Genomic DNA, 56,671 nt, shown 5'->3' on the forward strand with positions numbered 1-56,671 from the left:
TGGCCGTCAACGCGGTGACGTGCCGCTTCGAACCCGGCACGCTGACGGCCATCGTTGGCCCCAACGGCGCCGGCAAGACGACCTACTTCAACCTGATCTCGGGCCAGCTCAGGGCCGCCAGCGGGCGCGTGGTGCTGGACGGCCGCGACCTGTCCGCCCTGTCCGCGGCGGCGCGCACCAAGGCCGGCCTGGGCCGCGCCTTCCAGCTCACCAACCTGTTCCCCGGCCTGTCGGTGCTGGAGAACGTGCGCCTGGCGGTGCAGGCGGCGAGCGGCGGCGGCCTGAACCTGTGGCGCATCTGGAGCGACCGCACGGACTGGACGCGGCGCGCGCGCGAGATCCTGGACTCGGTCGCCATGGGTGCGCTGGAGGGCATGCCGGTGGCCGGCCTGCCGCACGGCGACCAGCGCAAGCTCGAGGTCGCGCTGCTGATGGCGCTGGAGCCCAGCGTCTACATGTTCGACGAACCCACCGCCGGCATGAGCGCCGACGAGGCGCCGGTCATCCTGGACCTGATCCGGCGCCTGAAGCAGGACCGCAGCAAGACCATCCTGCTGGTCGAGCACAAGATGGACGTGGTGCGCGAGCTCGCCGACCGCATCATCGTGCTGACCAACGGCAGCCTGGTGGCCGACGGCGAACCAGCCGAGGTCATCGCCTCGCCGGTGGTGCAGGAAGCTTACCTCGGGGTGGCGAAGGACGAGGTGGCGGCGTGAGCGGGACCTCAACTGCCGCACGCGAAGGACGCGAAGCTTGCGCGAAGAACGCGAAAGAAAAATCCGATTCTGATGAGCTGTCTTTTCGCGTCCTTCGCGCAAGCTTCGCGTCCTTCGCGTCCGGAAGTTCAAAGGCACATCCATGAGCGACCACTTGCTCACGCTTGAAGGCGTGCACACGCACATCGGCGCCTACCACATCCTGCACGGCGTCGACCTGGCGGTGCCGCGCGGCGAGCTGACGCTGCTGCTGGGGCGCAACGGCGCCGGCAAGACGACGACGCTGCGCACCATCATGGGGCTGTGGCAGGCAAGCCGGGGCCGCATCTCCTTCGACGGCCAGGACATCACGAAGCGGCACACGCCGCAGATCGCCGAGCTCGGCATTGCCTACGTGCCGGAGAACATGGGCATCTTCGCCGACCTGACGGTGAAGGAGAACATGGTGCTGGCGGCGCGGCGCGCGCGCAACGCGGCGCAGATCGACCACGCCCGCCTGCAGTGGATCTTCCAGCTCTTTCCGGCCATGGAGAAATTCTGGAACCACCCGGCGGGCAAGCTCTCGGGCGGGCAGAAGCAGATGCTGGCGGTGAGCCGCGCCATCGTCGAGCCGCGCCAGCTCCTGATCGTCGACGAGCCAAGCAAGGGCCTGGCCCCGAGCATCATCAACAACATGATCGACGCCTTCCAGCAGCTGAAGGCCAGCGGCGTGACCATCCTGCTGGTGGAGCAGAACCTGGCCTTCGCCCAGCGCCTGGGCGACAGCGTCGCCGTCATGGACAACGGCCGCATCGTGCACGCCGGCAGCATGCAGGCGCTGGCGGCGGATCCGGCATTGCAGCAGCAGCTCCTGGGCCTGGCCCTGTGACCCCATGAATCCCGACTTCGACTACAAGCCCCTGCTGCTGGTGCCCCTGCTGGCGCTCATCGCAGTGCCGCTCATCGGCTCCGGCTCGGCCTGGCTCACGCTCACGGTGGCGGGGCTGGCCATGGGCATGATCATCTTCATCGTCGCCTCCGGCCTGACCCTGGTGTTCGGCCTGATGGACGTGCTCAATTTCGGCCACGGCGTGTTCATCGCCCTGGGCGCCTTCGTCGCCACCAGCGTGCTGGCCGGCATGTCCGACTGGACCGGCTCGGCCGAGCTGTGGCGCAACCTGCTGGCGGTGCTGCCGGCAATGCTGGCGGCGATGGCGGTGGCCGGCACCGTCGGCATCGCCTTCGAGCGCTTCCTGGTGCGCCCGGTCTACGGCCAGCACCTCAAGCAGATCCTGATCACCATGGGCGGTGCCATCATCGGCGAGGAGCTGATCAAGGTGATCTGGGGCCCGCAGCAGATTCCGCTGCCGCTGCCGACGGGCATGCAGGGCTCGTGGCTGATCGGCGAGGCGGCGATCGAGAAATACCGCGTCGTCGCGGTCGGGGTCGGCGCCGTGGTCTTCGCCCTGCTGCTGTGGACGCTGGCCCGCACCAAGGTCGGCCTCTTGATCCGCGCCGGCGTGCAGGAGCGCGAGATGGTGGAGGCGCTGGGCTACCGCATCCGGCGCCTGTTCGTCGGCGTGTTCGTGGTCGGCAGCGCCCTCGCGGGCCTGGGCGGCGTGATGTGGGGGCTCTACCAGCAGATCGTGCTGCCGCAAATGGGCGGCCAGGTGCTGATCCTGATCTTCATCGTCATCATCATCGGCGGCCTGGGCAGCACCACGGGCGCGCTGATCGGTGCCCTGCTGGTGGGGCTGATGGCCAACTACACCGGCTTCCTCGCGCCCAAGGTGGCGCTGTTCTCCAATATCGGCCTGATGGTCGCCGTGCTGCTGTGGCGCCCGCAGGGGATCTACCCGGTGGCCAACCGCTGACGTGGTCATGAACGCTTCAACAGCCGAACTGCCGGACGCGAAGGACGCGAAAGTGACGCGAAGAACGCGAAACAGAACCACCAAAAATCTGGTTTTCCTTTTGCGTCTTGCGCGCAGTCTTCGCGTCCTTCGCGTCCGGCAGTCTTCTCGCCTTCCAGGTTCGCTGACATGCTGAGTCGCCTGTTGTCCCACGACCTGCCGCGCAGCAAGCTGCTGGCGCTGATCCTGGTCGCCATCGTGCTGGGCCTGGCCTTCGCGCCCTTCCTGTTCCCGGGCGTCAAGGCGCTCAACGTGGCGGCCAAGGTGCTGGTCTTCGTCGTGCTGGTGGCCGCCTTCGACCTGCTGCTGGGCTACACCGGCATCGTCAGCTTCGCCCACACCATGTTCTTCGGCATCGGCGCCTACGGCATCGCCATCGCCTGCACGCACATGGGCGCCACCTGGGGCGCGCTGGCCGTTGGCACGCTGGGCGCGCTGGCGCTGTCGCTGCTGCTGGCACTGGCGATCGGCCTGTTCTCGCTGCGCGTGCGCGCCATCTTCTTCGCCATGATCACGCTCGCCGTGGCGGCGGCCTTCCAGACCCTGGCCTCGCAGCTGTCCACGCTCACCGGCGGCGAGGACGGCCTGACGTTTCGCCTGCCCCAATGGCTGTCGCCCAGCTTCGAGCCCTTCGAGGACGAATTCCTCGGCGTGCTGATCGACGGCAAGTTCATCACCTACTACCTGCTGTTCGCGCTCACCGTGGCGCTGGTGCTGGCACTGCTGCGCATCGTCAACTCGCCCTTCGGGCGCGTGCTGCAGGCGATCCGCGAGAACGAGTTCCGCGCCGAGGCGATCGGCTACCGCGTGGTGGTGTACCGCACCCTGTCCTCGGTGCTGTCGGCGCTGTTCGCCACGCTGGCCGGCTGCATGCTGGCGCTCTGGCTGCGCTACAACGGACCGGACACCTCGCTGTCGTTCGAGATCATGATCGACGTGCTGCTGATCGTCGTCATCGGCGGCATGGGCACCATGTACGGCGCGCTGGTGGGCGCCGTGCTGTTCATGGTGGCGCAAAGCTACCTGCAAGACCTGCTGCGCCTGGCCGGCGAGGCGCTGGCCGGCGTGCCGCTGCTGCCGACCCTGTTCTCGCCCGATCGCTGGCTGCTCTGGCTCGGCCTGCTGTTCGTGCTCTCGGTCTACTACTTCCCCAGCGGCGTCGTCGGCCGGCTGCGTGAGCAGCACGTGCGCCGGCGCAGCGCCGCGTCCACTCCCCAGGCCCAACGAAGACAAGCGTGATGCAATGGCCCGCCTTGCCACCAGATGCTGCCACTGGGATCGGCGGCAACATGGTCATCCCACCCGACTGAGGCCGGCCCACGCGCAGCGCGGCACTGCTCAGCTCGCGCCGATCTGCGTCACGCTGCCGTGCCGGTCGACGAGCCAGGCGCGCGCGCCGGCGTGCTGCGCGAGCAGCGCGGCGCCGCGTTCGGCCGGCAGCACCGACAGGGCAGTGGACAGCCCGTCGGCCAGGGTGGCGCTGTCGGCCGCCACCGAGACCGAGGCGTGAAAATGGGCACTGCGACCGCTGGCCGGATCAAGCAGGTGGTGCAGGCGCGCTTGCGCGTCAAAGGTCGTGCCCGATCCGGCGGAGGTGGCCAGGGCCGGCAGCAGGCCGGGTTCGCTGCCGAGCCTGAGTTCGAACAGCCCACGCGCGGGATTGGCCGGGTCGGCCACGCTGGCGCGCCACGGCTGGCCGTCGGCACGGCGGCCGTGAGCGCGCCCTTCGCCCAGGTCGAGCAGCAGGTGCGTGAGGCCCGCGGCGCGCAGCAGGCCGGCGACGCGGTCGGTGATGAAGCCCTGGGCCACGCCGTTGAGCGTGAGCGCGGCGCCAGGGCGCAGCAGCCGGATGCGCCCACTGGCCACTTCGATGTCGGCATGGCCCACGGCCGCCCTGGCGCGCGCAAGCTGCGCCGGCGTCGGCCCATCGGGCGCCGCGCCGGGGGTGGCGAAATGCCTGAAATAAAGCTGCATCAGCGGCTGGATGCTGGGGTCGAACGCGCCGCCGCTGGCGCGCGCCAGTGCGAGGCTGGTCGACAGCAGTTCGACCAGTTCGTGCGGCGGCGCCCGCAGCTCGCCGCTGGCATTCAGGCGGGACAGGGCCGAGTCGGGCCGGTACAGGCTGAAGATGCCTTCCAGGCGCTCGATCTCGTCCAGGCAGCGCGCCAGCACCGCGCGCGCCCAGGCGCGATCGGGGTGCACAAGCTGCATCGACGCCAGCGCACCGAGCGCGACGCCGCGCCAGACCACCGGCTGAAGCGATGGGAGCGCGTGCGCCCAGGTCGGTGCGGCGCAGCAGGCGGACAGGGTCAGGAAGCGTCGGCGTTTCAGCATGGCAGGCTCGCTCAAGGTGGGGACCGCAAGGGAACGGTGGCAGGCGCGGACGGATCCGGATCCGCGCTGCGCGCCGGTGCTGCAAGACCGGATGGCGACAGCGACTGAGGCACCAGGTCGACCGGGCCCAGCACGTAGGCATCCGGCACTTGAGCGAGGCGCACGATGCGCCCGCCGTGGCGCTGGCGAAACGCTTCGGCCGCGGCTTCCTGGGCGAACGGGATCGCCTCGGGGGCGCCCATGCCGCCGCGCACGCTGCTGTCGACCACGAACCAGGCCTGGCGCGCCTCGACCCAGGTGCCAGCCTCGGGCTGCTCCCAGTTGCTCGCGCGGCCCATGTCGTTCACGTAGATGGCGACGATGTCGCGCGGCTCCTCGGGCAGGCGCGTGAAGGCGATCGCATCGCGCACCGAGGAAAACCACAGTGGCTGCGCGCGGCTCGTCAGGTGGATCTGGCCCTTGGGACCGGGGTGATCGGCCAGCAGCATGCCGCAGTAGTAGCCCACGGCCTCGAACCTGACGTCGCCACCGATTTCGACCGCTGGTGGTGCGGCGCTCGGCTGCGGCGCACGCTCGCAACCCGCGGCGAGCATGCCGCACGCCAGCAGCAGCGCCGTGCAGCGCAGAGCGGCCCGGGACCGGGCCTGCGTGGCGCCAGTCTGCTGCTTCATATCGACCTGCGCCGCAACGCCAGCACGGCCAGTGCCAGCGGCACCAGCACCCAGGCCACCAGCACCGCCAGCAGCAGGCCGGATGCCGGCGCGCTCGCCGTGCCCGGGCCGGCCATGCCGCTGTAGACCGCGGTGCCTTCGGTCGCGCCGAGGTTGTAGAGACGGTAGGCGTCGGCCGGGTTGAACAGCAGGGCGATGTTCAGTGCGCGCGCCCCCACGTGGCGGCCGCCGTCGGCCACCAGCAGGCCGAGCAGCGCCGTGTCGTAGAGCAGCACGAACAGCAGCCACGCCGCCACCGCCAGGCCGGCCGCGGTCGCGCGCTCGCGCACCAGGGCGCTGGCGAGGCAGCCGAGTGCCACGAAGGCGGCGCCCAGCAGGATCGAGGTCGCGACCATGGCGCCGAACGCACCCCAGGCCTGCGGCATGCCCTCGGCCTGCCAGGCCAGCGCCAGGGCCGCCACGCCATAGCCGAGGAGGGTGGCCACGGCAATGATCGCGGTCTGCCCCAGCACCTTGCCGACCGCCACCTGCCAGCGCGCCACCGGATAGGCCAGCAGCAGCATCAGCGTGCCGCGCTCGTGCTCGCCGACGATGGCGTCGAACGACAGCAGCAGCGCGATCAGCGGCAGCAGGAAGATGGTCAGGCTGGCCAGGCTGACGATCACGACCTCGAGCGGGTCGGCCTTGACGTTGCCGGCGGGTGCGCTGCCCAGCAACACCAGCGACAGCGCCAGCGCGGCCAGCAGCAGCGTGGTGGCCAGCACCCAGCGGTTGCGCAGGCCGATGCGCACCTCCTGCCAGGCGATCAGCAGCGTCTTCATGCCCGGGCCTCCGGCACCGCGCTGGCCGCCACCAGTTGGCGATGCAGGGCCTCCAGGCCCGGCGTGGTCCAGTCGAGGTCCTCGACCGCGTCGCCCAGGTTCACGAGCGTGCGCAGCAACGCCATCTTGCCGGCCGGCGCCAGGACGAGTTCCAGCGTCGTGTCGTCGCCCACGGGAGTGCAGGAGACACCGGGCGGCAGGACGGCGGCGACCCGGGCAGCGCCGCCCGGACGCAAGCACACGCGCAGGCGCAGCGGCAACGCGCTGCCACGCTGCAACTCGGCCAGCGCACCCAGCGCCAGCAGGCGCCCGCGGTGCATGATGGCGACGCGGTCGACGTGGCGCTCGATTTCGGCCAGCGCGTGGGTCGACACCAGCACGGTCGCGCCATCCGCGCGCAGGCGGTCGATGGTGGCGTAGACCTCGGCGCGCGAGGCCGGATCGAGCCCGCTGGTGGGCTCGTCAAACAGCAGCAGGCGCGGCGCGCCGATCAGCGCCTGCGCCATGCCCAGGCGCTGGCGCATGCCCTTGGAATAGGTCGCGACGCGCCGGCGCGCCGCCTCGGCCAGGCCGACACGCTCGAGCAGCGCCAGGTTGCGGGCCGGCGCGCAGTTCTTCAGGCGTGCGTAGAACGCCATCAGCTCGAGCGCCGTCATGGCGCCATGGAAGGCGACGTTTTCCGGCACGAAGCCGAGCGCCTGCCGGGCCCGCGCGCCAGCGCGGCCCGCGGGGTCGAGGCCGAGCACCCGCACCGCGCCGGCACTGGGGCGGATCAGGCCCAGCAGCAGCTTGATCAGGGTGGTCTTGCCGGCGCCGTTGTGGCCGACCAGGGCCGTGACCTCGCCCGCCCGCAGCGCCAGCGAGACATCCGCCACCGCGCGCAGCGCACCGTAGCACCGGCTCACGTCCCGCCACTCGGCAACCGTCGTCATGAGGGTGGCGGCGCGAGCACCCGCACCGGACGCATCAGGGGCGCGCTGTCGAACACGCCACCCGGGTACAGCGCCGGGAAGCGCGCCTGCGCCCAGCGCACCATCTGCACCGCCGGACTGCTGGCCAGCAGCTTGGCCTGGGGCAGCGTCCAGTAGACCTCGTCCATGACGTCGTTGGGGCGGTACGGCCGGTCGGCGATGCCGTCGCCGTCGAGGTCGAAGGCCGGGTTGTCGCTCCAGTAGTTGCCGCGTCCGTCCGCGGCCCAGTCGATGAAGCGCGTGCCGACGTACTTGACCTGCACGCGGTTGGCGACGAAGGCGTTGCCGGTCACCACGTTGCCCTCGGAACCGGCCGTGAAATGGATGCCGATCGGGCAGCCCTCGAACCAGTTCTCGGCCAGCCGGTTGTGGTTGGCGTTGTAGACGAACACGCACTTGCCGCGGCTGTGGCGCACCACGTTGCCGGTGATCCGCGAGTCGTTGGTGGCGTTCAGCAGCAGGCCGTGGTCGCGATCGTCGTCGGACACGTTGCCCCGGATCTCGAGGCCGGTGGAAAACATGATCGCCAGGCCGACGTGGTTGCCACGCGAGTGATTGCCGACGATGCGGCTGTCCAGCGTGTACATGTAGTGGATGGCGAAGCGCAGGTCGGCAAAGCGGTTGTCGGCAAAGGTGTTGTCACGACTGGTGCGCACATAGATGCCGTCGCGCCCGTAGCGCACGGTGTTGCCGACCACGCGCGAACCGGGGGCGTTCCAGAGCGTCACGCCGTTGCCGGCGTCGGCCATGCGCGCATCGCGCCGCCCGACGATGGTGTTGCCCTCGACCCGCGCGTCGGGCGTGCCGTGCAGGTAGACGCCGAACAGGTTGCCCTCCAGGCGATTGCCGCGCACGATGACGCGGCGCGCGCCCGCGCGCACCAGGATGGCCGAATCCATCGCCGGCAGGTCGTCGCCGGAGCCGCGGATTTCCAGCCCCTCGACGCGCACGTCGTCGGCCTCGACCGTCACCACGCTGCCGGCGCCACTGCCGGTGAGCACGGCCCCGGGCTCGCCCAGCAGCGCCAGCGGCCGGTCGATCATCAAGGGCCCGGCATGCTGGCCGGGCGCAAGCCGCAGCACCGCGCCGGGCGCCGCTGCCGCGATCAGCGGCGCCAGTGCCTGGCCGGGCGCGACGCGGATTTCGGCCGCGTCGGCCGAGGCCAGCCGCGCCAGCATCGCCAGCCCCAGCGCCACGACGATCCGGCATCCCATGCGCCCTGCTCCCGCCGCGCCGCTCAGGCCTTCTTCGGCTCGACGAACATGCGCCCCTTCATCTCCATGTGCAGCGCGTGGCAGAACCACTGGCAGTAGTACCAGTAGACCCCCGGCCGGTCGGCGACGAAGGTCACGGACGAGGTCTGCTGGGGCGAGATTTCCATCGCGATGCCATAGTTGACGATGCAGAAGCCGTGCGTCAGATCCTCGATCGTGTCGCGGTTGGTGACGTAGACCGTGACCTCGTCGCCCTGGTTGACGGAGAACTCGGTCAGGCTGAAGGTGGGCGCCACCGAGAACATGTAGACGCGCACCTTGTTGCCGTCGCGCACCACCTTGGCCGCCTCCTCCAGCACGACGCCGTCGGCCTTGGCCTGCTTCGCCGCGTCCGCGAAGAACGGATCGTCGCGCCGCCAGATGCTCACGGGATTGACCTTGGAGCGGTGGATGATGGTGGCGTCGTGCGGCTCGGCAAACGAGGGCCCGTCGTGCACCACGATCATCTGCTCGCCCGAGATGTCGATCAGCTGGTCGTTCTCGGGCTTGAGCGGGCCGACGTTGAGGAAGCGGTCCTTGGAGAACTTGTTGAGCGAGATCAGCCACTTGCCGTCCGCCTCCCTGGTCTGGCCCATCGACGTGTGGTTGTGGCCGGGCTGGTAGGCGACGTCGAGCTTCTGGATGATCGGATCGACGTCCTTGCCGGCGTACTTGTCGATCGCCTTCTGGATGCTCCACTTGACGATCTGGCTGTCGACGAACAGCGTGGTGTAGGCGTTGCCCCGGCCGTCAAAGGCGGTGTGCAGCGGGCCGAGGCCCAGCTCCGGCTCGGCCACCACGGTGTCGCGCGGCTTGATCTTGTCGTCGAACAGGTCATCGAACTTGCGCACGTCGAACACGGTGCAGGTCGGCGACAGCTTGCCGTTGGCCACGACGTGGATGCCGTCGGGTGCCGTGTTCATGCCGTGCGGGTTGTTGGCCACCGGCACATAGCGCGTGTAGGGCGAGCCGTGCTTGCCGTCGAGCACCGGCACGCCGCCGATCGTCTTGGCCTTGCCCGCCTTGACCGCTTCCTCGATGCGCTTGATGTTGAAGATCACCACCCAGTCCTGCTCGGCCGCCGTCATCTCGGCCAGGGTCACGCCTTCTTCCGAGTTGTAGCAGGTGGAAAACGCGTATTTGCCCTGGTAGTCGGCGTCGACGTTGTCGAGGTTGCCGTCGACCAGCACCTGCCAGGCGACCTTCATGGTCTCGCCATCGAGCGCGGTGAACACGCATTGGTAGGTCGACTTGTCGTGGGCGGTCTTGCCGTCGTTGGGGATCGGCGCGCGGTTCTCGCCGTTGCAGAACACGTAGCCGGTCTTGGGGTACTTCTGCACACGCAGGCCGTGCACCGTCTGCTGATTGGGCAGTTCGATGATCTTGTCGCACTTCATGATGTCGCAGCGCACGCGCGCCACGCGCGTGTTGGCCTTGTCGTTCATGTAGAGGTAGCGCCCATCGTAGGTGCCGTCGGTGAACGACATGTGCGGGTGGTGCAGGTCGCCGTTGAGCAGCACGCCGCCGCGGCTGGCCAGGAACTTCTTCGTCTCCGGCGTCAGGCCCTCGGTCAGGATCTTGCGGCTCTCGTTGGTCTGGCCCCAGCCGGTGGCGCCGCAGTAGTTGAACACCGGCACGCGCATCAGCTCGCGCATCGAGGGCAGGCCGACGATGCGCATCTCGCCCGACTGGCCGCCCGAGAAGAACACGTAATACTCATCCAGCTCGCCGGGCGCCACGTGCGTCTTGGCGAGCGCCGCCTGCACCGCGCTGCGCCCGGCCTGGCGAGTCTGCGCCGCGGCCTCGCCGATGGCGCCGTGCTCGCCGCAGCCGCTCAGCAGCCCGCCCGCGGCGGCGCCCGCGGTCACCGCGGCAACCTTGACGCTGCCCTCCAGAATCGCGCGCCGGCCGGGGTCCGGACGGGTCGGCCTGGTCTTGTCTTCGCTCATCGCTTGCTCTCCTCATCGGCAGTTCACGGCGCTCCACCAGCGCCAGGTGGGGTTCAACCCGTCGGATCGGACTTGAGGCGGTGCACCTGCAGCACCGGTGCTGTCGTGGCTTCCTGCGCGCGCAGGGCCTCCCGCTTCTCGCGCTTGAGGCGGCGCTGGATCATCACCGGGCACTTGCGGTCGTGGTAGTAGAGGACCTGGCAGTGCAGGCAGCTGATGCACTCGTTGGGGTTGATGTGGCCTTCTGGGTGGATCGCCTCGACCGGGCACTCGTGGAAGCAGCGCTGGCACGGATTGCCGCATTCGCGATAGCGGCGCAGCCAGTCGAACATGCGCATGCGCCCCGGGATCGCCAGCGCCGCGCCGAGCGGGCACAGGTAGCGGCAGTAGAAGCGCTCGATGAACAACCCCGGCAGCAGCATCGCCAGCGCGAACGCCACGAACCACGCCGGGCGCACGAAGTGCAGCACGATCGCGGTCTTGAAGGGCTCGACCTCGGCCAGCATCTCGGCCACCGCCAGCGAGCCCAGCGAGACGCCGAACAGGCCGAGGAACAGGATGTACTTGATCGGCACCAGGCGCTCGTGCACGCCCCAGGGCACCTTCACCTGCGGCAGCTTGAGCGCCTTGGCCAGCTTGTTGCTCAGCTCCTGCAGCGCGCCGAACGGGCACAGCCAGCCACAGAACGGCCCGCGCCCCCAGAACAGGAGGGCTGCCGCCACCGAGGCCCAGAGGATGAAGATCAGCGGGTCCACCAGGAACGACTCCCAGTGGAAGCCTTCGCGCAGCGCCGTCAGGAAGGTGAGCACGTTCACCACCGAGAGCTGGGCCCCGGCGACCCAGCCCAGCCAGATCAGGGTCACGGCGAGGAAGGCGATGCGCACGCGGTCGAACAGTCGCTCGCGCTTGACGAACCAGGTCTGGAAGAAAAAGATCGCCGTCAGCGCCACCAGCATCAGGCCGAGCACGACGATGGCCGCGACCCGGCTCTTCCAGATGCGCTGCCAGAGCGGCACCTGCTCGAGCCGATCCAGCGCGTTGGGCGTTCCGTCGAGGGCTGCGCCAGGCTCGGCGCCGAGCTCGGACGCGGGCACCGCACCAGCTTGGGCAGGTACCACGGGCCCAGCCGCCGCAGCACTGGCCTGCGTGTACTTCTGCGGCAATTCGTAGGGCAGGCCAAACGAGACAAAGGCCTTGTCCAGCGCGCCGATCGGACGCTGCACCAGCAGTTGCAGGCGCCACGGCGCGGTGGCGTCGAACTCGGCGTCCGGCGGCACGACGAAGACATCGACCTCGGCCAGGTCCGGCGCGCCCTCGGCATGCAGCGCGCCGACGCGCCGGTGCAGGCGGTCGGTGAAGCGCACGGTTTCGGCACCCTGCACCAGCTCGATGCGATCAAAGATGCCGCCGCGCACGTAGCCCGATCCCTTGAAGGAATACAGGCCGTCGCCCGCCACCAGGATCGCCTGCTGCCCCGGCGCCAGCATGCCGGCCACGGCCTCGTACTCGGCCTCGCCCAGCAGGCTGCGCCCGATCGCCGGCTGCGACACCTGGGCCACGTAGAGGTCGATGAAGGGTTCGTCGGCTGCGCCCGCCTGCGGGCGCTTGGCGGCCTCGGCGTTGCCGGAATCGACAAAGGCCTGGTTGACCTCGCCCACCGTCAGCTGCAGTTGCCGCACCGAGCCATCGGCCAGCAGGGCCGACCAGTCCTCGACCGTGCCGGCCTGCGGATCGAGCACCCGCGCTGGGCCCGGCGCGGCGCTGGCCGCAGCGGCGCCGCCCAGGCCGAGCAGGCGCGCCACGCGCACCGCCGAGCGCACGATCGCCTCGCCGATCACCAGCGCCGTGACGGTGGCGCCACTCACCAGGTCGGCCTGCGGCGGACCCCTGCCCTCGGCCGCCGCCTTCAGCGGGTTGTAGCCGATGAAGGCCTGCATGGCGTCGACGATGCGCCGCTCCGGGATGCCGATCAACACGATCGGCTCGTCGTGCGCCGCCAGGTGCAGGCCGACGATGGTGCCGTCCTTGTCGAGCCCGACCAGGGTGTGGATCGGCTTGCCCGAGTAGCCGTTGGTCTTGACGAACTGCGAGGTCAGGTAGACGTAGCCGAGCACCTCGTCGCCCTTGAGCGCGGGCACCACCGGCGGCTGTGCGCGTAGCGGCCCGAAGCGGTCGGTGCCGGGCACCAGCGCGCCGGGCTGCACGGCGCCCAGGAAGGTGCCGACAGTGGGCGCCTCCTGGGCCCCTGCGACGGGCCAGACAAGGGTCAGGAACAGGACGAAGAGCAACAGCACCCCCCGCCCGAGCTGGTTCTTCAACGTCAACTCCGGAAGCATTCGAGAGGGGCCTGCGCTGCAGTCGCCGACCGTGAAAAAAGTATAGGTCGGGGGCGCGGCGCGGCACCCTTTTCCGAGTGCAATGGTCGGGTTTGATCGACCCATTTGCTGATCCATGTCATCATTTGCCGGCCAGCCTTGCCCCGAGGCCCAGGAGACCACCATGTCGGATCGCCTGCTGCGCCAACCCCTGCTTGACGACGACCCGGGCATCGAATCCGTGACCCGGCCCGGCTTGCGCGCGCTCGTCGCCGCGATCGAGCAGGCCACCACCGAGCGCTACGCGCGCCTGGCTGAAGCCATGGCGCGGCGCGGTGAAGCCGCCACGGCAGCAGCGCTGCGCGAGTTGCTGGCGCACCAGCGCGAGCACCAGGCCGCGCTGCTGCACCTCGGTGCTTGCGCGGACGGCGCGGCCACGCCCGCTGCCAGTCCCGCGCCCGAGTTGCCGACCAGCCTGCACCAGCACTGGGACGAAGCCGGCCGCAGCGCCCTGCTCACACCGTACCGCGTGTTCGCGCTGGCGGTGGAAAGCGCGCGGCGCAACTTCAGCTTCTACAGCTACCTGAGCGCGCGTGCCCCCGACCCCGGCACGCAGGCCGAAATCGACGCACTGGCGGCCGAGGAGCTGCGCCATGCCGCCGCGCTGCGCCGGCTGCGGCGCCGCGCCTGGCATGCCGAACGGCGCCCCGTGCGCCTGCCCGATCTCACCGTGGGCTCGCGCCGCGCGCTGGACGAAGTGCTGGCGCAGCACGAATCCGTGATCGCGCGCCAGCTGGGTGCCCTGGCCGATCGGCTGCGGCGCCTCGGCGATGCGCAAAGCGCGGCACTGCTGCAGGAGACCGGGCGTCCCGGCGCCGCGCCACACCCCAGCGCCGCGCCGCCGGCCCCCACGTCCGTACCGATCCCCGCCGACGAGGACCACGTCGTGCGCGGCCACGATCCGATCGCCGCTGGAGGCGAGGACGCGCGCAGCCTGCTCGCGACATGGGCCGGTGGCGACGCCGCCGAGCCCGCGCCTGCCGACGCCACGCCGGGGCAACTGCTGGTGCGCGCGCAGAAGCCGCTCGAGGCCTTCAGCGAAACCCTGGAAGCGATCCTGCGCACCAGCGAGGGCGCGCTGTTCGAGCGCGCCGCGGCGGCCATGGACGACGTCACGGCGCGCCTGGCGCGCCTGGCGCAGCAGACCGAGCGCCGCCTGAAGCAGGAGGCCGAGCCGGAGAAGGCGAGTCCCTGACCGGAGCAGCGCCCGGGCCTGGCGCCCGCGGAGGACCGCGGCGCCCTGTCCGGCCACCCCGGAGATGTCCCTGGGCGGCCGCCGCATCTCGAATGCGGACTGCGCCGTGCAAACGCGGCAGCACCATGCAGCCTTGTCACTCGGGCGCGGGTTTTCGCGAGCCCCGACTCCGCGCTGCGCCGGGTGGTGTCATCCCGGGCCAGGCGCAGACTGCCAGCCGAGTGCCCTCGACACGCGCGCGCAGGCCTCGCGCAGGGCCTCGGCCTGCGCGCCATCCGGGTCGGCGCGCAGCACGGCGGCCGGCCCCACCAGGGTGAGCGCCAGCATCAACTGGCCGTGGGCGTCGAACACCGGCGCGCTGATGGCGTTGATGCCGGCTGCGTGTTCGCCCTCGACCACGGCGATGCCGCGCCAGCGGATCTGCTCACGCAGCAGCGCCGGCAAGGCGGTGCATGGCGGCTCGCCCCATGTGGCAAACACGCGCCCGGTGGCGGAGGTGCGCAGGTCGAACAAGGCACCCTCGGCGACACCGACCGCAACGCCCTGTCCCGGCTGGCAGACGCGGATCGCGGTGACACCGCCCTGGCCCTGCACTGCCACCAGGCAGGTGTTGCCCTGCGACTGCGCCAAGCCGCGCGCCTCGGTGCTGGCGAGTTCGATCCAGTCCTGGCGTGCCAGCCAGGACAGCGCCAGCCGGCGCAACGCCGGGCCGATCTCGTACAGCCCGCTCGGACCGTCCTGCTGTACCCAGCCCGCACGCACCAGGCTGACCAGATAGCGGTACGCCTTGGCGCGGTGCATGCCCGCCGCACGCGCCAGCTCCGACACGCCGCAGGGCTGGCCCTGCCGCGCCAGCACGTCGAACAGCGCCAGCCCCAGTTCCAGCGACTGGATGCCGACGGGTTCGGGCCGCGCAGGCATGGTGGGCCGCAGCCCCTCGGGCAACGCTGGGCCCAGCTCGCTCTTCTTCATGGCTTCAACTCCATGCCAACAGGCATGGTGCGATCAGGGGCATGGCTTGACCCCCGATGGCACTTGCCCTACATTGGTGTAGTTGCTTTTATCGTAACAACGTTATTGTTAGATTAACAGATCTGGAGACCTCGATGAAGAAATACATCAGCTTTCCGCTGCGCGAAGGCGTGCACAGCCGGCAGGCCCACTGCGACATTCCGGACGGTCTGTACGAGCGCGAGCATGGTCGCAACGGCTTCTTCGGCCCGGCCAGCCACATCCTGCACAAGCACAAGCCGACGAGCTGGACGAAATGGGAAGGCCCGCTGGAGCTGACGCTGCTGGACCTGAACCAGCTGCCCGACAGCGACACCAACCCGTGGCAGGCGCAGCGCTTCATGCACAACGCCCAGACCCAGGTGCACTTCTGGAAGTTCGACAGTTCCATGCCCGACCTCGCGCGCAACGGCGACGGCGACATGATCCTGTTCTTCCACAAGGGGGAAGGCAGCTTCTTCTGTGACTACGGCCACATGACGTATCGCGAGGGCGACTACATCAACATCCCGCGCGGCACCTCCTGGCGGCTCGAGACCCGGGTGCGCAACGAGGTGCTGATGATCGAGGCCACGGAAGACCTGTTCGTGCTGCCCGAACGCGGCATCCTGGGCCACCACGCGCAGTTCGACCTGGCGGTGCTGGACACGCCCAAGATCGACGACGCCTTCCAGGCCCAGTACAGCGACACGCGGGAGACGCGCGTGCTGGCCAAGCGGCGCCAGCAGGTCACCACCGTGACCTTCCCCTACAACTTCCTGGACGCCGTGGGCTGGCACGGTGACTGCGTGCCGGTCAAGCTCAACTGGCGCGACATCCGCGAGCTGCTGTCGGACCGCTACCATCTGCCGCCGACGGTGCACGCCACCTTCCTGTCGAACACCATCATCGTCTGCACCTTCGCGCCACGCCCGATCGAGAGCGACCCGGGCGCGCTGAAGGTCCCGTTCTTCCACAACAACGACGAGTTCGACGAGTCGATCTTCTACCACCAGGGCCAGTTCTTCTCGCGCGACAACATCAAGCCCGGCATGTTTACCCTGCACCCTTCGGGCTTCCACCACGGCCCGCACCCCAAGGCCTTTGCCGCCGCGGCCGCCAACAACAAGGGCGAGCGCCGATACACGGACGAAGTGGCGGTGATGATCGACTCGCGCTACCCGCTGGAACTCGATGCCGCGACGCGCGACGTGAAGGTGGCGAACTACCTCGATTCCTGGAAGGAATGATACCGCGCGCCGGCCCGGTCGGGGCCGGCGCGGAGGGCACGCAAGAGGGGCGCCACGCGGCGCCCCTCTTGCGTGCGGGTGGTGGCCAGCGTCTACTTGAGCTGCGCCTCCACTTCCTGGACCAGTTCGGCCCCGACATCCGGCGTGAACATGTCCCACACCGGCTGCACGGCCTGGCGCATGCGCGCGTGCTCGGCGTCGCTGACCTCGTTCACCTGCAGGCCTTTCTCGGCCATCATCTTGCGTGCTCCCTCGGACTGGGCGCGCGCCACCTCGCGCTGGTAACCCCGGGCTTCCACGGCCGCGTCCCGCAGGATCTTCTGCTGCTCGGCCGTGAGCTGGTCCCAGAACTTCTTGGACACCAGCGGGATGAAGGCGCCGTAGCTGTGGCGCGTGATCGACAGGTACTTCTGCACCTCGTAGAGCTTGAGCGCGGCGATCACGGCGTTGGGCGTGCCCTGGCCGTCGATGGTCTTGGTCTCCAGCGCCGTGTAGAGCTCGGGCACCGCCAGCGGCACCGGATTCGCGCCCAGCGCCTTGATCGTCTCTTGCGTGATGCGGGCCTGGATGGAGCGGAATTTCAACCCCTTGAAGTCCTCCACCCTGGCGATCGGATGCTTGCTGTTGGTGGCGTTGAAGAAGCCGTTCTCCCAGTAGGCCAGGCCGACCAGCCCCTGCGCCGGCAGCAGGTCCATCAGCTTCTGGCCCGTGGGGCCGTCGAGCACCTTCTCGGCCTGTTCGGCGTTCTTGAACAGGAACGGAAAGTCCAGGATCTCGTAGGCCTTGACCATGCCGGTCAGCGTGGTGGTTTGCGGCACCGTGAACTCGATGGTGCCGCCCTGCAGCGCCGAGGTCACCTTGACGTCGTCACCCAGCGCGCCGCCGTAGAAGGGCTTGATCTCGATCTCGCCGTTGCTCCTGGCCTTGACCAGCTCGGCGAACTTGGCCACGCCCTGGCCCTGGTGCGATTTCTCGGGCAGCGTGACGGCGAACTTGCCGGTCACCACGGCCCAGGACGGACCGGACAGGGCCGCGGCCAGCAGGCCGACCCAAACCGCGTTGCGAATCTTCATGGCAGTCTCCTTTGCGTTGGAAGTTGAACGACGCGCCCTCAGCGCCACCACTCGGCCGGCACCGTGACCAGCGCCGGGAACAGGATCAGGATGATGAGCAGAATCAGCAACGCCAGCAGGAAAGGGCCAATGCCGCGCACGGCGTCGCCCATAGACACCTTGCCCACCGAGCTGACGACATTGAGCACCACGCCGACCGGCGGCGTGATCATGCCGATCGAGCAGTTCATGATGAAGATCACGCCGAAATACACGGGATCGATGTCGGCGGCCTTGACCAGCGGCAGGAACACCGGCGTGAAGATCAGCACGATGGGGATGAAGTCCAGCACCATGCCGGCAAAGAACACCACGACCATCATCGCCGCCAGCAGCAGTGTCGGGTGTTCGGCGATGCCCTGCAGCCAGCCGCCGACCTGGCCCGAGATGTCGGTGATGGTGATCATGTAGGACGCCACCATGGCGAGGGCCGCCAGCAGCAGCACGACCGAGGTGGTCTGCGCCGTGGACAACAGGCAGTCATAGACCGCGCGCCAGCTCAGTTCGCGATAAACCACCACCCCGACCAGCAGCGCGTAGGCCGCGGCGACCACCGCCGACTCGGTCGGCGTGAAGATGCCGAAGCGCAGGCCGCCGATGATGATCACGGGCATCATCAGCGCCCAGCCGCCCTGGCCGAGCAGGCGCAGGCGCCGGCCCCAGGGCACGCGCGCCGTCACCGCCACCCGCTGGCGCCGCGCCACGAACCACCAGGCCACGACCAGTGCCGTGCCCATCAGCACCCCCGGCACGATGCCGGCCAGGAACAGGCGCGTGATCGAGACGTTGGCCACGACACCGAAGATCAGGAAACCGATCGAGGGCGGGATCACCGGCGCGATGATGCCGCTGGCGGCCATCAGCCCGCAGGCTCGCGCCGGGTTGTAGCCGGCCTGCTTCATCATCGGCACCAGGATGGCAGCGAGTGCCGCCGTGTCGGCCACGGCCGAGCCCGACAGGCTGGCCAGCAGGATGCCGGCGCCGATGGCGACGTAGCCCAGGCCGCCGCGCAGGTGGCCGACGAAGGCGCTCGCCATCTCGACGATGCGCCGCGACAGGCCGCCGGCGTTCATGAACTCGCCGGCCAGGATGAAGAAGGGCACGGCCATCAACACGAAGTTGTCGGCGCCGGCGATCGCGTTCTGCACCACCACCTGGGCGTCGAACTGCCCCGTCGCCAGCATCAGGGCGACGCCGGCGAACATCAGGGCGAAGGCGATCGGCAGGCCGAGCGCGATCAGGCCCAGCAGCGCGCCCAGGAACACCGCCGCGGTCATGCGCCGCGATCCCGCGGGGGCGGCGGCGCGCCGGACTCGATGCGGTCGCTGAGGTCCTCGATGCGGTCGCCCAGATCCTTGGTCAGATGGCGCGGGTCACCCCGCAGCGCGCGCCAGATGTTGTTGCACACCGGAAAGACGAGGGCCACGCCGAACACCAGGCCGACGCCGTACAGCCAGGCGTAGGAGATGCCCAGTACCGGATAGCTGTTGCCCAGGTTGACGCGCACCTGCTGCCAGCCGCCCACCATGAAGATGGCGCAGCCGGCCAGGATCAGCACGCCGTTGAAGGCCGCCAGCAACCCGCGCGCGCGCGGCCCGAGCGCACGCTGCAGGGTGTCGAAGCCGATGTGGATGCGCTTGGCCGAAGCCAGCACCGCGCCCAGGAAGATCAGCCAGACGAACAGCAGGCGCGACAACTCCTCGGAAATCGCGATGCCCGAGTTGAAGCCGTAGCGCAGCACCACGTTGCCGAACACCAGCACGCCCATGATCGCCAGGCTGGCGACGATCAGCACCTCGAACCCGCGCGCGATGGCGTGCGCCAGGCGCTCAATCATCCGGCCTCCCGCCAGCGCACATGCAGGGCATCGTCTTGTGGCTTGCTTGTCTTGTTGTCTCCACGCCGGATTGGACGGCGCCCGCGGCCGGCTGGCAATCGGTTATTACCCCCGGGTCAATGCCCGGTCACGCCCGGCGTGCGCCCACGCGCGCATCCGCGCGGGCCGCCGCGCGTTCAGAACCGGTAGATCGCCGCCAGTCCGGTGTCGGTTGGCATGCGCTCGGTCGGCACCACGATCACCTGGCCACCGCCCGCCAGCACCTGCTGGGCGATGTCGTCCAGCAGGTCGTCCACGTCCGGGCGCCGCAGGGTGTCCGGCTCGATGGCGCCGCTGGCCGGGTCCAGGCGACCCGGCACATGGCGGTCGGCATCGACCAGCAGGGTGGCCACGCGGCCCGCCACGGCGCTGCGCGCCACCTTGGCCACGTCGCTGTCGCCCAGCTCGTGCGCGTAGCCGGCCTGAAAGCTCTCCACCAGGCCCCGCAACCGCGCCAGGTAGCCGGGTTCGATGGCGCGCCAGGCCTGCTCGCGCAGCACCTCGGGCGCGAGTGTGTCGGGATGCACGTGGATCGCGGCCTCGAGCACGAAGGGGTTGCGGCTGAAGGCGCGAAAGCGCGCCAGGTTTTCCGGCAAGCCGGCCAGCAGCAGCGGTCGCCCCGACGGGCGGGAGTATTCCTGCAGGATCGCCTGGTCGACCGCACGGAAGAAGCGCTCCATCGCGCTGTCGACGATGTCGCTGTCCGAGCCGGCACCATGCAGCACGCCGGCCTGCCCGGCCCGCGAGGCCCAGGCGCCGACGTAACGCTGGTGGTCCTGCTCGCCCAGAACGTCCCGGCTGGTGCGCGGAAAGCCCGTCGGCAGCTCGACCTCGTCGAGCTGGTCACGGTTGCCCTCGAACAGGCGGATGCGCTCGCGATCGATGCCCAGCACGTGATAGCGATCGGCCGACTGCAGGATGCGGATCAGCGGCTTGACGTGGAAGCTCTCGGCCACCACGGCCAGCTCGGGCACCGACCGCTGCAGGTGGAAGACGCGGAACAGCTCGGCCGAGCCCAGCACCGCTAGGCCGTCGCGCATCGGCCCGCGCCAGAAGCCCGCATCGTCGGCCAATGCGCGAAACGGCTTGATCCAGGGCGCCACGTCGCGCTGGGCATATTCGCGACGCAACGACGCCTCCAGCTGATCGACCAGATTGCGAAAGCGCAATGCATCCTGCTGGCGCCCTGCCATGGCGCGGTGGGTGGGCTGATAGAGCGACAGGCAGACGGCATCCTGGTGACCCTGCAGCCTGGCGCTGAAATCCTGCAACAGCCGGTTCATCTCGGACTCCTCGTGGGTGGAAGACGAAACACAAGCCAGCCCCGGGCTTCTGTCAGCACCATGCAGCTGGCAGCCAGGCGCGGCAGCAATCCGATGGTGCGCCGCTCCACACGATGCGCGAAAACCGCGCATTAATTTATTTAGTTGGGGACGATTCGCGCCTTCTCAATCCTTGAAGGGATCGACCACGTCAGGCGCCGCCATGACCACGATCAGCGGGCGCAGCGTATGCTGCACCACGATGGTACCGCGCTGGTCGCGCAGCACCTCGTGCAGGCGTCGATAGACGTGCGGGCTCTCGTCCACGTCGCCACCGCGCACGATCACGCCGTGCGCCGCGATCCAGTCGTCCATCATCCAGCGCGTGACAGCGCCACGCCCGCGCGCGCGCCGGCCGCGCGGGGCGCCCCGCGCCGCGGTGCGGCTCATCACGCGTCCGGCGCCGTGCACGGTGCTGAACAGCGCCTGCTGCTGCAGCGCGTGGATCGCGTCGGGGCCGCTGCCCGCGGCCGCCTCGTAGCCGGCCACGATGACGGCGTCGTCGCCCATCGAGCCGCCGATGAAGCCGCGCTGGCCCGGGAAGGCCGGCGTCGCGCCCTTGCGCACCACGATCAGCTCCTGGCCGAAGTGCTGCTCCTTCCAGGCGAAGTTGTGGTGGTTGTGCACCAGGTCGAGCTCGCGCCCACCCAGGATCTGCACCACCTTGCGCGCCACGTACTCACGCCCGGCATAGGCGTAGCGGCCAGCCAGCTCCATCGCCGCCCAGTAACGCTGGCCGAGCGCCGAATCGAGATGGAGCAATACCTCCTGTTCCGGCACGCGCTGGCCCCAGGTCCCGCCCTGGCCGAGCGCCATGAAGCCCGAGGCGATGGCGTGGCCAAGCTGGCGGCTGCCGAAGTGCACGCCCACCCAGACGTGGTCGTCCACCGTGTCGGCGAACACGTCGACGTAGTGGTTGCCGCTGCCCACCGTGCCGAGCTGGGCGCGCGCGATCTCGCGCAACGGCTCGCGCGCAGGGTCGGGCAAGGCCTCCCAGGCCGGGCCTTCGAACAGCGGATGGTCGACCGGGGCGTCGGCCTGCTGATTGGTGCGACCCAGGCCAAAGCTGATGGTGGCGTTGATCTCGTCGGCGATCCGGACCAGTTGCGGGCGCGTGAAGTCGGCCGCCTTCAGGTCGGTGCGGATGGCGCAGTTGCCGCAGGCGATGTCGAAGCCCACGCCGACCACCGACACCTGGTTGCGGTAGGCGGCGACGCCGCCGATCGGCATCACGAAACCGACGTGGCCGTCGGCCATCAGGGCCACGTGCTCGGCGCGGCGGGCCACGTCACGCAGCTGCGCCAGGGTCTGCTCGTCGTGGGTTCCAAAGATGAGCATGCGGCCTCCCGTCGATGTCGATGCTCGCGGCCGGTGCCGCCTGGTTGCTGCCTGTGCCGCCCGATCACGGTCTGCAGCCACGTGCCCGAACAGCATGCCGGATCAGTCTACCCGAGCATGGCGCCCCGGGGCCCAGGCCGGCGTGCAGATCAATCCGCGCCGCGCGTCGGCCAGCCGCACAGGTGCTTCTGCACGATCTCCGCCAGCGCCGCCAGCCAGACCGGACTGTCGTTCAAGGCTGGCACATAGTCGAAGTTCCGGCCGCCGGCCGCCCGGAAGCTTGCCTGCCCCTCGATGGCGATTTCCTCGAGCGTCTCCAGGCAGTCGCTGACGAAGCCCGGGCACATCACGTCGACGCGCGGCGTGCCGGCCTGGCCGAGCTGGCGCAGCGTGGCGTCGGTCGCGGGGCCAACCCAGCGCGCCTTGCCGAAGCGCGACTGGAAGCTGAGCACCCAGTCCGCCTCGCGCAGCGCCAGCCGTTCGGCCAGCAGGCGCGCCGTCTCGCGGCATTGCTCCAGGTAGGGATCGCCGGCGTCGACCATGCGCTGGGGCACGCCATGAAAGCTCATGACGAGCCGGGCCGGACGGCCCTGCGCCATCCAGTGGCGCTGCACGCGCTGCGCCAGCGCGCGGATGTAGCCCGCATCGTCGTGAAAGCTGGCGACGAAGCGCAGCTCGGGTACGCGGCGCACGCGGCGCGCCCAGGCCATGACGGCATCGACCACGCTGCCCGTGGTGCTGCCCGAATACTGTGGATAGAGCGGCAGCACCAGGATGCGCGTGCAGCCACGCGCCTTGAGCGCATCGAGCTGGTCGGCGATCGCGGGCTCGCCGTAACGCATGGCCAGGCGCACGCTGACGTCGTGGCCGCGCTCGCCGAGGTAGCCGCGCAGCAGGCTGGCCTGGCGCAGGCTCCAGACCATCAGCGGCGAGCCCTCGGGCAACCAGATCGACTGGTACTTGGCGGCCGAGCGCGCCGGCCGCGTGCGCAGGATGACCCCATGCAGGATCGGCCACCACAGCGCGCGCGGCAGCTCGACGACGCGCGGATCGCCGAGGAACTCGGCCAGGTAGCGGCGCGTGGCGGCCGCGGTCGGTGCCTCGGGCGTGCCCAGGTTGCACAGCAGCACGCCCGTGCGCCCCCGGGGATCATGGGCCCCTTCGGGCTCGGGTCGAAAAAACGGCATGCGCTATTCTCGGGCATGCTCGATGCCCGCCGCATTCGTGCCATCACCCTGGACCTGGACGACACCCTGTGGCCGGTATGGCCGACCATCCGCCGCGCCGATGCGATCACGCGCGACTGGCTGGCGGCGCACGGCGCCGGCAACACCGCCGTGCGTGCCGCCGATGCGCAGGTGGCCCTGCAGGCGCGCCAGCGCGTGCTGGCCGAGCGGCCGGCCATCGCGCACGACCTGGGTGCGCTCAAGCGCGAGGTGATTCGCCTGCTCCTGCGCGACAGCGGCGACGATCCGGCGCTGGCCGAGCCCGCCTTCGCGATCTTCCACCGTGAGCGCCAGCGCGTCACCCTGTTTGACGATGCGCTCGAGGCGCTGCGATTCCTGGCCGCGCGCTGGCCGCTGGTGGCCCTCTCCAACGGAAATGCCGACGTCGCGCAGACCGGCGTCGGCCCGTTCTTCGCCGGCGCGGTATCGGCCGCGTCGGTCGGCGTGGCCAAGCCCGACGCACGCATCTTCCACGCCGGCGCCGCGGTCGGCGGCGTGGCCCCGCACGAGGTGCTGCACGTGGGGGATGACGCCGAACTGGACGCCGCCGGCGCGCTCGCCGTCGGCATGCAGGTGGCCTGGGTCAACCGCGATGGCGTGGCCTGGCCCGATGGCCGGGCAACACGCCCGCAGGTCGAGGTGCGGGACTTGAAGATGCTGTGCGCCGCCCTCGCGTGAGCGGCGCCCGACGCGGCGACGCGACACGCGGCGGCGGTCGTCCGCCCGGTCCGGTCCGCGCCGCGCGCTGCCTGGCGGACGACGGGCAGCGCGTTCGGCCCGTGGCGCCGGCCAGCACCTCGGCGCTGCCGCGACCGACCAATTCCGCGTACAGCACGGGATCGGTGTCGCGCTCGCTGCCGAAGAACAGCAGGCGGCTGCTCGCCGCGATGCGGAGCGCGGCGCGCAGACCGGCGTCGCGCGCCACACCCAGCGCGGCGGCCAGCCCCGCCACCGCCGACTCGCCTGCGACGATGGGCGAATCGCCCGGCGCCGGACTCGCCAGCAGGCGCATGGCCTCGACGGCGCCGGCGTCCTCGATCACGGCAAAGTGAGCGCGTGCGCCCTGCGCATCGCGCGTGGCACAACCTGGTGTTGCCCGTTGCGCATGAATTCTGGAGCACCCATTGGCCACCCAACGGCTGGCGCTGCCGCTGTCGGGTAATCGCCCTCACGCGCCGCGACTACACGCGCGGTCATGGTCAGTCCCGCCCAAACGCCGAGATCGATGACGGCTTTGGCACCGGTACGGGCCGCAGCGCCCCGATCGTGCGCGAACCGTTCAACACCACCGCACCGGCGGATGTGCGTGTCGAACACGTCAACCGCCGCACCGGCGAAATCACAGCCGTCCCCGTCGGCGTCGACCCCGGCTTCGGCTACAACGCCGGTCAGGCCCGCCAGCGCGTGCTCGAGCAAATCCAGCAGTCCAAGCAGGCGGCCGCCGACCCGCGCCTGGCCGCCGCCGCGCGCCGTGATGGCCTCACGCTCGAATCCGCCGCCGCCACCTTTTACGAGCGCGCGCGCCTCAATCCGCGGGCAAAGCAGCCCTATCTGGCGCTGGCGCCGGCCAGCTCGGACACCGTCGAGCGCGCCCGCCGCATCGGCATCGAGCTGGAAGGCAAGACGGTCGGCCTGGACCACGACGGCGTGCGCCACGTCCTGACCCACAGCATTGCCCGCGAATCGCTGCGTGGTCAGGTGCCGCTATCGCCCAGTGATGTGGCCCTGTTCCCCAAGCTGCTGGCCATGGCCACCTTGGCGCCCGGCGTGCCGCCGTTCGCACCAGACGGCGCGCGCCTGATGACGGGTCGGGTAGTCCTGGAGGGATTCGCCTACGACCTGGTGGTCAAGGTCCGGCGCGCCAGCATCGTGCTTCTGACGATGTACAAGCGCGCGGAATAGGCATGAAAATGCCCGCCTGCCCCATGTGTTCCGCTTGCGCGGCCCTGCGGCTTTACGTCCAAAACGACGGCGAGCACTGCCATTGTGGCCGTGACGCCGCCACCCGTCAAACCCGAATCAGGCCATGCTGACCATCACCGTCGATGACACCGCCTTCCGCCAGCACATCGCCCGGCTGCAGGAGCGCCTGGGCGACCTCACCCCGGTCCTGGCCGGCATCGGCCAAGAGCTCGAAACCCGGATTCACAACCGCTTCGAAATCCGCAGCGACCCGGAAGGTCACCCCTGGGCGCCGTGGTCCGAATTCACCATCGCGACCTACCCCGAAGACGGCAACCATCGGCTTCTCGATCGCTACCGCGACATGCGCGACCATCTCAACTGGGAAGCCGACGCCACCAGCGTGCGTATCGGCTTCGTCGAGCCGTATGCCACGTACCACGAATTCGGCACCAAGAAGATGCCCCGCCGCGGCCTTCTCTTCGCAATCCCCGAGACCGGCCAACTGGCGCCGGACGATGAGCGCGCCGTCCTGGAAATCCTCGAAGACCTCTTGGACCTGGCCTGAAGATCGCCCAAAATTTAGCCCGCCGCCCCTCTTTCCATATTTGCAACGCCTTTGCAGTCCAATCCCGCCCTTGGCCCACAATCCCCCATCAAATCCCCCAAATATCGCACTTTCCCCTCTTCAAATATCTCACCTCCTGTCAGCAAAGGCATCGGCCCCCCGCTGCAGGATGCGCCAGGCCAGCAGAGACACCTCGCCGCAGGCCAGCCCTGCCATCAGCGTATCCAGCGCGCCATGCACCGCCGTGACACGGCCCGCGCGGGCGCTCTGCATCAGGCAGTCGTCGCGTCGCGACTCGACCACCACCAGGCGCGGGCGCGCCGCGCCCAGGTGCTCCCGGAAATAGCCGCACACTGCAGCCGCCAGACCGCCCGCGCCAGCCTGGACGAAGACATGGGTCGGCGCCGCGCCGACCTGCTGCAGTGCCTCCTCCACCATCAGCTGGTAGCCCTGCATGACGTCGCGCGGCACGTCCATGTAGCCTTCGTACGAGGTATCGGAAATCACGTGGCGGCCCAGTGCACGCGCGTCGGCGTCGGCCTGGCGCACGGCGTCGTCGTAGTTGCCGGCGGTGCGCACCACCTGCGCGCCGCAGTGCTCGATGGCCTGGCGCCGCCCCTCGCTCACGGTGGCATGGATGCAGATCACGCAGCGACAGCCAAACAGCTGCGCGCCCCAGGCCACCGAGCGCCCGTGGTTGCCATCCGTGGCACAGCTCACCGTCACCGCCTGCGTCAACGCACGGTGCGTGCCCGCGAGCAGCTCGCGCGTCGTCACGGGACGGCCCAGCTGCGCGCCAAGCAGCCGGCACAGCAGGCGCCCGACGGCATAGGCGCCACCGAGCGCCTTGAAGCTGCCCAGGCCAAAGCGCCCGCCCTCGTCCTTGCAATGCACGCTGGCCACGCCCAGGGCCTGGGCCAGGCCCGGCAACGCGTGCAGCGGGGTCTGCGCGTAGCCGGGCCAACCCCGGATCTCCGCGCTCGCCTCGGCCAGCGCCGGTCGGCTGAGAATGGCGGCGTGCTCGGCGCCATAGTCCCCGGCGCGGTCCAGCGCAGGATTCAGCAACAGGTTGACGGCGATGGGCGCAATGGCAGGCATGTCGGTCCCCGCGGTGCTGCGACAAGCCGCAGCAAAAAGCCCCGCGCGTGCGGGGCTTCGTGGGTTCACCCGTGCCAGCGGGTGCTCGCAAGGCATGGCTTGTTGGCGGAGAGGGTGGGATTCGAACCCACGTTACAGGAGACCTGTAAACCGGATTTCGAGTCCGGCGCATTCGACCACTCTGCCACCTCTCCGCGGGCCTTGGCCAAGCGACGGATTCTAGCAGTTCAGGCCGCGAGGACTTCGAGCCCGCCCAGGTAGGGGCGCAGCGCGGCCGGGATGCGGATCGAGCCGTCGGCCTGCTGGTGGTTCTCGAGTACCGCCACCAGCGCGCGGCCCACGGCAACGCCCGAGCCGTTCAGCGTGTGCACCAGCTCGTTCCTGCCCTGGGCGCTGCGAAACCGCGCCTGCATGCGGCGCGCCTGGAAGGCTTCGCAGTTGCTGACGGAGCTGATCTCGCGATAGGTCCGCTGGGCCGGCACCCAGACTTCCAGGTCGTAGGTCTTGGCGGCGCCAAAGCCCATGTCGCCGGTGCACAGCAGCACCACGCGGTAGGGCAGTTCGAGTTGCTGCAGCACGGCCTCGGCGTGGCCGACCATTTCAAGCAGCGCGGCATCGCTGTGCTCCGGGTGCACGATCTGCACCATCTCGACCTTGTCGAACTGGTGCTGGCGGATCATGCCGCGCGTGTCGCGCCCGGCGCTGCCGGCTTCGGAGCGGAAGCACGGCGTGTGCGCGGTCAGGCGGATCGGCAGCTCGGCCTCGGCGACGACCTCGCCGCGCACCAGGTTGGTGAGAGAGACCTCGGCCGTGGGGATCAGGTACATCGGCTCGCCTTCGCCCTCCTGGCCGCCCTTCTTCGCGGCGAACAGGTCGGCCTCGAACTTGGGCAGCTGGCCGGTGCCGAGCAGCGTGGCGGCGTTGACGATGTAGGGAGTGTAGCATTCAGTATACCCGTGCGCACGGGTGTGCAGGTCCAGCATGAACTGCGCCAGCGCGCGGTGCAGGCGCGCCACCGGCCCGCGCAGGAAGGAAAAGCGTGCGCCCGACAGCTTGGCGCCGGTCTCGAAATCCAGCCCCAGCGGCTCGCCGAGCTCGACGTGGTCGCGCACCGCGAAGTCGAAGGCGCGCGGCGTGCCCCAGCGGCGCACCTCCTGGTTGTCGGATTCGTCGGCACCGACCGGCACGCTCGCGTGCGGCAGGTTGGGCAGCGCCAGGAGCAGGACGTGCAACTCGTGCTGGATGGCGTCCAGCCGTGTCGCCGAGGCGTCCAGCTCGTCCTTGATGCCGGCCACGCGCGCCATCAGCTCGTCGACGGCCTCACCCTTGGCCTTGCGCTGGCCGATCTGCTTGCTGGCGCTGTTGCGCTCGGCCTGCAGGGCCTCGGTGCGCGTCTGGATCGTCTTGCGCTCGGCCTCCAGCGCGGTGAAGGCGGCTTCGTCAAGGTAGGGCTGGGGGTTCTGGCGCGTGGCCAGTCGCGCCAGCACGCCGGGCAGGTCGCGGCGCAGCAATACGGGATCAAGCATAGGGCAATGATTGTAGGGGCGGGGCCGCGCGCCAGGCCGCCGCGCCCCGAGGTGCCGGGGACGTTCAGCGCAGGTGTTCCAGGTTCACCTCGGCCGCGCCGTCGAGCCTCAGGCCCTTGGGCAGCGGGAACTTCATGTGCTCCTCGATGCCCTCGAGCTGGCGCACCGAACCGACACCGTACTCGCGCAGCCGCGCCAGCACCTGGCGCACCAGGATGTCGGGCGCCGAGGCGCCGGCGGTGACGCCGATGCGCGCCTTGCCGCGCAGCCATGCGCGCTGGAGATCATCGGCGCTGTCCACCATGTGGGCCTCGGTGCCGAGCTTCTCGGCCACCTCGCGCAGGCGGTTGGAGTTGCTGCTGGTGGGGCTGCCGACGACGATCACCAGGTCGACCTGGCGCGCCATCAGCTTGACGGCATCCTGGCGGTTCTGCGTGGCGTAGCAGATGTCCTGCTGCTTGGGCTCGCGGATGCTGGGGAAGCGCGCCTTGATCGCCGCCATGATCTCGGCCGCGTCGTCGACACTGAGCGTGGTCTGCGTCACCACCGCCAGTTTCTCGGACTGGGTCGGCTGGATCCGCGCGACGTCCGGCACGTCCTGCACCAGGTAGATGCCGCCCTTGAGCTGGCCCATCGTGCCCTCCACCTCGGGGTGGCCCTGGTGGCCGATCATGATGAATTCGTAGCCCTCGCGATGCAGCTTGGCGACCTCGACGTGCACCTTGCTCACCAGCGGACAGGTGGCGTCGTAGATCTGGAAGCCGCGCGCCGCGGCCTCCTCCTCCACGGCCTTGGGCACGCCGTGCGCGCTGAAGATCAGGATCGAGCCGGGCGGCACCTCGGCCAGGTCCTCGATGAAGATCGCGCCCTTGGACTTGAGGTCGTTCACGACGTAGGTGTTGTGCACGATCTCGTGGCGCACGTAGATCGGCGCGCCGAACTTGACCAGGGCCCGCTCGACGATCTCGATCGCGCGGTCGACGCCGGCACAGAAGCCGCGTGGCGCCGCCAGCACCACTTCGCCCGGGTCGATGATGGTGGGCTGCTCGCTCATAGCACGCCGATCAGTTGCACCTCGAAGGTGACGGGCTGGCCCGCCAGCGGGTGGTTGAAGTCCAGGCGCAGCGCGCCGTCGGCGCGCACCTCGCGCACCACGGCGGCGATCAGGCCCTCGCCGTCGGGCGTGGGCATACGCACCACCTCGCCGACGTGGTATTGCTCGCCCTCCTCGCCCAGGGCGTCGAGCTCGCTGCGCGGCAGCCAGTGGATCAGGTCCGGGTTGCGCTCGCCGAATGCCTCGCCGGCCGGGATCTCGAACACCGAACGCGCGCCCTCGGCCAGGCCCAGCAGGCGCTGCTCCACCGCGGGCGCCAGCTCGCCCGCGCCGATCGACAGCGTGGCCGGCTTGCCACCGAAGGTGTTGATGACGTCGCCTTGCGGGCCCGCGAGGCGATAGTGCAGGGTCAGGAAGGAGCCGGGTTCAACCTGGGACATGGCGGATCACGCGGAAAACCCTGGATTGTAGGAAACGGGCCCGCCCCGCCCGTGCCTGCGGGTACTCTGGGCGCACGCAACGCCGAACAGGGCCCTCGCGCGCCGCGCATCCCGTGGCCCGCTTCGTCGCCAATGCTCGCGATCCCCGGCCATTGCTGCACCTTGCCCCGGCAGGGCGCGCCTCGTCGGAGGATTTGCTGCGCAGTGCCTTAGCATCGGCGCATCATGCCGCTCCAGGACCTGCCGCCCGATGCCCGCCCGCGCGAGAAGTTGCTCGCGCGCGGCCCTGCGGCGCTGGCGGATGCCGAGCTGCTGGCGCTGCTGCTGCGCACCGGCACCGCCGGGCGCGGGGTGCTGCAGATGGCCCAGGAGCTGCTGGATCGTTTCGGCGGGATCTCCGGCCTGCTGCACGCCAGTGCGCTGGACCTGAAGCCCTTCAAGGGGCTGGGCGGCAGCGCCAAGCGCGCCGAACTGCTGGCCGTGCTGGAACTGGCGCGGCGCGCGCTCGCCGAACAGTTGAAGGAGAGGCCTGCACTGGACAGCGCCCAGGCCGTCAAGCACTATCTGCAGCTGCATCTGGCGGGACGCGTGCACGAGGTGTTTGCCGTGATCTTTCTCGACAGCCAGCACCGCCTGCTTGCGCTGGAAGAGCTGTTTCGCGGCACGCTGACGCAGACCAGCGTCTATCCGCGCGAGGTGGTGCTGCGCGCCCTGCACCACCACGCTGCCGCCGTGGTGCTGGCGCACAACCATCCAAGCGGCAGCGTGCAGCCGAGCCGCGCCGACGAGGCGCTGACGCAGTCGCTCAAGGCAGCGCTGGCGCTGGTCGACGTGCGCGTGCTCGACCACGTCATCGTCGCGCCCGGCCAGGCGCTGTCGATGGCGGAACGGGGGCTGGTGTGAGGGCCGGCTCGCTGCAGGACCTTGCACGACTGCGCCGGCAACTGGCCGAGCAGCGCGAACGCGCGGCGCGCGAAGCCGCCGCGCGCGCGGCGGACGAGCGCCAGGCGCGCGCCGACCAGGACCTGTTCGCACGCGCCGTCGGCCCGGTGCGGCCGCTGCGCGGCAGCACGCGCGTGGTGCACGCCCCGCCCGCACCCGAGCCGCTGCCGCGTCAGCGCCAGCAGGACGAGGCGGCGGTGCTGCGCGAATCGCTGTCCGACGCGTTCGATGTCAGCACGCTGCTGCACACCGACGAGCACCTCAGCTTCCGCCGCCCCGGCATCGGCCCCGACGTGCCCGCGCGCCTGCGCCGCGGCCACTGGGCAGTACAGGCGCAGATCGATCTGCACGGCCTGCGCACCGACGAGGCACGCGAGGCGCTTGGCCAGTTCGTGCGCGAGGCGCGCCGCGCCGGATTGCGCTGCGTGCGCGTGGTGCATGGCAAGGGCCTGGGTTCGCCCGGCGGCGTGCCCGTGCTCAAGGGCAAGGTGCACGCCTGGCTGGTGCAGAAGCAGGCAGTGCTGGCCTTCGTGCAGGCCGGGCCGACGGACGGGGGCGCCGGGGCGCTGCTGGTGCTGCTGGCTGGGGCATGAAATGAGCCACTCGCTAGGGCGCTGCGCGCCATCCCCCTGAAGGGGGACACACCCGGTGGCCCGGGAGACCTCGGCCACGGGTGCCCGCCTGGCTCGCTCCGCGGCCATCGGAGCCGTGTCGTCTGGACCTGATTCCCGCAGTGGGATGCGCTCGCCAGCACCCAGCCGATGAGTGCGATCAAAGCGGTCCAGCTCAATGCCCATGCGGCTTTCGAAGAGTCCGCGAACGGTCCGCTGCCGGATCCAGGTTGAAGGCGACGCTGAATAAGTCTCCGTGATGCGGCGCACCCTGCATGGGGATGGGATGCAAGGCGCGAAGCGCAGCAATAGCCGAAGCTATTGCGAGCATTTGCAACGCCGCAGACCGCCGCAGGCAGGGATGCGCAGCGCGCGAGGGACTTGTTCAGCGTTGCCTGAACCTAAAACGGCAGTTGGAGGCGTTCGCCCAACAGGTGGAGGTGATCGAAGCAGCGGAAGTCAAGGTTCATGCGGATCTCGTGAAGAAGGCAAGCGGTCAACTGCCGTTTTGGGTTGAAACCTCGCAGATGCAGCCGCAGGCATCCAGTCGCGCACCCGATTCCTGCCGTGCTTCCCACCAGGAGAGTGGGCGGTAGAAGGCGCCGAAGCGAAACGTGCGAAAAGCGAGGACAGCGTGGTGATACCGACAAGCCCAGGGTGACCCCCTGGGTGCGGTCGGCAGCACCGCGATGGACCGGTTTCTCGCGCGTTGCAGCCGGCGCACCTTCTGCCGCCCACGCTCCTAGTGCAGTGTTTCACGCTATCAGGCACTTATAAAAGCCAGAAAAAGGTTTGCAGCAAGGCGCGGTTCGCAGCCAATGCTGGCGGCCTTGGCAAGAACTGCAACGCCGCCGCGAGCCTTTTTCTGGCTTCCCGCAGGGCGAGCCGCCAAGGGGCCATCTGCTTTGTTGCGTGGCCTTGACATGGACCCACCATGCCTGCGGCCACGCGCCGCGCAGCTGGCCCCTTGGCGACTCGTTATAAGTACCTGATAGCGTGAAACACTGCACTAGCCGCGCGGGGGCGGCTTGTCGCCGTTCGTGCCGGACCTGGGCCAGAGATAGCGCAGCAGGGCCGAACCGACGCCGCCCTGTGGCGCTGCCTCGGCGGCATCCACCTCCAGGCGCAGCGGGTCGCCATAGTCGCGACGCAGATTGACCGTGCTCTTCTCGCCCACCGCCGCAAGGCCGCGCCTGAGCCAGCGCCGGGCCGACTCCCGGCCGAGCTCGAACAGCTTCTCCACCGTGCGCCGCTGCGGCGCGACCTTGCTGTCGGCCGGCATCTCGGCCAGCGCCTCGCCGCCGTCGATGCGGTGCACGCGGATCGGCGCCAGTCCCTCGTCCACCACCCCACGCGCCACCAGTTCATTGATCAACGCGATGGTGCGCATCTGCGCGATCAGGCTGGCGTTGAAGGTCAGGTCGTTCACGCGGTCGCTGATCTGCTCCGAGGTCAGCAGCTTGCCGGTGCGCTGCAGCGGGTTGATCTGCACCAGCAGCAGGTCACGCGTCTCGCCCATCTCGACCAGGGGGCCAAGCGCCGGGTTGGCCGAATAGCCACCGTCCCAGTACAGCCTGCCGTCGATCTCCGGCGCGCGAAAGAGTTGCGGCAGGCAGGCCGAAGCCATCACCGACTGCGCGCTCAGGCCGCGGCCCGAGAAGATCCGCGCATGCCCCGTCGCCACGTCGGTCGCGGCCACGAATACGCGCGGCGACTTCAGGCGTGTCAGCCGTTCGAAATCGATCTCGCGCTCGACCAGCTCGCGCAGCGGATTGATGTCCAGCGGATTGCTCTGGTAGGGCGAGACCTGCGTCAGCGCGCCCGGCAGCGCCCCCATCATCAGCCGTGTCAGGCGCGCCGCGCTGTCGCTGACGCCACCCAGTGCCATGATGCGCGTCCACAGTCGCGCCAGGGCCGCGCGCGCGCCTTCGGCCGGGTCGCGCTTCTGATCCAGGGCATCGACCCAGCCATGCGCCAGCGCCACGGCATTGAGCGCACCGGCACTGGTGCCGCTGATGCCGGCAAACGCCAGCCGCCCGTCCATCAGCAGCGCGTCGAGCACGCCCCAGGTGAAGGCGCCGTGCGCCCCGCCCCCCTGCAGCGCCAGATGGCAGAGCTTGGGTTGGTCACTCATGCAGGTTCGGTGAAGCCAGACAAGCGGGCATGGTACGAGCTATCAGGGGTTTCGCTGTGCGCGGCCATGAAGTCCGGACTCTACGCCTCAGGCGACCGGCGTCGATGCGCGGCAGGGCGCCATGCAGCACCGCGAACGGTGTGCCGATCTCCCGGGTGCGGTGCAACGGGCGCTCGCGGAAGTCGGACGTGGCGCGCCGCGCCGGAATGACGCTGCTGCGCGTCGGCGGCGCAGGCGTGCCGCGGGTGCTGCTGGCGACGGTGGATCGCCGGGCTCTTCGGAGCGCTGCCGGGGAGGCCGGAAGATCGGTTGATGAAGAGATTTCCCCGCCTGTGAACGCCCCGTCCCGCTTGTGACAAGGCAAGCCCGGCCAACAGAAGACCCGCGGGTCACGCGGGTCGGAGCGACCGCGGTGGCGATTCAACCCGAATCCGGCAGCGGACCGCTCGTGAACAGCTCGAACGCCGCATGGGCATTGAGCTTGGCCGCTTCGATCCGCTCACCGGTTGGGTGAGCGCGCCATGTGCCCGCCAGTGCCGGCTTCAGGTTCAATCGACGTTGCCCGAGGCCGGGTGGAAGCCGTGCGCCAGCCCGTCGCGCAGCTGAGCAACCACGACTGTGCGATCGACTGGATGCGGCAGCGCCCCCGCGTCGGTATCGCCGTTGCTGTGTTCGCCCGCGGCAGGCGGTGACTGGATCGCCAGCGCCACGACTTCGTCGCGCGTGACACTGGGGGGCGCCGCACTCTGGAAGTTGTCGAAAAACGGGCCCTCCCCGCAGGCAGGCATGGCGGCGGACGCGACAGTGGCCGTCAACGCCAGCCCCAGTGCGGTCACGTATGGGGTCAACCGGGTGGTCATGATGAAACTCCTGGAAAGTCCGCAAAGCGATTGCAACCGGGACGAAGGCATGGAAGCACGGACTCCTTCCCATGGGACTGGCCCGCTCTGGTTGCCAACCCCATGCCGCCCACTGTGAGCCTTGTGTACGCCTGGAAAAAGCAGTTCAATGGAATGTTCATCATTCCAGGCCGTGAACAATGGACACCCTGGAGCTCCTGCGTACATTTCGCGAAGTGGCCCGGCGCAACAGTTTTGCGGCTGCCGCACGCGCACTCGATCTGGCACCGGCCACGGTAAGCAAGTACGTGGCCGAACTGGAAACGCGCTTTCACCTGCGCCTGTTCAACCGCAGCACGCGCCACGTCTCGCTGACGGACGCCGGCCAGTTGCTGATCGAACACAGCGGGCTGGTGGTCGATCTGATCGATCGCGCCGAGGACGCCATGAGCGATCGCGCCGCGCGGCCCGGCGGACGCCTCAACCTGAGCGCACCCCACGTTCTGGTGCAGACAGCGCTGATGCGGCGATTGGCGGACTTCATGCTGCTCCATCCCGACATCTCGATCAACCTGTGGCTCACCAATCAGGTGGCCGATCTGGCCGAGGACGCGATCGACCTGGCGTTTCATGTCGGCCCCGTGGCGGAGAACAGCCAGATCGTGCGTCGCCTGTTGCGGCTGGAGATGGTCGTGGCCGCCACGCCCGACTATTGGCGCGAGCATGGCCGACCCGAGCATCCACGTGAGCTGGTCACCCACCGCACGCTGGCCGTGGCGCCGCCAGGCGAAACGCCGCACTGGCATTTCAGCGTTGGCGGCAAGATCGTGGATTTGCCGTTGCGGGCGATCTGCACCGCCTCCGACTCCTCGCCCATGGTGCCGCTGGCGCTCAAGGGCGCCGGCGTGATTCGCGGCTCGCGCATGCTGCTGGGCGACTGGATCGCGCTGGGACGGCTTGAGCCGCTGTTTGGCGAATACTCGCCGCGCAATCTGTGGCTGCATGCAGCCTACGCCCAGCGCCACCACCACAGCGCGGCACTGCGGGCGCTGCTGGATTTCCTCGAGGTGCAGATGCGCCGTCCCGCGCCGGGTGGGGCCGCCAGCGGGTCCGCGAACCTGTCGGCATGAACCCGCGCACTGCCCCGTCGTGCCGGCGCCGGCCGCGCGCAAGCGCTCCCGTCATGAACGACCCCCGGCCGAAACCCGCCCCAGGGTCTGCGAATGCATGGATGGGGTCCGAAAGGGTTGCCTGAAGACACGCGACCCGGGCACAAGGCGCAGTCATGGCCCGTGCCATGGCGTGCACCCGCAACGACGAACGGGCGGGTTCCGGCAGTCAGGGCGGGCGCAAGGTCATCTTGGGCTCTCGCGCTGCGTCAGCATCACGAACCGTCCGCCGCTGACGGCGGCACCCCATCGCCCGTTGCCAGCCGTTCGGCTTGCCCCTCGCGCGCTGCCTGGCGCGCGCGCCAGACGAGCAGCGCCAGCGCCAGCGCCGCCGGCAGGGCGAGTGCGGCAAAGGCCAGGCGGTAGCTGCCGCTGGCGCCGGCCAGCGCGCCGAAGGCGGGCGAGCCGAACACCACGCCCATGAAGGTGAACAGCAACGTGCCGCCGGTGGCCACCCCCGCCTGGCCGGGCGGCGCCTGGCGCGCGACCGCGGCCAGGTAGACACCGTTCCAGCCGATCGCCGACCCGCCCAGCACCGCGACCACCAGCCAGATCACGGCGGTGGACCAGCCGCCTTGCAGCACGGCGGTAAGTCCGCTGCCCAGGATCATCAGCGCCGCCAGCAGCATCAGCGTGCCGCGCGCCCCCGGCCCGCGGTCGGCAAGCGCACCCCAGCCGATGCGGCCCACCACCCCGGCGAGCTGCGACACCGACAGCGCCGCGCCCGCGGCCACCAGCGACAGCGCCAGCGTCTCGTTCAGGTAGGTCACGAGGTAGGTAGTCACCGAAACCTGCACGGCGGAAAACAGGAAGGACACCGCCGCCAGCACCGCCAGCGGCCGGCTCGCCAGCACCAGCTTGAGCGGCGTGAGCAGCCCCGCCAGCTGCAGCCGCTGGCTGCGCTGCCGATCGGCATCGAGCGCGCGGCGCAGCGGCTGCGCCAGCGCGATGCAGGCAATGCAGGCCAGCGCCACCAGCACCAGCGTCGCTTGCCAGCCCAGCAGCAGCAGTGCGCCCGGCACCACGGCCCCGGCCAGCATGCCGCCGAGCGGCACGCCGGTCTGCTTGACCGAGAACACCAGCGACATGCGGTGCGCCGGCGTGGTGAGCGCCAACAGGTGCGAGCTGGCGGGCGTGATCGGCCCGTAGCCGCAGCCGATCAGAAAGCCGCCCAGCGCCGTCGCCGGCCAGGCCGGGACGGCCGCCAGCAGCAGGCCAACGGCGCACAGCAGCAGCGCCACCTGGCTCACGCGGATCGCGCCGTAACGCGGCACCACTGCGCCCGACACCAGGCTCGCCGTCATCGCCGCCAGATAGCCCAGGGCGATGAAGCCGCCGACCCAGGCCGTGGACAGGCCAAGTGCCGGCGCCAGCGCCGGTGCCATCACGGGCACCGTCAGCAAAGCCATCGAGGCCATGGACTGCACCGCGGTGGTGATGGCGAGCGCGGTCCAGGCGCCGGGCAGGGCGACCCCGCCCGGAGCGCTACCGGACCGGGCCGTCGCGTGGGCTCCCTGGCGTTGCTGGTTCAAGTCGTCCTCTCCCGCGCGCCGACCGGTGGCGCGCGCCTGCATTCTGGGCCAGCCGGCACCGCCCTACTCGGCCGCGCGCCGCAGCGTCTGCACCACGGGCCGGCGCAGCACCTCGCGCAGGCCCCACCATCCCGCCGCCAGCGCCAGCACGGCGCCGGCCGCGCCGCCGGCCAGCGGCACCCAGGGCGGTGCGCTCCAGCTGAAGTCGAAAACCTGGTGTGCCAGCGCCCAGCCGACCCCGATGGCGACGCTGCTGGCCAGCACGCCGGCCAGCAGGCCGACGCCGACGAGCTCGGCACGCTGCACGCGCGCCAGCAACTGGCTGCTCGCGCCCACCGCGCGCATGATGGCGAATTCGCGCGCGCGCTCCTCGCGCGTCGCGCTGACGGCGGCGAACAGCACCACCAGCCCCGCCACCAGCGTGAAGCCGAACAGGAACTCGACGGCGCGGACCACCTGGTCCAGCACGCGCTGCACCTGGGCGATCGACTGCTCCATGTCGACGTTGGTGATGTTGGGAAACTGGCGCACCAGCGCGTGGTCGAAGCCCGGCGTGCCGGGCGCGCGATAGGCGGCAATGTAGGTGATCGGCAGGTCCGGCATTTCGGCCAGCGGGAACATGGCAAAGAAGTTGACGTGCATCGACGCCCAGTCGACCTTGCGCAGCGAGCTGATGCGCGCCTGCACTTGCAGGCCGGCGACATCGAAGCGCAGGCGGTCGCCCAGCTTCAGCCCGAGCGTGCTGGCCAGGCCCTGCTCGACGCTGATGGCGCCGACCTCGCCCGGCGTCCACTGGCCCGCCACCACGCGGTTGTGCACCGGCTGCTCGGCCGCGTGCGAGAGGTTGAATTCGCGCTCGACCATGTGGCGCGCGCGTTCGTCGGCGTAGTCGCCGGGCCCGACCTCACGCCCGTTGATCGCCACCAGGCGGCCGCGGAACATCGGGTACCAGTCCATCTGCGTGACGCCGGCATCGCGCAGCGCGGCGCGAAAGGCCTGGTCCTGGTCCGGCATGATGTTGATGACGAAGCGATTGGGCGAGTCCGCCGGCGTGGCGGCGCGCCAGCTCGCGATCAGGTCGGTGCGCAGCAGCACCAGCAACACCAGTGCCAGCAGGCCGACGGCCAGGCTGCTGACCTGCACCACCGCGTAGCCGGGCCGCGCCGCGAGCTGGCGCGTCGCCAGCACCAGCCAGCGCGGCGCACGCTGCTCGTGCACGAGCCGCCGCAGCAGGGCCACGGCGGCCCAGGACAGCACGGCGAACAGCAGCACGGCACCGGCGAAGCCCCCGACCGCGATCAGCCCCAGCACCAGGTCGCGGCTCACCGCCAGCAGCAGCGCGGCAAAACCCGCGATGCCCAGCGCCAGCACTGCGAACGACGCGGGCTTCAGCAAGCCGACGTCGCGCCGCAGCACGCGCAGCGGCGGCACGCGGGCCAGTTGCAGCACCGGCGGCAGGCCGAAGGCCACCAGCAGCGTCAGGCCGATGCCCAGGCCCAGCAGCAGTGGCCAGGCGCTGGGTGGCGGCAGCGCACCGTCCACCAGTCCGGCCAGCAGCGCGACGAAGCCGAGGTGCACGGCGTAGCCCAGCAGCACGCCGAGCACGCTGGCCACCAGGCCGACCAGCAGGAACTCGGCCGCGTAGGCGCCGGCGATGCGTCGCTGCGGCAGGCCGAGCACGCGCAGCAGCGCGCAGTCATCCAGGTGCCGCGCGGCAAAGCCGCGCGCCGCCAGCGCCACCGCCACCGCCGACAGCAGCGCCGCGAGCAGGGCCACCAGGTTGAGGAACTTCTCGGCCCGGTCCAGCGTGGTGCGCATCTCGGGCCGGCCCGAGTCCAGCGTCTCCAGCCGCAGGCCGGCCGTGCCCGGACGCGCCAGTTCCTGCTCCGCCCAGCTGCGCCAGGCCTGCACCGCGGCCTCCGGCCCGGCCAGCGCCAGGCGCCAGCTGATGCGGCTCGCCGGCTGTACCAGGCCGGTGGCGGGCAGGTCGGCCGCGTTGATCAGCACGCGCGGGGCGAACGCCATGAAGCCGGCACCGCGATCCGGCTCGAGTGCAATCAGTGCGCCGATGCGAAAGCTGCGGTCGCCCAGCAGCAAATCATCGCCCGGCTGCAGCACCAGGGCTTCCAGCAGGGACGGATCGACCCAGGCCTCGCCGCGCGCGGGCACGGCCCGCGTCGGCACGCCCACCCGGTCCTGCGCGTCGCGGGCCAGTCGCAGCGCGCCGCGCAGCGGGTAGCCCGCCTCGACCGCCTTGAGCGCCACCAGACGCGAACTGCCGCCCTGCGCGTCGGGCGCCCGACCCATGGTCGGAAAGCCCAGTGTCAACGCCTGGTCCAGGCCCAGCTCCCGCGCGCGCGCGCTCCAGGCGGACGCCGGCGCATGGTCGCCCACCAGCACCACGTCGCCGCCCAGCAGCTGGCGTGCATCGCGCTGCAGGCCGCCCTGCAGGCGGTCGGAGAAGAAACCCACGCTGGTGAGCGCCGCCACGGCCAGCGTGACCGCGACCAGCAACAGGCGCAGCTCGCCCGCGCGCAGATCGCGCCACAGGCTGCGCCACCCGAGAGTCCATGCCGAAGCGTTCATCGACCGCACTGTACGCAAATCCCGGGCGCTTTACCCGGGCACCCGAAATCGTTGATTGGCATGATGCGCACCATGGAACAGTCCGAGGAGACCCCCATGCCCGCTTTCAACACCCTGCGCATCGACAAGGACCCCGAGCAGCCGCGCATCGCGCGCCTGCTGCTGAATCGCCCCGAACGCCTGAACGCCATCACCGACGACATGCCGGGCGAGATCCGCGCCGCCGTGGACTGGGCCGTGGTCGACGACGAGGTGCACGTGATCGTGGTCGAGGGCGCCGGCAAGGGCTTCTGCGGCGGCTATGACCTCGCCGCCAGCGCCGAGCAGCAGATCGAGCATCCCTGCCAGCAGGAGTCGACGCCCTGGGATCCGGCGCTCGACTACCGCACCATGAAGCGCTACACGGAGGACTTCATGAGCCTGTGGCGCTGCCCCAAGCCGACCATCGCCCAGGTGCACGGCGCCGCGGTGGCCGGCGGCAGCGACATCGCGCTCAGCTGCGACCTGCTGGTGATGGCCGAGGACGCGCGCATCGGCTACATGCCGACGCGCGTCTGGGGCTGCCCGACCACGGCGATGTGGACCTACCGTCTCGGCCCCACGCGGGCCAAGCAGCTCATGTTCACCGGCGACCTCATCGACGGGCGCACCGCAGCCGAATGGGGCCTGGCCAACGTCGCCGTGCCGGCGGCCGAGCTGCATGTGGCAACCAGGCGCCTGGCCGAGCGCATCGCCGGCGTGCCACGCGGCCATCTGCAGATGCACAAGCTGGTGGTCAACCAGGTGATGCTCACCATGGGGCTGGAGCAGACGCAGATGCTGGCCACCGTGTTCGACGGCATCACGCGCCACAACCCGGAGGGCCTGTGGTTTCGCCGCCATGCACAGGCGCACGGCTTCAAGGATGCCGTCGAGTGGCGTGACAGCGGCCGCCCCATCCCCGAGGGGGCGGAGGCACAGGCGCTGATCCGCGAGCTGGAACAGGCGCGTCGCAAGGCCCCATGAGACTGCGCGGCCACCAGCCGTCGGATCTCGAGCCGCTGCTGGCGCTGTTCACGGCGTCCGTGCATGGGCTGGGAGGGGCGCACTACGATCGCGCCCAGCTGGCGGCACGGGCACCGCCAGCGCCTGACCGGGCTCGCTGGAGAGAACGCCTGGAGCAAGCCCACACCCTCGTGGCCGAGATCGACGGCCAGCCGGCCGGCTTTCTCTCCTGCCGACTGGACGGCCACATCGAGCAGCTGTTCGTCGCGCCGGGCCACGCACGCCGGGGCGTTGCCACCCGGCTCCACGCGCAGGCGGAGGCCATGCTGGTCGCGGCCGGCATCCGTGAATTGACCACCGAGGCCAGCCTGGTGGCCCGCCCGTTCTTCGAGCGCCACGGCTTCATCGTGCATGAAGCGCAGAGCGCCGAGCGGCAAGGCGTCGTGCTGCGGCGATATGCCATGCGCAAGGAGATTTCGGCAGCCGCCCGGCCGGCGGCCCGACAACCCGGGCACGGGAAAGACGCGATCGGCGGGAAATGAAGCCGAAGCACGCGAGGAAGACGCAGCAAAATATCCAGGAACAGGTCTTCTTCTGCATCTTCTGCGCAATCTCTGCGTCCTTTGCGCATGGATGTTCGAACGCCCGGACACTTGCGATCGCCAGGGCACTGCCTAGAATGGACAGCACCGACACCACATCCGGAGAACGCCATGAAGGGCGACGCCACCGCCATCGGCCATCTGCAGGCCCAGCTCAAGAACGAGCTCACGGCCACCAACCAGTACTTCGTGCACTACCGCCTGCTCAAGCACTGGGGCCTGGACAAGCTGGCGGCGAAGGAGCGTGAGGAATCGATCGGCGAGATGAAGCACGCCGACCTGCTGATGGACCGCATCCTGGTGCTCGACGGCCTGCCCAACCTGCAGGACCTGGGCAAGCTGCTGGTGGGCGAGGACGTGCCCGAGATCCTGGCCTGCGACCTCAAGCTCGAGCAGGCGGCCCAGGCCACCATCAAGGACGGCATCGCCCACTGCGAAAGCGTGCGCGACTACGTCTCCCGCGACCTGCTGCGCCGCATCCTCGACGACACCGAGGAACACATCGACTTCCTGGAAACCCAGATCGAGCTGCTGGACAAGGTGGGCCTGCAGAACTATCTGCAGAGCCAGATGGGCGACGCAAGCTGACGCCGCCACACGCGGACACGCAAGGGGCCGCAAGGCCCCTTTGTGTTGGCGCCGCCGCGGCGCATCGGGAAAACGTTGAATGATAATGCTTCTCATTCGCGTAGAATCCGCGACTTCGTTGCCAGCCAGCCAACGGCCCCCGTGACGCACACCCTGCGCGCGGGTGGCTGCGTCAGCCAGCATCCCGTTCCACTTTCCTGGCTGAACGCTGTCATGTCCGCTCCCAGATCGACCCGGTCCCGCCGGCGCGCAGAACGCGCCCCTTCACCCATCGCCCATTCCGCACCCTTGCTGCCACTGGGCGCCATGCTGCTCGCCGGTTCGCTGGGCTCGCCTGCATTCGCGCAGGGCACGGCGACTGCCGAGCCCGCCAGCAGCGTCGCCGGCACGCTGGGCACCGTGACGGTGCAGGACACGGTCCTGGGTGCCCCCAGCACCAGCAAGACGCAGCTGCGCGCCACGCGCACCGAGATCGGCAAGGGCAACCAGGAGCTGCGCGACATCCCGCAAAGCGTCACGGTGATGACCGAGAAGCTGATCCAGGATCGCAACCTGGACGACTTCCGCGAGGTGTTGCGCGCCACCGCCGGCGTCACGTTCCAAGCCGGCGAAACCGGCGAGGAGGACGTGCGCCTGCGCGGCTTCTCGCTCGGCCAGGCCGGCGACATCTACCGTGACGGCATGCGCGACGCGCCGCTCCACGAGCGCGATACCTTCGACGACGATCGCGTCGAGATCATCAAGGGTTCGGCCTCGATGCTGTTCGGCAAGGGCTCCACGGGAGGCGTGGTCAACCAGGTCAGCAAGCAGCCCTTCCTGATGACCCAGCACGAAGCCAGCGCCACGCTCGGCACCGGCAGCCTGAAGCGCGTGCAGGGCGACTTCAACTGGCAGACCGGCCCGGACGCCGCATTTCGCCTGAACCTGCTGGGCCACGACGCCAGCAACTGGGGCGCCTGGCAGCGCAAGCTCGGCGTGGCGCCCACCTTCCGCTGGGGCATCGGCACGCGCGACGAGTTCTCGGTGGGCCTGTACGCGCTCGATGTCAAGGGCCGGCCCAACTACGCCCACCCCTGGCTGCTCGGGGGCGAGGCCGGTGACGCCAGCCGCAGCATCATTCCGACGCTGCCGGCGAAGAACTTCTACGGTCTCGCGGGAGACCACCTCGACACCTCGGCCACCTACGCCACGCTGGGCCATGTGCACCGCCTCGCGGGCGGCGGCGAGCTCAAGACCCGGCTGCGCGCCGGCCGCTACAAGCGCGACCTGCTGGGCAGCCCGATCGGTTTCCAGGCCCCGCGCCCGACGGCACTCTCGGACATCACCGGCAGCACCGTGCTGACCCGCAGCTCCAAGGGCCGCATCGGCGAGAGCGACATCCTCATGCTGCAAAGCGACTACAGCAACCGCCATGGCTGGGGTGGCATGGAGCACGAGTTGCTGGCCGGCTTCGACGTCTTCGACGAGAGTGCCAAGCGCAACAACAGCTATGCGAACCCGGCACCGCGTCCCAACACCACGGTGGGCACGCCCAACGACGGCGCCTGGGTGCCCGACACCCGCCCACCGCTCGCCTTCAACCGCTTCAGGTCGCGCAGCATCGGCGCTTACCTGCAAGACACCGCCGCCCTGACCGACACCGTCAAGCTGGTGGCCGGCCTGCGCTTCGACCACTTCAAGGGCTCGTACCGCAACGCCGACGGCACGCTCAGCAACGAGCGCAGCGACAACCTGTGGAGCCCGCGCCTGGGCCTGCTCTACCAGCCCGACGACGTCTCCTCGTACTACCTGTCCTACGGCACCTCGTTCAACACATCGGGCGATGCCTACCAGTTCGGCGTCAGCGTCAATGCCAACACCGGGCGCTCGGCGAAGACGCCACCCGAGAAGAGCCGCAACATCGAACTGGGCGGCAAATGGGATCTGCTGGACAAGCGCGTGCTGGCCGGAGTCGCCCTGTTCTACAGCCAGAAATACAACGAGCGCAACACCGATCCCGACACTGCGGCCGCGCAGGAGCTGCTGTCCGGCGAGCGCCACGCCGCGGGCATGGAGTTCAACCTGGCGGGGCGCGTCACCCCGGCCTGGGAATTGTTCTGGAACCACACCTGGATCCCGGCCGCGAAAATCGACAAGAGCAACGTCGTGATGAACCCCGCCGGCACCGGTGCCCAGGTGCAAGGCGACCGTCCGGGCCTGACGCCGCGCCACAGCGGCAGCGTCTGGACCACCTACCGCGTGCTGCCCGAGCTGCGCCTGGGACTGGGCGCGAACTACCGCTCGAGCCAGAATCCCGAAGGTCAGCGCAGCTACAGGGCGCGGGGCTTCGTCACCTTCGACGCCATGGCCGAATACAGCTTCAGCGAGCTGTATTCGCTGCGGCTCAACGTCACCAACCTGACCAACAAGCTCTACGCCGACACGCTGTACCGCGGCTTCTACCAGCCCGGCGCGCCGCGGCGTGTCGAGCTGACCTTCAAGGCGCTGTTCTGACGCATGCCCGATGACTTCGCCGCAGGCGCGGCTTCGATCGCGAATGACCGACGCCACCCCGAGCCTTCGGCGTTGGCGCCCGTGCACGGCAGCGATGCTCTTCCAGTACACCTGATCACCATCCCTGTCCCGGAAGCCGAACGGCCATCTCGGCCATTTGTCCCAGGCGATCGCGCCAGCGATGCCGTCACCCGTCACCCTCCACCATGCTGATCCACCTGAAGAACCTGCTCACCCCCGATGAAGTCGCGCAGGCGCGCGCCCTGCTGCTGGCCGATGACGCGCCCTGGACCGAGGGGGCGCGCAGCGCCGGCGGCCAGGCCGCGACGCGCAAGAACAACCAGCAACTGGCGCAGGACAGCGCAAGCGCCGCCACGCTGCGCGAGCTGATACTGGCAGCGCTCAGGCGCGATCCGGTGTTCTTCTCGGCCGCGCTGCCGCGGCGCATCTTCAACCCGCTGTTCAACCGCTACGAAGGCGCATCCAACCACTACGGCCAGCATGTCGACGGCGCCGTGCTGCACTCGCAGGCCACGGGCGAATGGGTGCGCAGCGACCTCTCCTGCACCGTGTTTCTCGCGGATCCGGATGAATACGACGGCGGCGAGCTGGTGGTGCACGACACCTTCGGCCCACAGGCCGTCAAGTTGCCGGCGGGCGACGCCGTGCTCTACCCCGGCAGCAGCGTGCACGAGGTGCGCCCCGTGACGCGCGGCGCGCGCATCGCCAGCTTCCTGTGGATCGAGAGCATGGTGCGCGGCCAGGAGCAGCGCCGCCTGCTGTTCGAGATGGACATGGCCCTGCTCAAGCTGCGCCAGCGCCACGGCGAAACCGACGAGGCGATCCGCCTCACCGGCACCTACCACAACCTGCTGCGCATGTGGGCGAGTACTTGATACCCCCTGTGCCGCTGCGCGGCTCCCCCCAAGGGGGACGCACCCAGTCGCCGGGAAGACCCCGGCCACGGGTGCCTACGGATGGCCTGCTCCGCGGCTTCCGGATCGACGAGCGCCAGTAACAATCGAGCATGCCTGACCCGATCGTCACGCTCGCCGACCAGGCCGCAGCCGCGCAGGCGCGGCTGGATCCGGCGACCTGGGCCTTCTTTGCCGGCGGTGCCGGCGACGAGCACACCCTGCGCGCCAACATCGAGGCCTGGCAGGAGCTCACGCTGTGGCCACGCGTGCTGCGGCCGCTCGCCGGCGGCCACACGCGCGTGCGGCTGGCGGGACGCGAGCTCGCGCACCCGATCCTGCTGGCGCCGGTGGCGCTGCAGCGGCTGGCCCACCCCGAGGGCGAGTGGGCCAGTGCGCTGGCGGCCGCGGCGCAGGGCGCAGGCTACGTGCTGGGCACGCAGTCCAGCGTCCCGCTGGAGCGCGTGGCCCAGGCCGTGCTGGGCGACCCGGGCCGCGGACCGCTGTGGTTCCAGCTCTACTGGCAGGCGGATCGCGGCTTCAACCGCGCCCTCGTGCAGCGCGCCGAGGCCGCCGGCTACGAGGCCCTGGTGCTCACCGTCGACGCCCCGGTGCAGGGCATGCGCGACGCCGAACGACGCGCCGGCTTCGTCCCGCCGCCCGGCATCCGCGCCGTGCACCTGCAGGACGCACCGCTGCCGGCTGCCGCGCCCGACACCTACTGCGCCGGCGTGCCGGCCCATGCCCCCGGCTGGGACGACGTCGCCTGGCTGCAGGCGCAGACACGGCTGCCGCTGTGGCTCAAGGGCGTGCTGCACCCGCTGGACGCGCGCCAGGCGCAGGCGCTCGGCGCCGCCGGGCTGATCGTCAGCAACCACGGCGGCCGCACGCTCGACACCACGCCCGCCACGGCCACGGCGCTGGCGCGGGTGCGCGCCGCCGTCGGCGCGGAATTGCCGCTGCTGGTCGACGGCGGCATCCGCCGCGGCACCGATGTCCTGAAGGCGATCGCCCTGGGCGCCAGCGCCGTGCTGGTCGGTCGGCCAGTGGTACATGCCCTGGCCGCCGGCGGCGCGTTGGCGGTGGCGCAGATGCTGCGCCTGCTGCGCGACGAGCTTGAAATGGCCATGGCGCTGGCCGGCTGCGCCAGCCTGGTCGAAGCCGGGCCGCAACTCCTCGCGTCAGGCTGACCCTGGATGCGCGGTCGCCCAGGGGGCAGGGCTGGGATTTCCCTTGCAATGCGATTGATTCTCATTTATTATCCACTCCTTGTCGAAGCATTGCCGAGTCCACCATGATCGTCTGCGTCTGCAACCGAATTTCCGATCGCGAAATCACGCGCCAGGTGCGCGCCGGCATGAGCTTTGACGACATCCAGCTCGAACTGGGCGTGGGCACCTGCTGTGGGCGCTGCGAGGACTGCGCGCGCGAACTGGTGGTCCAGTGCAGCGCGACGCAGCCAGTGGCCGCGCTGCGGCAGGCGCAGACGCTGGACGGCTCGGCCTGGGCTCGGGCATGATGGCGCGTTGCGGGGTCGCCGCATGAACCACGCTGCCCTGCTCGCCGCGCTCGGTGCCCTGGCCCTGGTGGTCGTCGCCATGGCCTGGGTGCTGCGCCGCTGAGCCCGGGCAAGCTCCCGGACTCGCCGCGCCGGTCCTGGCACGGCGCCGATCGCGGGCGACCTGTCTGCCCGATTTGATGCCCATTTCCGCTCCGCACCCCATGTCGCAGCCTGGTCGCAACGCCCTGATCATCGGTGGCGTGCTGGCCATGCACGCCGCGGGCCTGTGGGCGCTGCAGCACGGGCTGCTGCGCGCACCGCCGCGGGAGATCGTGGTGCCGGCCCAGCTCCTGGCGGAATTCGTCGTGCCATCGCCACCCGCACCACCCCCGCCCGAACCGGTACCGCAGCCCGTGGTGCAACCGCAGCCCGAACCGCAACCCGAGCCCCCCAAGCCCCGTGTCGCCCGGCGTCCGGTGGCGGCAAAGCCGCGGCCCGTGCATCGTCCCACGCCGCAACCGTTGGCCGTGGCCGAGGCCGAACCCAGTGCACCGGTGGTGGCCGCCGCGCCACCCGCCCCGCCGGAGCCGGTGTTCGAACCGCCACCCCCTGCGCCCGCGGCCCCGCCGGCGCCAGCGGCACCTCCGGCCATCGTCCAGCCCTCGTCGAGCGCGGCCTACCTGAACAACCCACCACCCCCCTACCCGACCATGAGCCGGCGCCTGGGCGAGTCCGGACGCGTCGTGGTGCGCGTGCTGATCGGTCCCGACGGCCGCGCCCAGGACGCACGCATCCAGCAGTCCAGCGGCTACGACCGACTCGACCAGGTGGCGCTGGAAACCGCACGCGACCGCTGGCGCTATGTGCCCGGCACGCGTGGCGGCGTGCCGGAGGCGATGTGGTTCAACGTCCCGATCAATTTCGTACTGGAGTGAGCTGACATGGATTCGCAATTCGGCCTGATGCACGTCTGGAGCCAGGGTGACCTGGTCACGCGTGCCACCTTCGCGGCATTGATCGCCATGTCGGTGCTGTCGTGGGTGGTGATCCTGATCAAGGCACTGGACGTGATGCGCGCCAAGCGCCAGGCGCAGCGCGTGGAGGGCTTCTGGCACTCCAGCGACATGGCCGAGGGCCTGTCCAAGCTCGGCAAGGACGGCGGCAACCCGTTTCGCGACCTGGCGCTCGAAGGGCGCGAAGCCGCCGCCCACCATCGCGCGACCCAGGCCCAGTTGCACGACACGCTGGACGTGAGCGACTGGATCTCACGCGCCCTGCACAGCAGCATCGACACCAGCAGCGCGCGCCTGCAGGCCGGCCTGGCGATCCTCGCCTCGGTCGGCTCGACAGCGCCCTTCGTCGGCCTGTTCGGCACCGTCTGGGGCATCTACCACGCGCTGATGCGCATCAGCACGGCCGGCCAGGCCTCGATCGACCAGGTCGCCGGGCCGATCGGCGAGGCCCTGATCATGACCGCGCTGGGCCTGGCCGTGGCCATCCCGGCCGTGCTCGGCTACAACGCCCTGGTGCGTGGCAACAAGACCATCCTGGCGCGGCTGGGGCGCTTCGCACACGACCTCCACGCCTACTACGTCACCGGTGCGCGCGTCACCATCGGCGGCAGCGACACCAACATCGTGCCCATGAAGAAGGCCTGACCCGAGGGCCCGACCGGAGATTCACGCCATGGCTGGATTCGTCAACAACGAGCCCGACGAGATGATGAACGAGATCAACATGATCCCGTTCATCGACGTCATGCTGGTGCTCCTCATCATCTTCATCATCACGGTGCCCGTGCTCAAGCACGCGGTCAACATCGAGCTGCCGCGCGCCAGCAACGAAAGGGAAGTGCTGCAACCGCAGACGCTGCGCCTGTCGGTCAAGGCCGACGGCAGCTACTGGCTGGGCGACGAGGCGGTGAGCGATGCCGAGCTGGCGCAGCGCCTGCGGCAAGCCGGCCAGCTCGATCCACAACCCGGCCTGCACATCCGCGGCGACCGCGACGTGCGCTACGAGCGCGTGGCACAGGCCATGGCGGCGGCGCAGCAGGCCGGCATGAAGAAGATCGGCTTCATCACGGAACCGGTGCACGATGACGCGCACTGAGATCGAGGGCGACGCGCGTGGGTGCGCGCCGGAGCGTGGGTCCGATCGCGTCGGCACCCTCCCGCCGACCGAGCAGTGCGCCTACGGCCTGGACGCGCCGCTGGCCAGCGAATACCTGTTGCGCGGGCGCCGGGAAATCGCCATCAGCCACAACGGGGCCATCTACCGCCTGCGCGCCACGCGCCTGGGCAAGCTGATCCTGACCAAGTAACCCTGGATACGGCTCGTGGGCTCCTCTCGAATGCCTCCGAATCCTCCGGGCTGCGGCCCTTCAGCACGGCAACTGGGCGCAGTTGCACGGCATGAACACGCCATGCTTCTTCCGCCAGCATCATCCGCGCCGAGCCGGGCGGCGTTGTGCGTGGTGGCTCACGGCAGGAGGTCGCCCCGGCACCCTTGCCAGGACCAGTCCGGCCAGGGGCCGCGTCCACTCACGGGGGCCGGCGGCGTGCAGGCGCTCCTGGAGCCCCGGCGCCCATCCGCGCACGACGCGCCGACAACAGCACTGCCGGGCTCGTCCAGCCGCCGGATTCGACAGGCCCTGAAGTGGCCCGAAGCACGACAGATGACGCATGGGCTCCCTGGCGCCGGCAGGGCGCGGAAGTCATGCGCCATGCCCCGCCCGCAGGAGAGCGACGCGGACGGAGACCTTCTTCATCGTGGGTCGCGCCCCCTGGGCGCGCTTTGACAGGGCCAGCCAGCCGTCCCGCGTGTCGGGCGCGCCAGCCAGCCTTCTTTTCCTGCCCATCGCGCGGCACCGCGCTTCGCCGCGCGATCGACCGGCGGCCGGGGATGAAGGCCGTCCCGGAGCGGGTTCCTACGAGCGCTTGCGAATGCCGGACCAGGGATCGCCCTCGTTGGCCGGTTGCAGGCGCATCAGGTCGGTCAGGCTCATCACATCCGAATAGGCCCCGCCCTGCGCGCGATCCGCCTGCGACGTCTGGAAGCCCGTGCTCGACCGACCCGTGGCTGCATAGCCCGAGTTTTCGAAGCTGGTGGACGCGGCAAACCCGGAGGAGGCAAAACCACTGTCGGTGAACCCGGAAGCCGTTGGCGCCGGCCGGGCCGCCGAGAGCACCCGCTGGCGCAACACCTCGGGCGCGGGCCAGGTCGCCAACGCCCCCTTGAAGCGGATCAGGCGAATGCCAGCGGACCGCAGCGCGCGGTTCTTCTCGGCCATGCGACGCTGCGCATGCGGATCGTCGCGATCGTGCAGGCTGTCGATTTCAAAAGCGTACAGCGGCTTGCCATCTTCGGCGCACAGCAGGAAGTCGACCCGCCGCGCATTCAACCACTGGCGCGCCTCGACCCGATCGCGACCCTTGCGCACGCTCAGGAAATGACCCAGGCGCGGCCGAAACAGCACCGCGCCGTCGGGAAACGCCGCCTGCAGGTAGCGCAGCAGGGCCACCTGTTCATCGGTGATCGGCGCGCGCGGGGCGAACTCGTCACCCGCGCTGGTCGCCGGGTCCGTCCGCGGCGCGTAGCTGCCACGCCACCACAGGGCGACCAGGGCACTGAGCAGCAGCAACAGGACCACGGCGAGCACCAGGCCATTCATGGTCACCGATCCCGCCCAGTCGGTCAGCATCGAAGCGTTCAATAGATTCATTCTGGAAACCCCCCTCGTCAGGTCGATACCCTACGCTTCCATCGCGGCGCGCACAATCACCTGTTCAGGGTAACCCGACGTAACAAGGCCCGGAGTGTAACCCCGGTTTCGCGGCGCTCCATTCCCCTGGGAGGGACGGCGCACCCCGGGGCCAGGGGGCAACCGCTGCCGGGGGTCTCCACTCCAGGCCTGCTCCGTGGCCATCGCGACAAGGCCGTTTCATGCCTCCAGGACGGTGTAGCGCGGCACCGCGTGCAACGGACGCCGCGCCGCACGCAGGAGCCAGGCCCATGACGCCGCACGCGGCATCATGGAGACCCGCTCGACGCTGCCTCACGTATCGTGCGACACGGTGATGGTGGGCAGCTTGCCGGAAAAATCCCTGGCCCGGCTCGCAATCCGGACCGCCACCTGGCGCGCGATCTGCTTGTAGATCGCCGCCACCTCGCCCTCGGGCTCGGCCACCACCGTGGGGCGGCCCGAATCGGTCTGCTCGCGGATCGCCAGCGCCAACGGCAGCGCGCCCAGGTAATCGATGCCCTTCTCGGCCGCGTAGCGCTTGCCGCCGTCGGCGCCGAAGATGTGCTCGACGTGGCCGCAATTGGAGCACACGTGCACCGCCATGTTCTCCACCAGGCCGAGGATCGGCACCCCCACCTTCTCGAACATCGACACCGCCTTGCGCGCGTCCGCCAGCGCGATGTCCTGCGGCGTGGTGACGATCACCGCGCCCGACAGGGGCACGCGCTGGCTCAGGCTGAGCTGGATGTCGCCGGTGCCCGGCGGCAGGTCGACCACCATGTAGTCCAGGTTCGACCAGTTGGTCAGGCGCAGCAGCTGCTCCAGCGCCTGCGTGGCCATCGGGCCGCGCCAGATCATGGCCTGGTCGGGCGTCACCATGAAGCCGATCGAGTTGACCTGCAGGCCGTAGTTGACCAGCGGCTCCATGGACTTGCCGTCGCGGCTTTCCGGCTTGCCCGACAGGCCGAGCATGAGCGGCTGGCTGGGCCCGTAGATATCGGCGTCGAGCACGCCCACGCGCGCGCCCTCGGCCGCCAGCGCCAGCGCCAGGTTGGCCGAGGTGGTGCTCTTGCCGACGCCACCCTTGCCGGACGCCACGGCGATGATGTTCTTCACCTGCGGCAGCGGCAGCATGCCGCGCTGCGCCGTCAGCGCCTGGATCACGCTGGTGACGTTGACCGAGACGTTGTCCACCCCCGGCAGCGCGCGCACCGCGGCGATCAACGCCTGGCGCAGCGCCGGCACCTGGCTGCGGGCGGGATAGCCCAGTTCGATGTCGAACGAGACATCGCCCCCGCTGACCTGCACGTTCTTCAGGCTCTGGGACGAGACAAAATCATGGCCGGTGTTCGGATCGACCACCGTTGCCACGGCGCGCTCGATATCCTGTTGTGTGGTGCCCATCTGGATTGACCCTGTGTCTGTGTATCTGATCAGCCGCTAGTCTATTCGGCGCGCCGGCCGCGCCCAAGGGCAGCACCCATGACCCTACCCGCCACCATGAATGAGCCTGCCGTTCGACCTGCAAGCACCGCTGGCACCGCCCTGCTGCTGACCGGCGGCGGCGCGCGCGCCGCCTACCAGGTGGGCGTGCTGCAAGGCCTCGCGGCGCTGCAGCGGCGCTACCGTCCCGGCCAGCCCGCCCTGCCCTTCGACATCGTCGTCGGCACCTCGGCGGGCGCCATCAATGCCGCCGCGGTGGCCAGCGAAGCCGACTGCTTTCGCCTCGGCGTGGCCCGCCTGGCCCACGTCTGGAGCCGCTTCCGCACCCGTCAGGTGTACCGCGCCGACCGCTCGCACGCGCTGGGAGCCAGCCTGCGCTGGCTCGCCCTGATGTCGCTGGGTTGGCTGCATGCCCGCGACGATCGGCTGCAGCCGCACTCGCTGCTCGACAACGCGCCGCTGCGCATGCTGCTGCGCGGCAAGCTGCGGCTGGAACGCCTGCCCACCCTGCTGGCCAGCGGCCAGTTGCGTGCGCTGGCGGTCACCACCTCGTGCTACAGCAGCGGCACGCACGTCACTTTCTACGACGGCGTGGACGAGATCCGCGACTGGGGACGCCCGCATCGACAGGCGGTGCGCTGCGCGATCGACGTCGAGCACCTGATGGCCTCGTCCGCCATCCCGTTCGTGTTTCCGGCTGCGCGCATCGCCGCCGGCAGCCAGGTCGCCTACCACGGCGATGGCTCGATGCGCCAGCTCAGCCCGCTGGCCCCGGCCATCCACCTGGGCGCGCGGCGCGTGCTGGCGGTGGGCGTCGCGCACGCGCACGAGCCGGCCGAGGACTGCTTCATCCAGAGTCCCGGCTACCCCTCGCTGAGCCAGGTCGCCAGCCACGTGCTGTCCAGCATCTTCCTGGACACCCTGGCCGGCGACGCCATGCGCCTGAAGCGCGTCAACCACACCTTGTCCCTGCTCGGCCCCGAGCAGCGCGCCGCGACGCCGCTGCGGCCGGTCGAACTGCTGTCGATCACGCCGTCGCGCCGCCTCGACGAAGTGGCGGCGCGCCATACCGCCAGCCTGCCGCCGGCCATGCGCATGCTGCTGTCCAACCTGGGCAAGCGCGGCAATACCCTGAACACGCGCAGCGCCGCGCTCGCCACCTACCTGCTGTTCGAGGCCGGCTACACGCGCGAGCTGATGCGCCTCGGGCGCGCCGACGCGCTGGCCCAGGCGCCGGCCATCGCGCGCCTGCTGGGCTGGCCAACTTCCTAGAATAGGCAGTTTTTGCCGCGCCCATCCCCCATCCATGACCGCCCGCCAGATCTTCGTCACCACCGCCCTGCCGTACGCCAACGGGCGCTTCCACATCGGCCACATCATGGAATACATCCAGGCCGACATCTGGGTGCGCTTCCAGCGCATGACGGGCGCCGAGGTCAACTTCGTCGGTGCCGACGACGCGCACGGCGCGCCGATCATGATCGCGGCCGAGCAGGCCGGCAAGACGCCCGAGGCCTTCGTCGCCGAGATCGCCGCCGGCCGCGCCCAGTACCTGGACGGCTTCCTGATCGGCTTCGACAACTGGCACAGCACGCACAGCCCCGAAAACACCGAGATCTCGCAGGCCATCTACCGCGACCTGAAGGCCGCCGGCCTGATCGAGTCGCGCACCATCGAGCAGTTCTACGACCCCGAGAAGGGCATGTTCCTGCCCGATCGCTTCATCAAGGGCGAGTGCCCGAACTGCCATGCGAAGGACCAGTACGGCGACAACTGCGAGGTCTGCGGCGCGGTCTACGCGCCGACCGAGCTGATCGAGCCCTACTCCGCCCTCTCCGGCGCCAGACCCGAACTGCGCAGCAGCGAGCACTTCTTCTTCAAGCTGTCGGATGCGCGCTGCATCGAGTTCCTGCGCGGCTGGATCCAGCGCGTGCAGCCCGAGGTCGCGAACAAGGTGCGCGAATGGATCACGCCCGACGAAGGCGGCCACACGAAGATGGGCGACTGGGACATCTCGCGCGACGCGCCGTACTTCGGCATCCCGATCCCGGATGCGCCGGGCAAGTACTTCTACGTCTGGCTCGACGCACCGATCGGCTATCTCGCCAGCCTGAAGAACCTGCTGGAAAAGCGCGGCCAGAGCTACGCCGACTACCTGGCGCAGCCGAATCTCGAGCAGTACCATTTCATCGGCAAGGACATCATCACCTTCCACACCCTGTTCTGGCCCGCGATGCTGGAGTTCAGCGGCCGCAAGGTGCCGGACAACGTGTTCGTGCACGGCTTCCTCACCGTGAACAACGGCGAGAAGATGAGCAAGAGCCGCGGCACCGGGCTGGATCCGCTGAAATACCTGGAACTCGGCATGAACCCCGAGTGGCTGCGCTACTACCTTGCGGCCAAGCTGTCGGGGCGCAACGAGGACATCGACTTCAACGCCGAGGACTTCATGCTGCGGGTCAACAGCGACCTGGTCGGCAAGTTCGTCAACATCGCCAGTCGCGCGGCCGGCTTCATCCACAAGCGCTTCGACGGGCGCCTCTCGGCCGTGGCGGTCGCCGACGCGCCACTGCTCGATGAATTGCGCGCGCTGCGCGAACGCATCGCCGAGCTCTACGAGCAGCGCGACTACGCCCGCGTGGTGCGCGAGGTGATGGCGCAGTGCGACCGCGTCAACGCCTACGTCGATCAGCACAAGCCCTGGGAGCTGGCCAGGCACCCCGAGCAGGCCGCGCGCCTGCACGAGGTCTGCAGCGCCTGCATCGAGGCCTTCCGCGTGCTCACGGTCTACCTCAAGCCGATCCTGCCGCGCCTGGCGAGCGAGGTCGCCGCCTTCCTGGTGGCGCCGCCCGAGACCCTGCACGACACCGACCGGGCGCTGGGCGCGGGCTGGCAGATCGGCCCCTACCAGCACCTGATGCAGCGCGTGGACATGAAGCAGCTGGAGGCCCTGTTCGAGCCGCCCGCGCCTGCCCAGCCGGCACGAGTCGCCCCTGAAACCGAAGCAAATCCGAGCGTGCCGGGTGGCGAGGCGATTGCAGGCACCATCGGCATCGACGACTTTGCCAAGGTCGACCTGCGCATCGCGCGCATCGTCGATTGCACGGCGGTCGAAGGCTCGAAGAAGCTGCTGCGCCTGACGCTGGACGCCGGCGAAGGCCGCACGCGCAACGTGCTGTCCGGCATCGCAAGCAGCTACCAGCCCGAGCAGCTCAAGGGCAAGCTCACCGTGCTGGTGGCCAACCTCGCGCCGCGCAAGATGAAGTTCGGCGTCAGCGAAGGCATGGTGCTGGCCGCCAGCCACGCTGACGAAAAGGCGCAGCCCGGCATCTACCTGCTGGAACCCTGGCCCGGCGCCGAACCCGGCCTGCGCGTACGCTGAAGCGCCGAGGGGCATGCGTGGTGGCCTGCAGCCCTGACGCGATCCGCGCAGCTCACCGGCCGGGCCGGCCGCTGTCGCGCCGGCGCCGCCACATCACCCGCCTGCTGCATTGCGGCCCGCCTGGGCGACCCGGGTTCCCTTCCCTGGTCGATCTTCCCGGAGCAGTTCGTGGCCCTACTCTCATCCTTCCGCCCTCGCATCATTGACGCCCTGCAGGGCTACAACCGCAAGCGCCTGCTCGGCGACATCGGTGCCGGCCTGACGGTGGCCGTGGTGGCGCTGCCGCTGGCCATGGCCTTCGCCATCGCCTCGGGCCTGCCGCCACAGGCCGGCATCTTCACCACCATCATTGCCGGCTTCCTGGTCGCATTGCTGGGCGGCAGCCGGGTGCAGATCGGCGGGCCGGCCGGCGCCTTCATCGTCATCGTCTACGGCATCGTGCAGCAGTACGGCGTGGCCAACCTGATCATCGCCACCCTGCTGTCGGGCGTGCTGCTGTTCCTGATGGGGCTGTTTCGCCTCGGCACGCTGGTGCGCTTCATCCCGATCTCGGTGATCATCGGCTTCACCAACGGCATCGCGGTGCTGATCGGCCTGTCGCAGGTGAAGGATTTCCTCGGCCTGTCGGTGGAGAGCATGCCGGCCGATTTCTTCGGCATCCTGGGCACGCTGGCCACCCACCTGCCCACGCTCAACGCCTGGGCGCTGGGAGTGGCGCTGGTCTCGCTGGCGGTCATCATCGCCTGGCAGCACTGGCTGCCGGGCCTTGGCGCGCGCGCGCCGTTCTCGGGCAAGCTGACCACCGTGCCGGGGGCCATGGTGGCGCTGGTGCTGGCCACCAGCGCCGTGGCCCTGTTCGGGCTGCCGGTGGAAACCATCGGCAGCCGTTTCGGCGGCATCCCGGCGGCGCTGCCAGCCTTCGCATGGCCCGCCTTCGACTGGGAATCGGCGCGCTTCCTGCTGATGCCGGCGATCACCCTGGCGCTGCTGGGCGCCATCGAATCGCTGCTGTGCGCGCGCGTGGCCGACGGCATGATCGGCGACCGCCACGACCCCAACCAGGAACTGATGGCGCAGGGAATCGCCAACTTCGCCGCGCCGCTCCTGGGCGGCATGCCCGCCACCGGCACCATCGCGCGTACCGTCACCAACGTCAAGAGCGGCGCCACCAGCCCGATCGCCGGCGTCGTGCATGCGCTGGTGCTGCTGGTGGTGATCCTGGTCGCTGCGCCCCTGGCCAGCTCGATCCCGCTGGCCTGCCTGGCCGCGATCCTGGTGCACGTGGCCTGGAACATGGGCGAGTGGCGCGCCTTCGCCCACCTGCGCCAGT

The 56,671-nt window shown here is 69.9% G+C and carries 52 protein-coding genes and 1 tRNA gene (1 of these 53 cut by a window edge); 27 read left to right on the forward strand and 26 right to left on the reverse strand.

The window, feature by feature from the left end:
- From PKA16_RS07425 to PKA16_RS07440, 4 genes are all read left to right on the forward strand, one after another.
- Positions 1–716 (forward strand): ABC transporter ATP-binding protein (locus tag PKA16_RS07425; protein ID WP_324401879.1); only part of this gene is annotated, 716 nt, incomplete at its 5' end.
- Positions 717–858: 142 nt separating this feature from the next.
- Positions 859–1,584: an ABC transporter ATP-binding protein gene (locus tag PKA16_RS07430; RefSeq protein WP_324401881.1), complete on the forward strand. Its 726-nt coding sequence runs from the start codon at positions 859–861 to the stop codon at positions 1,582–1,584.
- A gap of 4 nt (positions 1,585–1,588) precedes the next feature.
- Positions 1,589–2,569 carry a branched-chain amino acid ABC transporter permease gene (locus tag PKA16_RS07435; RefSeq protein ID WP_324401883.1) on the forward strand — a complete coding sequence of 327 codons (981 nt, stop codon included), beginning with the start codon at positions 1,589–1,591 and terminating at the stop codon, positions 2,567–2,569.
- A gap of 168 nt (positions 2,570–2,737) precedes the next feature.
- Positions 2,738–3,847, forward strand: a complete 1,110-nt coding sequence (locus PKA16_RS07440) for a branched-chain amino acid ABC transporter permease (RefSeq protein WP_324401885.1) — start codon at positions 2,738–2,740, stop codon at positions 3,845–3,847.
- 99 nt (positions 3,848–3,946) lie between these two features.
- Here PKA16_RS07440 and PKA16_RS07445 read toward each other — a convergent pair whose 3' ends face one another.
- The 7 genes from PKA16_RS07445 to PKA16_RS07475 are packed head-to-tail and all read right to left on the reverse strand — an operon-like array spanning position 3,947 to position 12,931.
- Complete coding sequence (locus PKA16_RS07445) at positions 3,947–4,942, reverse strand: FAD:protein FMN transferase (RefSeq protein WP_324401887.1); 996 nt, start codon at positions 4,940–4,942, stop codon at positions 3,947–3,949.
- An 11-nt stretch (positions 4,943–4,953) separates the two neighbouring features.
- Positions 4,954–5,613 carry a nitrous oxide reductase accessory protein NosL gene (locus PKA16_RS07450; RefSeq protein ID WP_324401888.1) on the reverse strand — a complete coding sequence of 220 codons (660 nt, stop codon included), beginning with the start codon at positions 5,611–5,613 and terminating at the stop codon, positions 4,954–4,956.
- Positions 5,610–6,434 (reverse strand): ABC transporter permease subunit, encoded by an 825-nt coding sequence (locus PKA16_RS07455; RefSeq protein WP_324401890.1) that lies wholly within the window; start codon positions 6,432–6,434, stop codon positions 5,610–5,612. The genes PKA16_RS07450 and PKA16_RS07455 overlap by 4 nt, the downstream gene beginning before the upstream one ends.
- Positions 6,431–7,366 carry an ABC transporter ATP-binding protein gene (locus tag PKA16_RS07460; protein WP_324401892.1) on the reverse strand — a complete coding sequence of 312 codons (936 nt, stop codon included), beginning with the start codon at positions 7,364–7,366 and terminating at the stop codon, positions 6,431–6,433. Before PKA16_RS07460 ends, PKA16_RS07455 begins: the two co-directional genes overlap by 4 nt.
- Positions 7,363–8,619 (reverse strand): nitrous oxide reductase family maturation protein NosD, encoded by a 1,257-nt coding sequence (locus PKA16_RS07465; RefSeq protein WP_324401894.1) that lies wholly within the window; start codon positions 8,617–8,619, stop codon positions 7,363–7,365. The genes PKA16_RS07460 and PKA16_RS07465 overlap by 4 nt, the downstream gene beginning before the upstream one ends.
- A gap of 23 nt (positions 8,620–8,642) precedes the next feature.
- A complete protein-coding gene (gene nosZ / locus PKA16_RS07470; RefSeq protein ID WP_324401896.1) occupies positions 8,643–10,607 on the reverse strand; it encodes a TAT-dependent nitrous-oxide reductase in 1,965 nt (654 codons plus the stop codon).
- 53 nt (positions 10,608–10,660) lie between these two features.
- Complete coding sequence (locus PKA16_RS07475) at positions 10,661–12,931, reverse strand: 4Fe-4S binding protein (RefSeq protein ID WP_324401898.1); 2,271 nt, start codon at positions 12,929–12,931, stop codon at positions 10,661–10,663.
- Between the two features lie 127 nt (positions 12,932–13,058).
- Here PKA16_RS07475 and PKA16_RS07480 point away from each other — a divergent pair, with 127 nt between their 5' ends.
- Positions 13,059–14,177: a hypothetical protein gene (locus PKA16_RS07480; protein WP_324401900.1), complete on the forward strand. Its 1,119-nt coding sequence runs from the start codon at positions 13,059–13,061 to the stop codon at positions 14,175–14,177.
- Positions 14,178–14,366: 189 nt separating this feature from the next.
- On the opposite strand, the gene PKA16_RS07485 is transcribed toward PKA16_RS07480, so the two are convergent.
- Positions 14,367–15,149 carry an IclR family transcriptional regulator gene (locus PKA16_RS07485; RefSeq protein WP_324401902.1) on the reverse strand — a complete coding sequence of 261 codons (783 nt, stop codon included), beginning with the start codon at positions 15,147–15,149 and terminating at the stop codon, positions 14,367–14,369.
- A 134-nt stretch (positions 15,150–15,283) separates the two neighbouring features.
- Between PKA16_RS07485 and PKA16_RS07490 the strand changes: the two genes are divergently transcribed.
- Positions 15,284–16,417: a homogentisate 1,2-dioxygenase gene (locus PKA16_RS07490; RefSeq protein ID WP_324401904.1), complete on the forward strand. Its 1,134-nt coding sequence runs from the start codon at positions 15,284–15,286 to the stop codon at positions 16,415–16,417.
- Positions 16,418–16,509: 92 nt separating this feature from the next.
- On the opposite strand, the gene PKA16_RS07495 is transcribed toward PKA16_RS07490, so the two are convergent.
- From PKA16_RS07495 to hemH, 6 genes are all read right to left on the reverse strand, one after another.
- Complete coding sequence (locus tag PKA16_RS07495; RefSeq protein ID WP_324401906.1) at positions 16,510–17,490, reverse strand: TRAP transporter substrate-binding protein; 981 nt, start codon at positions 17,488–17,490, stop codon at positions 16,510–16,512.
- A 38-nt stretch (positions 17,491–17,528) separates the two neighbouring features.
- On the reverse strand, positions 17,529–18,806 hold the full coding sequence (locus PKA16_RS07500; protein ID WP_324401908.1) for a TRAP transporter large permease subunit: 1,278 nt from the start codon (positions 18,804–18,806) through the stop codon (positions 17,529–17,531).
- Positions 18,803–19,366 carry a TRAP transporter small permease gene (locus tag PKA16_RS07505; protein ID WP_324401910.1) on the reverse strand — a complete coding sequence of 188 codons (564 nt, stop codon included), beginning with the start codon at positions 19,364–19,366 and terminating at the stop codon, positions 18,803–18,805. The genes PKA16_RS07500 and PKA16_RS07505 overlap by 4 nt, the downstream gene beginning before the upstream one ends.
- A gap of 176 nt (positions 19,367–19,542) precedes the next feature.
- Entirely contained in the window at positions 19,543–20,688 is a 1,146-nt protein-coding gene (locus tag PKA16_RS07510; RefSeq protein WP_324401912.1) for a hypothetical protein, read from the reverse strand.
- Between the two features lie 165 nt (positions 20,689–20,853).
- Positions 20,854–22,065 carry an RtcB family protein gene (locus PKA16_RS07515; protein WP_324401914.1) on the reverse strand — a complete coding sequence of 404 codons (1,212 nt, stop codon included), beginning with the start codon at positions 22,063–22,065 and terminating at the stop codon, positions 20,854–20,856.
- A gap of 149 nt (positions 22,066–22,214) precedes the next feature.
- Entirely contained in the window at positions 22,215–23,252 is a 1,038-nt protein-coding gene (gene hemH / locus PKA16_RS07520; RefSeq protein WP_324401916.1) for a ferrochelatase, read from the reverse strand.
- Positions 23,253–23,267: 15 nt separating this feature from the next.
- Between hemH and PKA16_RS07525 the strand changes: the two genes are divergently transcribed.
- From PKA16_RS07525 to PKA16_RS07540, 4 genes are all read left to right on the forward strand, one after another.
- Positions 23,268–23,969 (forward strand): HAD family hydrolase, encoded by a 702-nt coding sequence (locus PKA16_RS07525; protein WP_324401918.1) that lies wholly within the window; start codon positions 23,268–23,270, stop codon positions 23,967–23,969.
- Positions 23,970–24,070: 101 nt separating this feature from the next.
- Positions 24,071–24,343: a hypothetical protein gene (locus tag PKA16_RS07530; protein WP_324401919.1), complete on the forward strand. Its 273-nt coding sequence runs from the start codon at positions 24,071–24,073 to the stop codon at positions 24,341–24,343.
- 40 nt (positions 24,344–24,383) lie between these two features.
- Positions 24,384–25,193: a hypothetical protein gene (locus PKA16_RS07535; protein WP_324401921.1), complete on the forward strand. Its 810-nt coding sequence runs from the start codon at positions 24,384–24,386 to the stop codon at positions 25,191–25,193.
- A 124-nt stretch (positions 25,194–25,317) separates the two neighbouring features.
- On the forward strand, positions 25,318–25,761 hold the full coding sequence (locus PKA16_RS07540) for a phage virion morphogenesis protein (protein ID WP_324401923.1): 444 nt from the start codon (positions 25,318–25,320) through the stop codon (positions 25,759–25,761).
- A 129-nt stretch (positions 25,762–25,890) separates the two neighbouring features.
- Here the strand turns inward: PKA16_RS07540 and PKA16_RS07545 are convergent, their stop codons facing one another.
- From PKA16_RS07545 to PKA16_RS07565, 5 genes are all read right to left on the reverse strand, one after another.
- The gene (locus PKA16_RS07545) at positions 25,891–26,859 is read right to left on the reverse strand and encodes a diaminopropionate ammonia-lyase (protein WP_324401925.1); all 969 of its coding nucleotides are present in this window, start codon (positions 26,857–26,859) and stop codon (positions 25,891–25,893) included.
- A 103-nt stretch (positions 26,860–26,962) separates the two neighbouring features.
- Positions 26,963–27,053: transfer RNA gene (locus PKA16_RS07550), tRNA-Ser, on the reverse strand.
- 33 nt (positions 27,054–27,086) lie between these two features.
- Complete coding sequence (gene serS, locus PKA16_RS07555; protein WP_324401927.1) at positions 27,087–28,385, reverse strand: serine--tRNA ligase; 1,299 nt, start codon at positions 28,383–28,385, stop codon at positions 27,087–27,089.
- 64 nt (positions 28,386–28,449) lie between these two features.
- Positions 28,450–29,439, reverse strand: a complete 990-nt coding sequence (gene ispH / locus PKA16_RS07560; RefSeq protein WP_324401929.1) for a 4-hydroxy-3-methylbut-2-enyl diphosphate reductase — start codon at positions 29,437–29,439, stop codon at positions 28,450–28,452.
- On the reverse strand, positions 29,436–29,879 hold the full coding sequence (locus PKA16_RS07565) for an FKBP-type peptidyl-prolyl cis-trans isomerase (protein WP_324401931.1): 444 nt from the start codon (positions 29,877–29,879) through the stop codon (positions 29,436–29,438). The genes ispH and PKA16_RS07565 overlap by 4 nt, the downstream gene beginning before the upstream one ends.
- Before the next feature lie 225 nt (positions 29,880–30,104).
- Here PKA16_RS07565 and radC point away from each other — a divergent pair, with 225 nt between their 5' ends.
- Positions 30,105–30,782 carry a DNA repair protein RadC gene (gene radC / locus PKA16_RS07570; RefSeq protein WP_324401933.1) on the forward strand — a complete coding sequence of 226 codons (678 nt, stop codon included), beginning with the start codon at positions 30,105–30,107 and terminating at the stop codon, positions 30,780–30,782.
- Positions 30,779–31,414 carry a Smr/MutS family protein gene (locus PKA16_RS07575; RefSeq protein WP_324401935.1) on the forward strand — a complete coding sequence of 212 codons (636 nt, stop codon included), beginning with the start codon at positions 30,779–30,781 and terminating at the stop codon, positions 31,412–31,414. Before radC ends, PKA16_RS07575 begins: the two co-directional genes overlap by 4 nt.
- 1,027 nt (positions 31,415–32,441) lie before the next feature.
- Here the strand turns inward: PKA16_RS07575 and PKA16_RS07580 are convergent.
- The 3 genes from PKA16_RS07580 to PKA16_RS07590 form a co-directional block, all read right to left on the reverse strand.
- Positions 32,442–33,566 (reverse strand): patatin-like phospholipase family protein, encoded by a 1,125-nt coding sequence (locus PKA16_RS07580; RefSeq protein ID WP_324401937.1) that lies wholly within the window; start codon positions 33,564–33,566, stop codon positions 32,442–32,444.
- A 420-nt stretch (positions 33,567–33,986) separates the two neighbouring features.
- Positions 33,987–34,118 (reverse strand): hypothetical protein, encoded by a 132-nt coding sequence (locus PKA16_RS07585; protein WP_324401939.1) that lies wholly within the window; start codon positions 34,116–34,118, stop codon positions 33,987–33,989.
- The gene (locus tag PKA16_RS07590) at positions 34,115–34,426 is read right to left on the reverse strand and encodes a hypothetical protein (RefSeq protein ID WP_324401941.1); all 312 of its coding nucleotides are present in this window, start codon (positions 34,424–34,426) and stop codon (positions 34,115–34,117) included. The genes PKA16_RS07585 and PKA16_RS07590 overlap by 4 nt, the downstream gene beginning before the upstream one ends.
- A gap of 179 nt (positions 34,427–34,605) precedes the next feature.
- On the opposite strand from PKA16_RS07590, the gene PKA16_RS07595 reads away from it, so the two are divergent.
- Entirely contained in the window at positions 34,606–35,535 is a 930-nt protein-coding gene (locus PKA16_RS07595) for a LysR substrate-binding domain-containing protein (protein WP_324401943.1), read from the forward strand.
- A gap of 254 nt (positions 35,536–35,789) precedes the next feature.
- Here PKA16_RS07595 and PKA16_RS07600 read toward each other — a convergent pair whose 3' ends face one another.
- Complete coding sequence (locus PKA16_RS07600; protein WP_324401945.1) at positions 35,790–37,106, reverse strand: MFS transporter; 1,317 nt, start codon at positions 37,104–37,106, stop codon at positions 35,790–35,792.
- Between the two features lie 63 nt (positions 37,107–37,169).
- Positions 37,170–39,692, reverse strand: a complete 2,523-nt coding sequence (locus PKA16_RS07605) for an FtsX-like permease family protein (protein ID WP_324401947.1) — start codon at positions 39,690–39,692, stop codon at positions 37,170–37,172.
- 96 nt (positions 39,693–39,788) lie between these two features.
- Between PKA16_RS07605 and PKA16_RS07610 the strand changes: the two genes are divergently transcribed.
- From PKA16_RS07610 to PKA16_RS07660, 11 genes are all read left to right on the forward strand, one after another.
- Positions 39,789–40,697: a crotonase/enoyl-CoA hydratase family protein gene (locus tag PKA16_RS07610; RefSeq protein ID WP_324401949.1), complete on the forward strand. Its 909-nt coding sequence runs from the start codon at positions 39,789–39,791 to the stop codon at positions 40,695–40,697.
- Positions 40,694–41,218, forward strand: a complete 525-nt coding sequence (locus PKA16_RS07615) for a GNAT family N-acetyltransferase (protein ID WP_324401951.1) — start codon at positions 40,694–40,696, stop codon at positions 41,216–41,218. Before PKA16_RS07610 ends, PKA16_RS07615 begins: the two co-directional genes overlap by 4 nt.
- Before the next feature lie 171 nt (positions 41,219–41,389).
- Entirely contained in the window at positions 41,390–41,866 is a 477-nt protein-coding gene (bfr, locus tag PKA16_RS07620; RefSeq protein ID WP_324401953.1) for a bacterioferritin, read from the forward strand.
- 306 nt (positions 41,867–42,172) lie between these two features.
- Positions 42,173–44,359 (forward strand): TonB-dependent siderophore receptor, encoded by a 2,187-nt coding sequence (locus PKA16_RS07625; protein WP_324401987.1) that lies wholly within the window; start codon positions 42,173–42,175, stop codon positions 44,357–44,359.
- Positions 44,360–44,565: 206 nt separating this feature from the next.
- Positions 44,566–45,255 (forward strand): Fe2+-dependent dioxygenase, encoded by a 690-nt coding sequence (locus tag PKA16_RS07630; RefSeq protein ID WP_324401955.1) that lies wholly within the window; start codon positions 44,566–44,568, stop codon positions 45,253–45,255.
- Positions 45,256–45,386: 131 nt separating this feature from the next.
- Complete coding sequence (locus tag PKA16_RS07635; RefSeq protein WP_324401957.1) at positions 45,387–46,463, forward strand: alpha-hydroxy acid oxidase; 1,077 nt, start codon at positions 45,387–45,389, stop codon at positions 46,461–46,463.
- Positions 46,464–46,567: 104 nt separating this feature from the next.
- Positions 46,568–46,792, forward strand: a complete 225-nt coding sequence (locus PKA16_RS07640; protein WP_324401959.1) for a (2Fe-2S)-binding protein — start codon at positions 46,568–46,570, stop codon at positions 46,790–46,792.
- 203 nt (positions 46,793–46,995) lie between these two features.
- Positions 46,996–47,709 carry an energy transducer TonB gene (locus tag PKA16_RS07645; RefSeq protein WP_324401961.1) on the forward strand — a complete coding sequence of 238 codons (714 nt, stop codon included), beginning with the start codon at positions 46,996–46,998 and terminating at the stop codon, positions 47,707–47,709.
- Between the two features lie 6 nt (positions 47,710–47,715).
- The gene (locus PKA16_RS07650; RefSeq protein ID WP_324401963.1) at positions 47,716–48,432 is read left to right on the forward strand and encodes a MotA/TolQ/ExbB proton channel family protein; all 717 of its coding nucleotides are present in this window, start codon (positions 47,716–47,718) and stop codon (positions 48,430–48,432) included.
- Between the two features lie 28 nt (positions 48,433–48,460).
- Positions 48,461–48,883: a biopolymer transporter ExbD gene (locus PKA16_RS07655; protein WP_324401965.1), complete on the forward strand. Its 423-nt coding sequence runs from the start codon at positions 48,461–48,463 to the stop codon at positions 48,881–48,883.
- Positions 48,870–49,094 (forward strand): hemin uptake protein HemP, encoded by a 225-nt coding sequence (locus tag PKA16_RS07660; RefSeq protein WP_324401967.1) that lies wholly within the window; start codon positions 48,870–48,872, stop codon positions 49,092–49,094. The genes PKA16_RS07655 and PKA16_RS07660 overlap by 14 nt, the downstream gene beginning before the upstream one ends.
- 606 nt (positions 49,095–49,700) lie before the next feature.
- On the opposite strand, the gene PKA16_RS07665 is transcribed toward PKA16_RS07660, so the two are convergent.
- Complete coding sequence (locus PKA16_RS07665) at positions 49,701–50,474, reverse strand: DUF2726 domain-containing protein (protein ID WP_324401969.1); 774 nt, start codon at positions 50,472–50,474, stop codon at positions 49,701–49,703.
- Positions 50,475–50,828: 354 nt separating this feature from the next.
- A complete protein-coding gene (gene apbC / locus PKA16_RS07670; protein ID WP_324401971.1) occupies positions 50,829–51,920 on the reverse strand; it encodes an iron-sulfur cluster carrier protein ApbC in 1,092 nt (363 codons plus the stop codon).
- Positions 51,921–52,016: 96 nt separating this feature from the next.
- On the opposite strand from apbC, the gene PKA16_RS07675 reads away from it, so the two are divergent.
- The 3 genes from PKA16_RS07675 to PKA16_RS07685 form a co-directional block, all read left to right on the forward strand.
- The gene (locus PKA16_RS07675; protein ID WP_324401973.1) at positions 52,017–53,231 is read left to right on the forward strand and encodes a patatin-like phospholipase family protein; all 1,215 of its coding nucleotides are present in this window, start codon (positions 52,017–52,019) and stop codon (positions 53,229–53,231) included.
- Positions 53,232–53,265: 34 nt separating this feature from the next.
- Complete coding sequence (gene metG, locus PKA16_RS07680) at positions 53,266–55,341, forward strand: methionine--tRNA ligase (protein ID WP_324401975.1); 2,076 nt, start codon at positions 53,266–53,268, stop codon at positions 55,339–55,341.
- Between the two features lie 168 nt (positions 55,342–55,509).
- Positions 55,510–56,671: the 5' portion of a SulP family inorganic anion transporter gene (locus tag PKA16_RS07685; protein ID WP_324401977.1), read on the forward strand. The gene runs 506 nt beyond the window's last position; only the first 1,162 of its 1,668 coding nucleotides appear in the window; the start codon lies at positions 55,510–55,512; its stop codon lies off the right edge, out of view.

This window comes from Ottowia sp. (assembly GCF_035325765.1).
Classification (GTDB): Bacteria; Pseudomonadota; Gammaproteobacteria; order Burkholderiales; family Burkholderiaceae_C; genus Ottowia.

Bases quoted from the DNA above. Each gene is read 5' to 3' on its own strand.
- PKA16_RS07445 (WP_324401887.1), bottom strand. From the start codon at position 4,942: ATGCTGAAACGCCGACGCTTCCTGACCCTGTCCGCCTGCTGCGCCGCA.
- serS (WP_324401927.1), bottom strand. From the start codon at position 28,385: ATGCTTGATCCCGTATTGCTGCGCCGCGACCTGCCCGGCGTGCTGGCG.
- PKA16_RS07650 (WP_324401963.1), top strand. From the start codon at position 47,716: ATGGATTCGCAATTCGGCCTGATGCACGTCTGGAGCCAGGGTGACCTG.
- bfr (WP_324401953.1), top strand. From the start codon at position 41,390: ATGAAGGGCGACGCCACCGCCATCGGCCATCTGCAGGCCCAGCTCAAG.
- hemH (WP_324401916.1), bottom strand. From the start codon at position 23,252: ATGCCGTTTTTTCGACCCGAGCCCGAAGGGGCCCATGATCCCCGGGGG.
- PKA16_RS07590 (WP_324401941.1), bottom strand. From the start codon at position 34,426: ATGACCACCCGGTTGACCCCATACGTGACCGCACTGGGGCTGGCGTTG.
- PKA16_RS07540 (WP_324401923.1), top strand. From the start codon at position 25,318: ATGCTGACCATCACCGTCGATGACACCGCCTTCCGCCAGCACATCGCC.
- PKA16_RS07500 (WP_324401908.1), bottom strand. From the start codon at position 18,806: ATGACCGCGGCGGTGTTCCTGGGCGCGCTGCTGGGCCTGATCGCGCTC.
- PKA16_RS07580 (WP_324401937.1), bottom strand. From the start codon at position 33,566: ATGAGTGACCAACCCAAGCTCTGCCATCTGGCGCTGCAGGGGGGCGGG.
- PKA16_RS07460 (WP_324401892.1), bottom strand. From the start codon at position 7,366: ATGACGACGGTTGCCGAGTGGCGGGACGTGAGCCGGTGCTACGGTGCG.
- PKA16_RS07645 (WP_324401961.1), top strand. From the start codon at position 46,996: ATGTCGCAGCCTGGTCGCAACGCCCTGATCATCGGTGGCGTGCTGGCC.
- apbC (WP_324401971.1), bottom strand. From the start codon at position 51,920: ATGGGCACCACACAACAGGATATCGAGCGCGCCGTGGCAACGGTGGTC.
- PKA16_RS07610 (WP_324401949.1), top strand. From the start codon at position 39,789: ATGCCCGCTTTCAACACCCTGCGCATCGACAAGGACCCCGAGCAGCCG.
- ispH (WP_324401929.1), bottom strand. From the start codon at position 29,439: ATGAGCGAGCAGCCCACCATCATCGACCCGGGCGAAGTGGTGCTGGCG.
- PKA16_RS07510 (WP_324401912.1), bottom strand. From the start codon at position 20,688: ATGAACCGGCTGTTGCAGGATTTCAGCGCCAGGCTGCAGGGTCACCAG.
- PKA16_RS07435 (WP_324401883.1), top strand. From the start codon at position 1,589: ATGAATCCCGACTTCGACTACAAGCCCCTGCTGCTGGTGCCCCTGCTG.
- PKA16_RS07615 (WP_324401951.1), top strand. From the start codon at position 40,694: ATGAGACTGCGCGGCCACCAGCCGTCGGATCTCGAGCCGCTGCTGGCG.
- PKA16_RS07675 (WP_324401973.1), top strand. From the start codon at position 52,017: ATGAATGAGCCTGCCGTTCGACCTGCAAGCACCGCTGGCACCGCCCTG.
- PKA16_RS07485 (WP_324401902.1), bottom strand. From the start codon at position 15,149: ATGAAGAAGAGCGAGCTGGGCCCAGCGTTGCCCGAGGGGCTGCGGCCC.
- PKA16_RS07440 (WP_324401885.1), top strand. From the start codon at position 2,738: ATGCTGAGTCGCCTGTTGTCCCACGACCTGCCGCGCAGCAAGCTGCTG.
- PKA16_RS07630 (WP_324401955.1), top strand. From the start codon at position 44,566: ATGCTGATCCACCTGAAGAACCTGCTCACCCCCGATGAAGTCGCGCAG.
- PKA16_RS07465 (WP_324401894.1), bottom strand. From the start codon at position 8,619: ATGGGATGCCGGATCGTCGTGGCGCTGGGGCTGGCGATGCTGGCGCGG.
- PKA16_RS07665 (WP_324401969.1), bottom strand. From the start codon at position 50,474: ATGCTGACCGACTGGGCGGGATCGGTGACCATGAATGGCCTGGTGCTC.
- PKA16_RS07490 (WP_324401904.1), top strand. From the start codon at position 15,284: ATGAAGAAATACATCAGCTTTCCGCTGCGCGAAGGCGTGCACAGCCGG.
- PKA16_RS07525 (WP_324401918.1), top strand. From the start codon at position 23,268: ATGCTCGATGCCCGCCGCATTCGTGCCATCACCCTGGACCTGGACGAC.
- PKA16_RS07545 (WP_324401925.1), bottom strand. From the start codon at position 26,859: ATGCCTGCCATTGCGCCCATCGCCGTCAACCTGTTGCTGAATCCTGCG.
- PKA16_RS07450 (WP_324401888.1), bottom strand. From the start codon at position 5,613: ATGAAGCAGCAGACTGGCGCCACGCAGGCCCGGTCCCGGGCCGCTCTG.
- PKA16_RS07505 (WP_324401910.1), bottom strand. From the start codon at position 19,366: ATGATTGAGCGCCTGGCGCACGCCATCGCGCGCGGGTTCGAGGTGCTG.
- PKA16_RS07635 (WP_324401957.1), top strand. From the start codon at position 45,387: ATGCCTGACCCGATCGTCACGCTCGCCGACCAGGCCGCAGCCGCGCAG.
- radC (WP_324401933.1), top strand. From the start codon at position 30,105: ATGCCGCTCCAGGACCTGCCGCCCGATGCCCGCCCGCGCGAGAAGTTG.
- PKA16_RS07495 (WP_324401906.1), bottom strand. From the start codon at position 17,490: ATGAAGATTCGCAACGCGGTTTGGGTCGGCCTGCTGGCCGCGGCCCTG.
- PKA16_RS07515 (WP_324401914.1), bottom strand. From the start codon at position 22,065: ATGCTCATCTTTGGAACCCACGACGAGCAGACCCTGGCGCAGCTGCGT.
- metG (WP_324401975.1), top strand. From the start codon at position 53,266: ATGACCGCCCGCCAGATCTTCGTCACCACCGCCCTGCCGTACGCCAAC.
- PKA16_RS07660 (WP_324401967.1), top strand. From the start codon at position 48,870: ATGACGCGCACTGAGATCGAGGGCGACGCGCGTGGGTGCGCGCCGGAG.
- nosZ (WP_324401896.1), bottom strand. From the start codon at position 10,607: ATGAGCGAAGACAAGACCAGGCCGACCCGTCCGGACCCCGGCCGGCGC.
- PKA16_RS07565 (WP_324401931.1), bottom strand. From the start codon at position 29,879: ATGTCCCAGGTTGAACCCGGCTCCTTCCTGACCCTGCACTATCGCCTC.
- PKA16_RS07455 (WP_324401890.1), bottom strand. From the start codon at position 6,434: ATGAAGACGCTGCTGATCGCCTGGCAGGAGGTGCGCATCGGCCTGCGC.
- PKA16_RS07595 (WP_324401943.1), top strand. From the start codon at position 34,606: ATGGACACCCTGGAGCTCCTGCGTACATTTCGCGAAGTGGCCCGGCGC.
- PKA16_RS07640 (WP_324401959.1), top strand. From the start codon at position 46,568: ATGATCGTCTGCGTCTGCAACCGAATTTCCGATCGCGAAATCACGCGC.
- PKA16_RS07655 (WP_324401965.1), top strand. From the start codon at position 48,461: ATGGCTGGATTCGTCAACAACGAGCCCGACGAGATGATGAACGAGATC.
- PKA16_RS07605 (WP_324401947.1), bottom strand. From the start codon at position 39,692: ATGAACGCTTCGGCATGGACTCTCGGGTGGCGCAGCCTGTGGCGCGAT.
- PKA16_RS07430 (WP_324401881.1), top strand. From the start codon at position 859: ATGAGCGACCACTTGCTCACGCTTGAAGGCGTGCACACGCACATCGGC.
- PKA16_RS07480 (WP_324401900.1), top strand. From the start codon at position 13,059: ATGTCATCATTTGCCGGCCAGCCTTGCCCCGAGGCCCAGGAGACCACC.
- PKA16_RS07625 (WP_324401987.1), top strand. From the start codon at position 42,173: ATGCTGCTCGCCGGTTCGCTGGGCTCGCCTGCATTCGCGCAGGGCACG.